At 37.5% G+C, this 57,671-nt stretch carries 53 protein-coding genes (1 of these 53 running past the window's edge); 21 read left to right on the top strand and 32 right to left on the bottom strand.

What is annotated here, in order from left to right; all coding sequences use genetic code 11:
- On the bottom strand, positions 1-346 hold the start of the coding sequence (locus CHB68_RS16895) for an ArnT family glycosyltransferase (RefSeq protein WP_089262836.1). Its footprint begins 1,037 nt before the window's first position; 346 of the gene's 1,383 nt are visible here — the first part of the coding sequence; the start codon lies at positions 344-346; its stop codon lies off the left edge, out of view.
- Positions 346-1,950 carry a bacillithiol biosynthesis cysteine-adding enzyme BshC gene (gene bshC, locus CHB68_RS16890; RefSeq protein ID WP_089262834.1) on the bottom strand — a complete coding sequence of 535 codons (1,605 nt, stop codon included), beginning with the start codon at positions 1,948-1,950 and terminating at the stop codon, positions 346-348. Before bshC ends, CHB68_RS16895 begins: the two co-directional genes overlap by 1 nt.
- 170 nt (positions 1,951-2,120) lie before the next feature.
- Here bshC and CHB68_RS16885 point away from each other — a divergent pair, with 170 nt between their 5' ends.
- The 4 genes from CHB68_RS16885 to CHB68_RS16870 all read left to right on the top strand — a co-directional run bounded on the left by CHB68_RS16885 (position 2,121) and on the right by CHB68_RS16870 (position 9,105).
- On the top strand, positions 2,121-4,571 hold the full coding sequence (locus tag CHB68_RS16885) for a M14 family metallopeptidase (RefSeq protein WP_089262832.1): 2,451 nt from the start codon (positions 2,121-2,123) through the stop codon (positions 4,569-4,571).
- A gap of 231 nt (positions 4,572-4,802) precedes the next feature.
- Entirely contained in the window at positions 4,803-7,172 is a 2,370-nt protein-coding gene (locus CHB68_RS16880; protein ID WP_089262830.1) for a DUF2339 domain-containing protein, read from the top strand.
- A gap of 49 nt (positions 7,173-7,221) precedes the next feature.
- Entirely contained in the window at positions 7,222-8,382 is a 1,161-nt protein-coding gene (locus tag CHB68_RS16875; protein ID WP_179213225.1) for a DUF3999 family protein, read from the top strand.
- Between the two features lie 183 nt (positions 8,383-8,565).
- Entirely contained in the window at positions 8,566-9,105 is a 540-nt protein-coding gene (locus CHB68_RS16870) for a hypothetical protein (protein ID WP_089262826.1), read from the top strand.
- Positions 9,106-9,182: 77 nt separating this feature from the next.
- Here the strand turns inward: CHB68_RS16870 and rimO are convergent, their stop codons facing one another.
- Positions 9,183-10,484, bottom strand: a complete 1,302-nt coding sequence (gene rimO / locus CHB68_RS16865) for a 30S ribosomal protein S12 methylthiotransferase RimO (RefSeq protein ID WP_089262824.1) — start codon at positions 10,482-10,484, stop codon at positions 9,183-9,185.
- A 117-nt stretch (positions 10,485-10,601) separates the two neighbouring features.
- Here rimO and CHB68_RS16860 point away from each other — a divergent pair, with 117 nt between their 5' ends.
- Positions 10,602-11,732 (top strand): serine hydrolase domain-containing protein, encoded by a 1,131-nt coding sequence (locus CHB68_RS16860; protein WP_089262936.1) that lies wholly within the window; start codon positions 10,602-10,604, stop codon positions 11,730-11,732.
- An 81-nt stretch (positions 11,733-11,813) separates the two neighbouring features.
- Complete coding sequence (locus tag CHB68_RS16855; RefSeq protein ID WP_089262822.1) at positions 11,814-12,416, top strand: nitroreductase family protein; 603 nt, start codon at positions 11,814-11,816, stop codon at positions 12,414-12,416.
- Between the two features lie 24 nt (positions 12,417-12,440).
- Here CHB68_RS16855 and CHB68_RS16850 read toward each other — a convergent pair whose 3' ends face one another.
- The 14 genes from CHB68_RS16850 to recR form a co-directional block, all read right to left on the bottom strand.
- On the bottom strand, positions 12,441-13,286 hold the full coding sequence (locus CHB68_RS16850) for a metallophosphoesterase (RefSeq protein WP_089262820.1): 846 nt from the start codon (positions 13,284-13,286) through the stop codon (positions 12,441-12,443).
- 16 nt (positions 13,287-13,302) lie between these two features.
- Positions 13,303-14,982, bottom strand: coding sequence for an amidase family protein (locus tag CHB68_RS16845; protein WP_089262817.1), 1,680 nt, complete (start codon positions 14,980-14,982; stop codon positions 13,303-13,305).
- A gap of 54 nt (positions 14,983-15,036) precedes the next feature.
- The gene (locus CHB68_RS16840; RefSeq protein WP_245838977.1) at positions 15,037-15,867 is read right to left on the bottom strand and encodes a DUF2911 domain-containing protein; all 831 of its coding nucleotides are present in this window, start codon (positions 15,865-15,867) and stop codon (positions 15,037-15,039) included.
- Positions 15,868-15,870: 3 nt separating this feature from the next.
- Positions 15,871-16,827 (bottom strand): signal recognition particle-docking protein FtsY, encoded by a 957-nt coding sequence (ftsY, locus tag CHB68_RS16835; RefSeq protein ID WP_089262815.1) that lies wholly within the window; start codon positions 16,825-16,827, stop codon positions 15,871-15,873.
- Positions 16,828-16,915: 88 nt separating this feature from the next.
- Positions 16,916-17,068, bottom strand: coding sequence for a DUF4295 domain-containing protein (locus tag CHB68_RS16830; protein WP_089262813.1), 153 nt, complete (start codon positions 17,066-17,068; stop codon positions 16,916-16,918).
- Between the two features lie 36 nt (positions 17,069-17,104).
- Positions 17,105-17,287 carry a 50S ribosomal protein L33 gene (rpmG, locus tag CHB68_RS16825; RefSeq protein ID WP_058105695.1) on the bottom strand — a complete coding sequence of 61 codons (183 nt, stop codon included), beginning with the start codon at positions 17,285-17,287 and terminating at the stop codon, positions 17,105-17,107.
- Positions 17,288-17,307: 20 nt separating this feature from the next.
- Positions 17,308-17,547 (bottom strand): 50S ribosomal protein L28, encoded by a 240-nt coding sequence (gene rpmB / locus CHB68_RS16820; RefSeq protein ID WP_079512565.1) that lies wholly within the window; start codon positions 17,545-17,547, stop codon positions 17,308-17,310.
- Positions 17,548-17,616: 69 nt separating this feature from the next.
- Positions 17,617-18,867: a competence/damage-inducible protein A gene (locus CHB68_RS16815; protein WP_089262811.1), complete on the bottom strand. Its 1,251-nt coding sequence runs from the start codon at positions 18,865-18,867 to the stop codon at positions 17,617-17,619.
- Entirely contained in the window at positions 18,867-19,205 is a 339-nt protein-coding gene (locus tag CHB68_RS16810) for an Hpt domain-containing protein (RefSeq protein ID WP_089262809.1), read from the bottom strand. Before CHB68_RS16810 ends, CHB68_RS16815 begins: the two co-directional genes overlap by 1 nt.
- On the bottom strand, positions 19,205-19,816 hold the full coding sequence (locus CHB68_RS16805; protein ID WP_089262807.1) for a fumarylacetoacetate hydrolase family protein: 612 nt from the start codon (positions 19,814-19,816) through the stop codon (positions 19,205-19,207). Before CHB68_RS16805 ends, CHB68_RS16810 begins: the two co-directional genes overlap by 1 nt.
- Before the next feature lie 2 nt (positions 19,817-19,818).
- Entirely contained in the window at positions 19,819-20,730 is a 912-nt protein-coding gene (locus CHB68_RS16800; RefSeq protein WP_089262805.1) for a carboxypeptidase-like regulatory domain-containing protein, read from the bottom strand.
- A gap of 2 nt (positions 20,731-20,732) precedes the next feature.
- Complete coding sequence (locus CHB68_RS16795) at positions 20,733-21,509, bottom strand: 3'-5' exonuclease (protein ID WP_089262803.1); 777 nt, start codon at positions 21,507-21,509, stop codon at positions 20,733-20,735.
- Positions 21,510-21,771: 262 nt separating this feature from the next.
- The gene (locus CHB68_RS16790; protein WP_089262801.1) at positions 21,772-23,139 is read right to left on the bottom strand and encodes a dihydrolipoamide acetyltransferase family protein; all 1,368 of its coding nucleotides are present in this window, start codon (positions 23,137-23,139) and stop codon (positions 21,772-21,774) included.
- 90 nt (positions 23,140-23,229) lie between these two features.
- Positions 23,230-23,850 (bottom strand): recombination mediator RecR, encoded by a 621-nt coding sequence (gene recR / locus CHB68_RS16785; RefSeq protein ID WP_089262799.1) that lies wholly within the window; start codon positions 23,848-23,850, stop codon positions 23,230-23,232.
- 196 nt (positions 23,851-24,046) lie between these two features.
- Here recR and CHB68_RS16780 point away from each other — a divergent pair, with 196 nt between their 5' ends.
- Positions 24,047-25,537, top strand: a complete 1,491-nt coding sequence (locus CHB68_RS16780; protein WP_089262797.1) for a sodium:solute symporter — start codon at positions 24,047-24,049, stop codon at positions 25,535-25,537.
- Between the two features lie 10 nt (positions 25,538-25,547).
- Here the strand turns inward: CHB68_RS16780 and CHB68_RS16775 are convergent, their stop codons facing one another.
- The 4 genes from CHB68_RS16775 to CHB68_RS16760 all read right to left on the bottom strand — a co-directional run bounded on the left by CHB68_RS16775 (position 25,548) and on the right by CHB68_RS16760 (position 29,408).
- On the bottom strand, positions 25,548-25,907 hold the full coding sequence (locus CHB68_RS16775) for a CoA-binding protein (protein ID WP_089262795.1): 360 nt from the start codon (positions 25,905-25,907) through the stop codon (positions 25,548-25,550).
- A 395-nt stretch (positions 25,908-26,302) separates the two neighbouring features.
- On the bottom strand, positions 26,303-27,313 hold the full coding sequence (locus tag CHB68_RS16770; protein WP_089262793.1) for a 3-oxoacyl-ACP synthase III family protein: 1,011 nt from the start codon (positions 27,311-27,313) through the stop codon (positions 26,303-26,305).
- Between the two features lie 115 nt (positions 27,314-27,428).
- Positions 27,429-28,739 (bottom strand): ABC1 kinase family protein, encoded by a 1,311-nt coding sequence (locus CHB68_RS16765; protein WP_089262791.1) that lies wholly within the window; start codon positions 28,737-28,739, stop codon positions 27,429-27,431.
- Positions 28,740-28,754: 15 nt separating this feature from the next.
- Positions 28,755-29,408: a TetR family transcriptional regulator C-terminal domain-containing protein gene (locus CHB68_RS16760; RefSeq protein WP_089262789.1), complete on the bottom strand. Its 654-nt coding sequence runs from the start codon at positions 29,406-29,408 to the stop codon at positions 28,755-28,757.
- Between the two features lie 366 nt (positions 29,409-29,774).
- Between CHB68_RS16760 and htpG the strand changes: the two genes are divergently transcribed.
- Positions 29,775-31,664: a molecular chaperone HtpG gene (gene htpG / locus CHB68_RS16755; protein ID WP_089262787.1), complete on the top strand. Its 1,890-nt coding sequence runs from the start codon at positions 29,775-29,777 to the stop codon at positions 31,662-31,664.
- A 77-nt stretch (positions 31,665-31,741) separates the two neighbouring features.
- On the opposite strand, the gene CHB68_RS16750 is transcribed toward htpG, so the two are convergent.
- Both CHB68_RS16750 and CHB68_RS16745 read right to left on the bottom strand, forming a co-directional pair.
- Complete coding sequence (locus CHB68_RS16750) at positions 31,742-32,554, bottom strand: inositol oxygenase family protein (protein ID WP_089262785.1); 813 nt, start codon at positions 32,552-32,554, stop codon at positions 31,742-31,744.
- 38 nt (positions 32,555-32,592) lie between these two features.
- Positions 32,593-34,191 (bottom strand): solute:sodium symporter family transporter, encoded by a 1,599-nt coding sequence (locus CHB68_RS16745; RefSeq protein ID WP_089262783.1) that lies wholly within the window; start codon positions 34,189-34,191, stop codon positions 32,593-32,595.
- A gap of 404 nt (positions 34,192-34,595) precedes the next feature.
- Here CHB68_RS16745 and CHB68_RS16740 point away from each other — a divergent pair, with 404 nt between their 5' ends.
- The 3 genes from CHB68_RS16740 to CHB68_RS16730 are packed head-to-tail and all read left to right on the top strand — an operon-like array spanning position 34,596 to position 37,427.
- Positions 34,596-35,231, top strand: a complete 636-nt coding sequence (locus CHB68_RS16740) for an MOSC domain-containing protein (RefSeq protein ID WP_089262781.1) — start codon at positions 34,596-34,598, stop codon at positions 35,229-35,231.
- Between the two features lie 17 nt (positions 35,232-35,248).
- Positions 35,249-37,042, top strand: a complete 1,794-nt coding sequence (locus CHB68_RS16735) for a DUF885 domain-containing protein (protein WP_089262779.1) — start codon at positions 35,249-35,251, stop codon at positions 37,040-37,042.
- A gap of 25 nt (positions 37,043-37,067) precedes the next feature.
- Complete coding sequence (locus CHB68_RS16730; protein ID WP_089262777.1) at positions 37,068-37,427, top strand: DoxX family protein; 360 nt, start codon at positions 37,068-37,070, stop codon at positions 37,425-37,427.
- A 52-nt stretch (positions 37,428-37,479) separates the two neighbouring features.
- Here CHB68_RS16730 and CHB68_RS16725 read toward each other — a convergent pair whose 3' ends face one another.
- Positions 37,480-38,064, bottom strand: a complete 585-nt coding sequence (locus tag CHB68_RS16725) for a T9SS type A sorting domain-containing protein (RefSeq protein WP_089262775.1) — start codon at positions 38,062-38,064, stop codon at positions 37,480-37,482.
- Positions 38,065-38,278: 214 nt separating this feature from the next.
- Here CHB68_RS16725 and CHB68_RS16720 point away from each other — a divergent pair, with 214 nt between their 5' ends.
- Genes CHB68_RS16720 through CHB68_RS16710 form a run of 3 tightly spaced genes read left to right on the top strand, consistent with a single transcriptional unit; the run spans position 38,279 to position 40,088 of the window.
- The gene (locus CHB68_RS16720) at positions 38,279-39,151 is read left to right on the top strand and encodes an AraC family transcriptional regulator (RefSeq protein WP_089262773.1); all 873 of its coding nucleotides are present in this window, start codon (positions 38,279-38,281) and stop codon (positions 39,149-39,151) included.
- Positions 39,151-39,750 (top strand): alpha-ketoglutarate-dependent dioxygenase AlkB family protein, encoded by a 600-nt coding sequence (locus CHB68_RS16715; protein WP_089262771.1) that lies wholly within the window; start codon positions 39,151-39,153, stop codon positions 39,748-39,750. Before CHB68_RS16720 ends, CHB68_RS16715 begins: the two co-directional genes overlap by 1 nt.
- Positions 39,751-39,809: 59 nt before the next feature.
- Positions 39,810-40,088 carry a TIGR03643 family protein gene (locus CHB68_RS16710; protein ID WP_089262769.1) on the top strand — a complete coding sequence of 93 codons (279 nt, stop codon included), beginning with the start codon at positions 39,810-39,812 and terminating at the stop codon, positions 40,086-40,088.
- On the opposite strand, the gene CHB68_RS16705 is transcribed toward CHB68_RS16710, so the two are convergent.
- Positions 40,089-40,868: a S1/P1 nuclease gene (locus CHB68_RS16705; protein ID WP_089262767.1), complete on the bottom strand. Its 780-nt coding sequence runs from the start codon at positions 40,866-40,868 to the stop codon at positions 40,089-40,091. It abuts the gene before it with no gap.
- 89 nt (positions 40,869-40,957) lie between these two features.
- Here CHB68_RS16705 and CHB68_RS16700 point away from each other — a divergent pair, with 89 nt between their 5' ends.
- The 7 genes from CHB68_RS16700 (at position 40,958) to CHB68_RS16670 (ending at position 49,526) form a co-directional block, all read left to right on the top strand.
- Complete coding sequence (locus CHB68_RS16700; protein ID WP_089262765.1) at positions 40,958-43,219, top strand: transglycosylase domain-containing protein; 2,262 nt, start codon at positions 40,958-40,960, stop codon at positions 43,217-43,219.
- Between the two features lie 84 nt (positions 43,220-43,303).
- Complete coding sequence (locus CHB68_RS16695; protein WP_089262763.1) at positions 43,304-44,155, top strand: SPFH domain-containing protein; 852 nt, start codon at positions 43,304-43,306, stop codon at positions 44,153-44,155.
- 56 nt (positions 44,156-44,211) lie between these two features.
- On the top strand, positions 44,212-44,379 hold the full coding sequence (locus CHB68_RS16690; protein WP_089262761.1) for an Arc family DNA binding domain-containing protein: 168 nt from the start codon (positions 44,212-44,214) through the stop codon (positions 44,377-44,379).
- 62 nt (positions 44,380-44,441) lie between these two features.
- Positions 44,442-46,640, top strand: coding sequence for a DUF5916 domain-containing protein (locus CHB68_RS16685; protein ID WP_089262759.1), 2,199 nt, complete (start codon positions 44,442-44,444; stop codon positions 46,638-46,640).
- 1 nt (position 46,641) lies between these two features.
- Complete coding sequence (locus tag CHB68_RS16680) at positions 46,642-47,445, top strand: Cof-type HAD-IIB family hydrolase (protein WP_089262757.1); 804 nt, start codon at positions 46,642-46,644, stop codon at positions 47,443-47,445.
- A gap of 33 nt (positions 47,446-47,478) precedes the next feature.
- The gene (locus CHB68_RS16675; protein WP_089262755.1) at positions 47,479-48,753 is read left to right on the top strand and encodes a DUF819 family protein; all 1,275 of its coding nucleotides are present in this window, start codon (positions 47,479-47,481) and stop codon (positions 48,751-48,753) included.
- A gap of 80 nt (positions 48,754-48,833) precedes the next feature.
- The gene (locus CHB68_RS16670; protein WP_089262753.1) at positions 48,834-49,526 is read left to right on the top strand and encodes a DUF4369 domain-containing protein; all 693 of its coding nucleotides are present in this window, start codon (positions 48,834-48,836) and stop codon (positions 49,524-49,526) included.
- 71 nt (positions 49,527-49,597) lie between these two features.
- Here CHB68_RS16670 and CHB68_RS16665 read toward each other — a convergent pair whose 3' ends face one another.
- The 7 genes from CHB68_RS16665 to CHB68_RS18635 form a co-directional block, all read right to left on the bottom strand.
- Complete coding sequence (locus CHB68_RS16665; protein ID WP_089262751.1) at positions 49,598-49,867, bottom strand: hypothetical protein; 270 nt, start codon at positions 49,865-49,867, stop codon at positions 49,598-49,600.
- A 56-nt stretch (positions 49,868-49,923) separates the two neighbouring features.
- A complete protein-coding gene (locus tag CHB68_RS16660) occupies positions 49,924-50,886 on the bottom strand; it encodes a type I phosphomannose isomerase catalytic subunit (protein WP_089262934.1) in 963 nt (320 codons plus the stop codon).
- Positions 50,887-50,965: 79 nt separating this feature from the next.
- Complete coding sequence (locus tag CHB68_RS16655) at positions 50,966-51,373, bottom strand: 6-pyruvoyl trahydropterin synthase family protein (RefSeq protein ID WP_089262749.1); 408 nt, start codon at positions 51,371-51,373, stop codon at positions 50,966-50,968.
- 5 nt (positions 51,374-51,378) lie between these two features.
- Complete coding sequence (gene idi / locus CHB68_RS16650; protein ID WP_089262747.1) at positions 51,379-51,903, bottom strand: isopentenyl-diphosphate Delta-isomerase; 525 nt, start codon at positions 51,901-51,903, stop codon at positions 51,379-51,381.
- Between the two features lie 74 nt (positions 51,904-51,977).
- Entirely contained in the window at positions 51,978-52,898 is a 921-nt protein-coding gene (locus CHB68_RS16645; RefSeq protein ID WP_089262932.1) for a PorP/SprF family type IX secretion system membrane protein, read from the bottom strand.
- Between the two features lie 32 nt (positions 52,899-52,930).
- Positions 52,931-54,952, bottom strand: coding sequence for a T9SS type B sorting domain-containing protein (locus tag CHB68_RS16640; RefSeq protein ID WP_317043836.1), 2,022 nt, complete (start codon positions 54,950-54,952; stop codon positions 52,931-52,933).
- Between the two features lie 32 nt (positions 54,953-54,984).
- Positions 54,985-57,671: beta strand repeat-containing protein (locus CHB68_RS18635; RefSeq protein WP_179213224.1), on the bottom strand; the 2,687-nt coding region annotated here is incomplete at its 5' end.

Raw genomic sequence — 57,671 nt, 5'->3', positions numbered from 1 at the left:
CCGGCACCAATACCAATAGTAAGGTTGCCAATTGCGCCTTGGTATTATATTTTAACCGTACCAATGCAAATCTATATAGGACTAATAAGGTCAATGCAAAAAGCACCCCACGAAATAAAGAAAACGCTATCTTATGTACACCAATGATTTTGTTGATACCATATTGGACCCACGTATATAAGGGAGGTTGATCATCATAACCTAATCTTAACCATTGGGTATAATAGGCCTGTTCGGCATCTTCCAATTCCAAGGCGCTTTTTAACAAGGTGATTCCGGTAATTGCCAGAAAAGAAATAAATGCAAGCAGGGCTACCTTATATCCAGAATCGCCTTTGCCTACCATTATGTACAGGTTATCACAGTAAAATCTAACGACAAGGGCTGCAATGCCTTGACTAACATTGGTATTAATTCCTTACCATATGCTAGATAAAATTCAGCAAAATTAAGGTTACGCTCTTGCAAGGATTGTCTGGGGAAAAGTTCATTCTGTATTTCCGTTAACCTAATTACATGATCTTTCAATTTTATTTTCTGTGCTTTTAACAGACGTTTTTCCAAAGCATCCAATCCTTTTTTTTGCTTGACCTCTTGGGCCTTTACCGCTCCTAAAAAAGATTTGTCCGTTTTTTCCGCCAAGTCATATAAAGCCTCAAATTGTGCTTCCAATGCCTTTTTTTGGGGTGTAAAATCAATATCTATATTAGAAATTTCCCTTATCTTTTTATTGATAAGACTACTTTGTTTTAAGAACAGATCGGACTTGGAAATTTTCATTCGGGCAAGCTTATCGGCCTGTTTATCCGTAATCAGCAATGCTGAATTTCTGACCAACAAAATAGGAAAAGGTACGTTCATTGCTTGGAAAGTGCTCTTAAGCTCCAACCAATATGCTATTTCACCCCCACCGCCTATGTAACAGAGATTAGGTAATATTACTTCTTGGTAGAGCGGCCGTGCAATAACATTGGGTGAAAACCTTTCTGGTGAATTTTCCATCTCATGTACCAGTTCTTCCTTGGTAAATGAAAGTTCCGTATCATTTACATAATACTTACCCTTACTTTCCACAATTCGCCCACGAACACCATCCGCCAAATAAAAATAATTGATTTCACGCGGATTCACTTGTACGGTATAGTCCATAGACAACTTTTCCAAGTCAACGATAGTGGCAGATACTTTATCAAAAGCTATTTGCTCAAAAATATCCTTCTTCATAAAAGGCACCAGCATCTTTTTCAATTCCTTGTCATCCCCATTAACTACAACCAATCCATATTGGGAAAATAATTCATTGGCCAAGTACCGGGTAGCATCGGTTAAATTATCATGTTCAAGATATGAAGCCTCAAACAGCTCTTTTAAATCTTGTGCATTTTTACTGTCACCAATAGTATTTGCGAACAAGTTAAAGACTTCATTTAAACCTTCTGTGGACAAGTGACCTACCGCACCACTGGCCTTTTTGTTCCATTGAAATTTTAAGCCTTTGTAATTGAAATAATTGATTTCCTCAAAATCATGGTCTTCCGTAGCCATCCAATATATAGGCACAAAATTGTTTTCAGGAAACGCAGTCTTTAATTCCTTTGCAAGATTTATAGTGGAAATTATCTTATACAAGAAGTATAATGGCCCCGTAAAAAGGTTCAACTGATGACCGGTTACTATGGTAAAAGTATTGTCTTCCTTTAACAACGCTATATTCTCGCGTGTTTGTTCCGATGCATTTACCTGTTGATATTGATTACTTAAGGACCGGTATAATATGGTGCGCTGTTCCTTAGTAAAACTCTTTCTCTTTTCATCAATTTGACCTTTAAAACCTTCTATGGAAGGAAATCTATGGTACAAGGGCTTTAATTTTACATCTTCTGCAATGTAATCACAAATGAGCTTTGAAAAGTATCCAGTTTTATCTAAGGGTAAACAATCAATATCCATACAATAATTAAAAACGAGGTAAATATAAAACCCTTTAGGCTTATTGTTCCTAAAAATACGTTAATTAGCTCAAGTACCAACTACCTATTTACTCGCTAAAATACACTTCATTAAATGGTGGTTTAGCATTTAATTTAATAGATTTGGCCGTATCGATTAGAACCGACCATATGAAAACAAAATTACATTTTCTTCTTTTAGTATTACCGTGTATTGCCATTGCCCAATTGAAATCTCCCTCAGAGTTTTTAGGCTACGAGTTGGGAACCCAATTTACCAGACATCATCAAGTAGTAGATTATTATGAGTATTTGGCCCAGGCAGAACCACAGCGCATGAACCTTATGGAATATGGCAAGACCAACGAACGCAGGTCTTTGTTGTTAGCAACAATCTCGAGTAAATCCAATATGGACAATCTGGAGCAAATTAGATTGGAACATTTAAAAGGTATGAAAGGCGAAGGAGCCCCAAACAAAGCTATCGTTTGGCTGAGCTATAATGTACATGGCAACGAAAGTGTTAGCACAGAGGCGTCAATGCAGACCATATTCGACCTATTGACCGTAAAGAGTGACTATCTGGAGGATATTGTCGTTTTAATAGACCCATGCATTAATCCCGATGGAAGGGACCGGTATGTAAATTGGTACAATCAATATAAAAATTCACCCTTTCAAGTAGACCCCAATAGCAAGGAACACCATGAAGGATGGTGGAGTGGCCGCAGCAACCATTACATGTTCGATTTAAATAGGGACTGGGCCTGGTTAACACAGGTAGAAAGCCAACAACGTTTGGTACAGTTTAATAAATGGTTACCTCACGTTCATGTTGACTTTCACGAGCAAGGAGTTGACAACCCCTACTACTTTGCCCCTGCTGCAGAACCATTTCACGAAGTGGTTACCAATTTTCAAAGAGAGTTTCAACGTACAATAGGTAAAAACCACGCCAAATACTTTGATGAAAATGGATGGTTTTATTTTACCAAAGAGGTATTTGACCTTCTTTACCCCAGCTACGGCGATACCTACCCTACCTACAATGGTGGCGTAGGAATGACCTATGAACAAGGTGGTAGCGGCCAAGCAGGTTTAGGCATTGTAACCGCTATTGGCGATACGCTTACTTTGAGGGATAGGATTTTGCACCATCATACTACCGGACTTTCAACCGTAGAAGTGGCATCCAAAAATATTACCAGGCTAAACGATGAGTTTAAAAATTTCTATGCCGATAAAGGCTATACCTACAAAAGTTATATCCTAAACGGAAATCCAGATAAAATAGAGGCTCTTTCCAATTTATTGGACAAGCATGAAATAAAATATAATGCAGGTGTAAATACCACGGTAAAAGGGTACAATTATAAAACTGCCAAAACAGGTTCCTTTAAAAGTTCCGGCAATAGTTTGGTCATACCATCTAACCAACCAAAAAGTACCTTGGTCAAAGTCTTGTTTGAGCCCATTGCAAAATTAAGCGATTCTGTCACCTATGACATTACCGCATGGTCCCTACCATACGCCTATGGTCTTGATGCCATTGCCAGCGAAACTACGGTCAACGGTGTAGGTGTTGTACAAGACAATACCGACTATAGCGCTATAGCACCCAATAGTTATGCATACTTAGCGGATTGGAACAGTATGAAAGATGCTAAATTCCTTGCAGAACTTCTACGCGAAAAAATACGGGTTCGTTTTGCACATAAACCATTTACCTTAGATGGCAACGCCTATGAACGCGGAACCCTCATCATTACCAAAAGTGACAATAAAAACGTAAAGGATTTCAACGTAATTCTTAAGAAAGCAGCGGTTACCCACAAGAAAAAAATAACCGCTACCAATACCGGCTTCGTAGAAAGCGGAAAAGATTTTGGCTCTAGCTATGTTGATGTAATTCAAAACCTGAACATTGCCGTCCTATCCGGTAACCCTACATCTACCCTTAGGTTTGGTGAAATTTGGAATTTCTTTGAGCAGCAATTAAACTATCCTGTTTCCATTTTGGATGAATCTTATTTTCATAAGGTAGACCTTTCTAAATATGATATTCTTATTCTACCAGATGGTCGTGGTTATAATTCTTTTTTGAACAAACACATCAAACAAAAGATCAAGGATTGGGTTAAAGCAGGCGGAAAATTAATTGCCATGGCCGGTGCAATTGATGGACTTTCATCGGATAAGGATTATGCCATTAAGGAAAAAGAAACAAAAAAAGATTCTACCATTAACCTAGAATCATTTGAAGTCTCTGAACGTGAGCAGATCAAATCGGCTATTACCGGTGCCATCTTTAAAGCTACAGTAGACAATACAAATCCGCTGGCATATGGATATAGCGATACTTATTTTACCCTTAAATTGGGAGACCGGTCCTATAATTACCTTGAAAACGGTAGTGCCGTATACCTAAGCGAAGGTGCCAACGAACCCGTATCTGGCTTTGCCGGTAGCGAAGCTAAAAAGAAAATAGCGGAAACTTTGGTTTATGGCACGCAACGAATGGGCAAGGGTCAGGTTATCTATATGATAGACAATCCTTTGTTCAGAGGTTTCTGGGAAAATGGCAAACTATTTTTTGCCAATGCGCTCTTTATGGTGCATTGATTCCAAGAACCGGGTCATTAAAGCTACAATTGTTTTATTTTATGGGCTTATACGACGGTTAAATTGTATAGTAAGCATGTTCTAAATAAGAAATCAACGAAAGAATATCCATGAATTATTCCTTTTAATTCATGGATATTTTTTGACCTACCCTTATCTCTTTCCAACAAATTGCGGGTTTAAACGTTATTTTTAACGAAACCAATCCTAGAGGCATTAAAACCAAACCGCATGGAGGCCAACCAAGACCAAATTAACGAGTTACTTCAAAAATTGGAACTATTATTAAAGAAACAGCAAGACTTTAATATTCAGGTCAACGAAATACGACGGGATATCCAAATTCTTAAAAAGGAACAATTTGAAAAAGACAATAGTCCTTCCGTAAGCAACATACCATTACCAAAGGAACAATTAAATGAAGAAACAATTTCCCCTAACCAGGTTCCGCCAATAAAAAAGACTAAAACAGTACCACAAGTAGCGGCAATTCAAACTTCGCAACAAATACAGCGTAAAAAAAATACTGAACCCCGCAAGACAAAATCTAATATTGAAAAGTTCATTGGGGAAAACCTAATCAATAAAATTGGAATTTTAATTACTATAATAGGGGTGGTCATAGGGGCTAAATATTCCATTGAAAATAACCTTATTAGCCCTTTGACCAGAATTATTTTGGGTTACTTGCTAGGCCTGGCGCTATTAGGTTTTGGTTTTAAATTAAAAGCTAAATACTTGAACTACAGTGCAGTTTTAGTAAGTGGCGCATTGGCCATAGTATACTTTATTACTTTTGCAGCCTATGATCTCTATGGATTATTCAATCAAATAACAGCATTTGCAATAATGTTGATATGTACGGTGTTTGGGGTGGCGGCATCCTTGAATTACAACAAACAGATAATAGCACATATTGGTTTAGTAGGTGCATATGCCGTTCCTTTTCTTCTTAGCAACAATTCTGGAAATGCAGCTGTTCTCTTTACTTATATGGCCATAATCAATACGGGTGTTTTGGTCATAGCCATTCAAAAATATTGGAAGGCATTGTATTATGTTTCTTTTGCCTTTACATGGCTTATATATAGCGGCTGGTCTATGTTTTCAAGAGAGTCTACAGAGTTCACCATGGCCATTGCTTTTTTAGCCATATTTTTCTTGATCTTCTATATTACTTTTTTAGCTTTTAAAATATTAAAATCGGAACAGTTTAAGATATCGGATATAGTTATGATCATCCTGAACTCATTTTTATTTTACGGTCTTGGTATCTCTCTAATAAACGAACATGAAAACGGGGAATCCTTTTTAGGCCTTTTTACATTGACCAATGCTGTTGTTCATTTTATTGTCACTATATACATTTACAAAAGAAAATTAGCCGACCAAAACTTGTTCTATTTAACATCCGGTTTTGTGTTGACATTCATTACCATTGCCATACCGGTACAGTTAGATGGTAATTGGGTTACCCTACTTTGGGCGTCTGAAGCAGCCCTTCTTTTCTATATTGGAAGAACAAAAAAAATAGCCTTTTATGAACACCTATCCTATATCCTAATATTATTATGTCTGTTTAGCCTATTAATGGACTGGACAGAAACCTACCTAAATTATAGTTTTACTAACAGAGATACCAATATAGCACCGTTCTTCAACAGTAAAATGTTGACCTCCATATTATGTATTCTAGCATTGGGCTTCATGAACTTTATCTTACATAGATATACGATCCAAAAAAAATCTATGGCCATGCAAGTAATGACATTTGCCTTACCGGCAATGCTTCTTGCTACTTTTTATTTTTCCTTTTACCTAGAAATTGCACACTACTGGGACAACGCCTTTGAAGCTTCCCGTCTTAAATTGAGTACTGAGGACGGTTCGGAATTTCCAAAATATAATTATAACCTAACTGATTTAGGTAGTATTTGGAAGCTTCTTTATACCGTTATGTTTGCTGGTATTCTAAATTTATTGGCATCCTATAAGTTTAAAAATAGAATTTTCGGTATTGCAAGTCTATGTTTTGCATTGTTCGTTATAATCGCATTCTTGACCAATGGCCTTTATACGTTAAGTGAATTAAGACAAAATTTTATTTCCAGGGATATAGAAACCACGTATTATATTGGAACCTATAACATTTACTTACGATATATTGCCATTGCATTCTTTGCTTTTTTAAGCTATACTATCTACACCTTGATCAAACAATCGCATGTAAAGATTAATTTTAAAATACCTTTTGAACTTATCATGCACTTGTCCATTATTTGGATTGCCAGTAGTGAATTATTGAATTGGCTGGATTTATCCAATATTGAACAATCCTACAAATTAGGTTTAAGTATTTTATGGGGACTATATGCTTTGTTACTCATTGCACTGGGAATCTGGAAAAAGAAAAAACACCTTCGTATTGGGGCCATTATCCTGTTTTCCTTTACGCTGATCAAGTTATTCTTTTATGATATTTCATCATTGAACACCATTTCCAAAACTATAGTTTTTGTTTCCTTAGGGGTGTTGCTTTTGATCATTTCATTTTTATATAATAAATACAAACATATCATAGCTGATGAAACCAAGAACTAATGTTTACGTTTTCCTTTTTTTTCTTATCTCTTCATTTTGCCTTGCGCAAATGAATACGTATTCCAAAAAAGTAGCACTGAACGGAGTATCTGATCAATGGCATAAAATTATCCTTCCAAATGAATGTTTTCAAATGGTAAAGCCTGACCTCTCAGATATACGCATTTATGGAATCACGCAGAACGACACTATTGAAGTTCCGTATTTTTTAAGTCTTTCCAAAGAAATTAGGTCTAATACAACCATACCCTTCAACCTTCTGAACAGTGTGCATGACCGGAAAGGATATTATTATACCTATGAACTGGACGAACTGGAAACCATTAATGAGATACAGCTGAATTTTGCCAATATAAATTTCAACTGGACGATCAGCTTAGAAGGCAGTCAAGACCAACAGGAATGGTTCAACATTTTAACAGATTACAGAATTCTATCCATAGTAAACGAACAAACCGATTATTCCTATACCAATCTAAAATTTAAAAATTCAAAATTTCCCTACTATAGAATAACTATAAACACCTCTGAAAAACCCATATTAAAATCTGCCACAATATTAAAACGAGCCATACAAGATCCGGAATACCACACCTACCCTGAAAACAAGTTAGAAATTCAAGAGGAAAATAAGAATACTATAATACATGTTGATTTAAAGAATAAATATGCCGTAAGCCTTTTAAAGCTGGCAATTGACAATTCTGTAGATTATTATAGACCACTTACCATTCAATACCTAGTGGATAGTACCAAGACGGATAAAGGTTTTCATTATAATTACAGGACATTGGCCAAGAGAACACTTTCTTCCATGGAGGCTAATATCATTAATATTCCCAGTACCCTTACCCAAAAATTTAGACTGATCATTGCAAACAATGACAACCAACCCCTTGAAATTAAAGAGGTCGTAACTAAAGGTTATATTCATACACTTACGGCCAGATTTACAAAACCAGCATCATATTACCTAGTTTACGGAAAATCACCAGACCGCTATCCCATTTATGATATAACGAACATAAAAAACAATATTTCCCAAAATATTTCAGTACTTACCTTAGGTAATGAACAGCAAATTGCAAAAAAGGGGCAAATTGTCTCAGGACCACTTTTTAAAAATAAAGTTTGGCTTTGGGCGATTATAACTATCATTATTATGGCCTTAGGATTCTTTACGGTGCAAATGATGCGCAAAAAAATATAGATTTACTATCCCATTAGATTAAATGTGCATCTTACAAGTGCATTATTTATCTATTATTGCTCAAAACTACTGATTGCCCCGTCCATGATGATGGTGCAGGTTATGGCATTTAGATTATGGTAAGCTTAAAATATCATATATTTATCGCACTATAAATAAATAACACATAACCATATTTTGAAAATGAAAAAATCTATCCTAAGAATTACGTTGGTTGCAGTCTTATGTATTACTTGTAACCAAGCTTTTTCACAAACTACGAATATTAGCGTCATTGATAGTGCCGCTACTATTGAACCTAAACTAAAATTTGGCTGTGGTTTTGGCCTTAATTTTTTAGGAGGAACCAATATTACCCTATCACCTAATTTACGCTACGCAATAAGCGATAAGTTTAATTTAGGTGCCGGTATTCAAGGTAGTTATACATCTATAAAGGATGTTCAAAAAACAACCACATTTGGCGCCAATATAATTACGGAATACATACCAACCCGAAAGTTCACCACTTTATTGGAATTTGCGCAATTAAAAGTGAACAACACTAGAGAAACCCCTACGGGTGAGGTAAAAGATGACTTTTGGGAATCTGCGCTATTTGTAGGTGCGGGGTTTAATATCAACAATAAAATTACCATAGGCGCTAAATACAACGTACTGTATGATGACGATGAGAGTGTTTACACCAGTCCTATCATACCTTTTGTCAATATTTCTTTTTAAAAAATTATCATTAAAAAACCCTAATGGCCGTTTTAGCTACCATTAGGGTTTTACATTATCCGTGAATTTTATGGTTATTATACCGGTTCTCCGTACAGGTCAAAATCTGCCGCTTCTGTAATTTTTACATTTACAAATTCCCCTTGTTTTACATAATGCTTGGCAGCATCTATCAGCACTTCATTGTCCACATCCGGTGAATCAAATTCTGTTCTACCGATAAAGTAATTACCTTCTTTACGATCAATGATGCAACGAAAGGTCTCCCCTACTTTTTTCTGGTTGAGCTCCCATGAAATTTGGGACTGTATTTCCATTATGCTATTGGCCCGGTCTTGCTTAACTTCTTCCGGCACATCATCTACTAACGTATATGCATGTGTATTTTCTTCATGACTATAGGTAAAGCAACCTAAGCGTTCAAAACGCATAGTCTTTACCCAATCCTTTAAAATCTCAAAATCTTCCTCGGTTTCTCCTGGGTAACCAACAATCAAGGTTGTTCTAATGGTCATTTCCGGTACTGCCGCCCTAAAGTCCTGTAACAGCCGTGTAGTCTTCTCTTGTGTTGTTCCACGGCGCATACTTTTAAGAATACGGTCAGAGATATGCTGCAAAGGTATATCCAAATAATTACACACTTTTGGTTCACGGTTCATGACCTCTAAAACGTCCATTGGAAAACCTGAAGGAAATGCGTAATGCAATCTTATCCATTCTATGCCCTCTACCTTGACCAAGGCTTCCAACAAGGTCGCCAAATTACGCTTCTTGTAAAGATCAAGGCCATAATATGTAAGGTCCTGAGCTATAAGAATCAATTCTTTTACCCCTTTGGCAGCTAATTTTTCCGCTTCTGTAACCAATTCCTCAATTGGTTTACTTTTATGCTTACCCCGCATTAACGGTATTGCACAAAATGAACAAGGCCTATCACAACCTTCGGCAATTTTTAAATAGGCATAGTTTTTAGGGGTGGTTGTCAACCGCTCGCCTATAAGTTCATGTTTATAATCGGCCCCTAATGCCTTCAATAGCCCTGGTAGCTCACTCGTACCAAAATACTCGTCCACATTGGGTATCTCTTTTTGCAGGTCCGGTTTATAACGTTCGCTCAAACAGCCGGTAACAAATACCTTGTCCACTACACCTTCTTCTTTCTTTTGAACATACTCTAAAATTGTATTAACACTCTCTTCTTTTGCATTGGCTATAAAACCACAAGTGTTGATTACAACTATATTTCCTTCCTCTTCATGAACCACTTGTTTATTATTGGCCTTCAATTGGCCCATAAGCACTTCAGAGTCGTAAACATTTTTTGAGCAACCTAAGGTTACCACATTGATTTTGTTCTTCTTAAGGGTTTTTGTCCTCATAATTTTAATTGGGGTGCAAAAATACGATATGGGTCTTTAAAAACGTTAGATATGGACAAATTTACCAGTAATCTTAACGGGTTACTTGATAATTAGTGTACTAACTTAAAAATGATCATGAAATTTCCCCACTTTTGCTACCTAGTTACTTTAGTATCAGTCCTTTTTTCCTGCTCAAAGGAATCCAATACAGAAACCGATAAAACCATTGACCCTCCTATTGTTATCGATTCAGTACCAACAAGTGCATATTTCCCTCCAATTAGTCGCACTAATGAATGGGAAACCGTATCGTTCAATGCATTAGGGTGGAACGAGGAGAATGTACCTTCATTACTAAACTTTTTGGAAGAAAATGATACCGATGCTTTCATAATCCTAAAGAATGGTCGTATTGTCTTGGAGGAATATTTTGGCGATTTTACTATGGACGATAACCATGCCTGGAACTCTGCTGGCAAAAATTTAACCGCAATGCTTACGGGCATAGCCCAAGAAGAAGAATACTTAAACATAACCGATGCTTCTTCCATTTATTTGGGAGAAGGATGGACTAGCCTTACCCCAGAGCAGGAACAAAATATCAGTATTAAAAACCAGCTGACCATGACCACTGGTCTGGACTATACCGTAGACAATAATTTTTGTACAGATCCAGAATGTCTACAATATCTCAATGAACCAAATTCCAATTGGTATTATCATAATGCTCCGTATACTTTACTGGACGATGTAATTGCAAATGCCGTTAATACTGATTTTAACACGTACTTTTCTGAAAAAATAAAAGAACCCATTGGTATGCAAGGCACCTTTATAAAGATCGGTTATAACAATGTATTTTTTAGTACCGCAAGAAGCATGGCCCGCTTTGGAATATTAAACTTGCAAGAAGGTAATTGGGACGGCACCACTATTTTGAACGATATGGACTATTTTAATGCAATGACCAATACCTCACAGGACCTTAATCTAGCGTATGGATATTTGTATTGGCTTAATGGCAAGGAAAGTTTTAAACTGCCCAATTCAGAAGATACGTTTACGGGGAATTTAATTCCTAACGCCCCAGCAGAACTTTACGCCGCATTGGGAAAAAATGACCAGAAATTATATATGGTACCCAGCATGGATTTGGTAGTCGTTAGAATGGGAGGTGCCAGTGATGAAGAACTTTTAGGACCTTCTAGTTTCGATAACGAAATATGGGGGTATATTATGGATATTATACAACAACCAACTCCTTAACCATCAGCTAGTATTTTACCGATATCATGAAATACCTTCTCTATTAGAAGACTACATTGCGTATTTTTGCAAAAAAAATTGATGGATTTTAAAACTTTGGCCGAAGAGCGCTACACTACCAAGATTTTTGATGCAAGTAAAAAAATACCTGAAACCCAGATAGAAGAATTAAAACATATTCTTAAGCTTAGCCCTTCATCGATAAATAGCCAACCTTGGTTATTTTCGTTTATATCCAATGAGGAAATCAAAAATTCATTAGCTGAAGCATCTTTCTTCAATGCCCCAAAAATTAAAAATGCAAGCCATCTAGTTGTTTTTAGCGTAATGGATAATCTTGAACGTTTTGAAAAACACGTTGAGGACAATCTTGCTGAAGGTTCAATAAATTATTACAAACAGTTTATCAAGGAACAACCAGCGGACACTACCATTACCTGGCTTACCCACCAAGTTTACCTTTCCCTTGGCTTCTTTTTGGCTGCCTGTGCCGCAATGAAAATAGATTCTACCCCAATGGAAGGTATAGAGCCTTTGAAATACAAAAAAGTTTTAAAATTAAAAGACCATAAAGTACTTTTTGCGGTTGCGATCGGTTATAGAGATAATTCAGATAAAAATCAGCCAAGTATTAATGGCAAATCAAGATTAGCGGTAGACAAAGTAGTGGAATCCATTAAATAATCGATAAGGACAATCGACATATACCTAATCTTCGCGCGCTAAAGTAAACAAGGTAATTTCTGGTCGTACATTAAAACGCACCTGCAACAAACAACCTAAGGCCCTATTGATATAGAGTGATCTACCATCTTCCAAATCTATGACTCCTGCCGTATAATTTCTATTCTCGACCGGTAGCATAGGTGGCGGCAGAAAAGGAGGCTTTACCTGTCCCCCATGTGTATGACCAGATAATATCCAACCTTTATAATTGTTCCATACAGGCAAATCGCAAACATCCGGATTATGACATAAAACAATAGTGGGCGCACCTTCTTGAAATTGTCTCATGGCCTTTTCGGGATAAAAATTTATACCCCACATATCATCTATACCTATTATATGCAATCCGCTCATTTGAACAGCTTCATTACGCAATACCGTAACACCGGCATTGATCAATTGTCCCGTAATCTCAGCGGCAACCCGCTCTTCCTCATAATTTATCCCATAATCATGATTTCCCAAAACTGCTACGGTACCCATACTGCCCGTGACCGCATGTGCCAACACTTCTTTTAACTTTATAAATTGGCTGTCGTCCTCATAGCTAACATAATCTCCGGTATACACAACAAAGTCTGGATTTAAGCTTTGGGCCTCCTTAAAGGAATCTATAATATATTGGTAATCAAAACTATTGCCAATATGAATATCACTGATTTGCATTAAGGTCTTACCGATCAAATGTTCGGGTAAATTTTTGACGGGCATCTTTACACGAACAAATTCCAACCAAAAGGGTTCTAACTGCCAACTGTACAATCCTGCCAATATCCCTAAGCCAGCACCCCAGTTAAAGGTTTTCTTTAAAAACTTTCGTCTCTCCATCCTATCCTTATAGGTTTTACTCCCCGTAACCCTTAGGCATTAAGCGTACTTTAAAATTATTTTCAAAAGCTTTTCCCATTCTAAGTAAATGTGCTTCAGAAAACTGTTTCCCAATAAACGTAAGGCTAATTGGCTCCCCTGTAGGTTTATATCCCATAGGTACCGTAAGTGCAGGATATTTTGCTACGGCAGCATAGCCGGCATGGTAATTATTAATGGACAATATTGCATCCAAATTATGGCTATCCATTGCGGTATCAAAAAACAAACGACCATTCTTTTCCAAATTGGCCTTTATTTCCCGTAATTTTTCCTTTGAGGTAGTATCGGCAATTATACCCTCAAAAAGTGATTGGCCGTATGGTACCCTTACGTTAGTATCCAAATTATTAAAATGGATAACATCTTCTACGGAACCTACCTTTACCTTTTTTGGTCTACTATGATTTTTTAAATATTTGGGCAAATCGTTCCTCATATCAATGTTAAGGATACTAAGGAAACCATCCATTTTGACATCCGGCGGGGTAAATTCCACAATTTGTGCGCCTGCTCGTTTTAAATTCTCTATAGTAGTTCTATACATACTATCAGTCTTTATAAGTTCTGCAAACGCACCAAGCCTCATTTCGCTTAAATTTTCAGGATGAAGTCCCGCTGATAATATACCCGGAAAATCTTTTTGTACCGATGCAGAATCTTGTGCATCATGGCCCAGCATTGCAGACAATAATATTGCATTGTCCACAACATTTTTTGTCATGGGTCCAGGTGTATCCAACGTACTTGAAATAGGTACAATACCAGTGCGACTAAGCAAACCAATGGTTGGCTTTAAACCTACAATAGAGTTTTGACTACTAGGAGAAAGTATTGACCCTGATGTCTCCGTACCTACTGCCGCAACTGCATAATTTGCCGCAATTGATGTTCCACTCCCAGAACTTGAACCTCCGGTTTCAAAAATTCTTCTGCCATAGGGGTTTAAGGTTTGACCACCATAGGCACTATAGCCAACCGGACAACCTGAGCACAAAAAATATGCCCATTCACTCAAATTGACCTTTCCCAAAATCAAAGCCCCGTTCTTTTTTAAATTGGAAACGATAAATGCATCGCCTACCTCGTTATCCATCAAGGCTATGGAACCTGCCGTTGTTTTCATACCGGCAGTATTAATATTATCCTTTAACAATATTGGCATACCATATATTGGATGCTTAATTTTGGGCGACCTGCCCATTTTCCTATCTTCATCCAATTCCCGTGCCTGATCTACTATTTGAGCATTTAAAGATATTACCGTGTTTAATGTGGTTGTATTGTTCAATTCATATTTATAAATACGGTGCAAAAAGAACAAGACCAATTCTTCATAAGTAAGTGCTTCTTTTTCTATATGGTCTCTTATCGTAAATATGTTCTGTTCCAAAATCATTGGAGCCAAAGCATGGTATCTTTCTTCACTTAGTTTGGTCACTTCACTATATAAAGGCACGAACACTTCATTCTTATCCAAAATTTTAGATTGTATCAGCTTATACTGCATACGCTCAATTTCGTGATCGGCATTTGCCGCAACCTCAACAGAATCATTATATGGCGACCATAACACAATTTCTTCTTTCATAGAATTTTGCTTCTCCTTACATGCGCTTAACAAAACGATCGTTATTATCCCTAAAATTTTTTTCATAATATTAAATCGTTGATTATTTTTTAGACTCCCAATCCTTAATATTGGCCTTGTTTAACCGTACAAACTCATCTTATTTAATTGTTGCGCCAATTCCATAGATGCCTCTGCATAGGATATTGCCTCTTGGTACTGTTCCATATCCGCCAAAATCAATGATTTCACACGGTAATAAAAATAGGTGCCACCACCTAACGTAATTGCATTGTCCACATATTCCAAGGCCAACTCAGTTTCCAAACCTTGCTCTTGGTAATACCTGGCAATTTCATAATAGGTTTGTGCATTGGGCAATTCCTTTAAGGCCAAATCTATCTGGTCCTGCATATGCCTTTTGGTATCAACAGCTATAGGTATAACTAGTTTTGTATTCCCCCAATGCCAGGTCATCTGTAAACCATTGTGATCAATAGCATCAAATGCTATTTGGAAACTCTCTTGAAAGTCCATAGTTTTTTCAGGTACTATGGGCAACCTTAACGCATCTTCTTTTTCATTATATGCATTTCTACCATCTCCCCAATGGTTTATATTCTTATGAAAGACAATTTGCCATTTATCTGTTTCGGGAAAAGCATATAGGGCATATGTACCTTTTTCAAGTTTGGTATTATTGATGTACACTGCTTTATTGAACTTTATTTTTGTAGAGGCATTTGCTCCAACCCGCCAAATACGACCAAATGGTACCAAGCCAGACTCGCCATTGGGTGCAATCCCAAATAAATGTCGACCGCGTGCCGCTGGTCTTGAATATTCAACTTTAATTTCGGTAAAGCCCACTTCTTGAACTAGTGTAGAAAAAGGGCTTATTTTAGGATGGTTTATTTGTGCCTTACAAAGGCTAACCGTAGTGAGCAACAATACAAACCAGGTGAATTTCAATGGCTATAGTTTAAAGAAAGAATCTACAAATTCATATTTATTAAATACCTGTAAATCCTCAATACCTTCTCCAACCCCAATAAATTTTACAGGAATCTTGAACTGATCGGATATACCTATGACCACGCCACCTTTGGCTGTACCATCCAATTTTGTAATGGCCAAAGCGGTAACTTCGGTAGCTTTTGTAAATTGTTTGGCTTGTTCAAAGGCATTTTGACCGGTTGAACCATCTAACACCAAAAGCACCTCATGTGGAGTATTTTCCACAACCTTTTGCATTACACGTTTTACCTTGGTCAACTCGTTCATTAAATTGACTTTGTTGTGCAAACGGCCAGCGGTGTCTATAATGACCACATCCGCATTTTGGGTTACGGCGGAACTTAAGGTATCAAAAGCAACGGAAGCGGGGTCACTGCCCATTTGCTGCTTGACTATGGGTACATCTACACGATCCGCCCATACCTGCAACTGGTCTATGGCAGCTGCCCTGAACGTATCAGCAGCACCTAAGACCACCTTTAATCCTTGTTTTTTATATTGATAAGCCAATTTACCAATTGTAGTGGTCTTACCTACACCATTGACACCAACAACCATAATTACATATGGTTTCTTTCCTTCAGGAACACTTAGACCTACATTTTCATTCTGATCGGTCTCCGATAATAGTCCGGCAATTTCCTCACGTAGAATACCATTAAGTTCTTCAGTACCCACATATTTATCACGGGCAACCCTTGCTTCTATTCTTGTAATTATTTTTAAGGTGGTATCTACCCCCACATCCGAGGTCACCAGCACTTCTTCAAGATTATCCAGAACATCATCATCTACTTTGGACTTTCCGGCAACCGCTTTCCCCAATTTAGAGAAAAAATTGGTCTTGGTTTTCTCCAAACCTTTATCCAAGGTCTCTTTCTTCTGTGTAGAAAATATCTTTTTAAATAAGCTCATCGTTTCAACTATAGTTATTCAAATATAAAAATTAAAAAGCCCCTTTCGTAGGAAAGAGGCTTACAATAACTACAAAAAGTTATTAATCTTATTTCTTGGCAATCCAAGCATCCACCAATTCTGGTGCCATTACTTGCTCAACAAAAACATAAGCACCGGATTTTGGTGACTTAACCATTTTTATTGCTTTTGTCAATCTTTTAGAACTTGTCTGTAAACTTGCTACGGTTTTCTTAGCCATGACTTATATTTTTATGGTCTTCGTAAAAACGAAAATCTATTTAATTTCTTTATGAACGGTCATTCTCTTAAGAATAGGATTGAATTTTTTAATTTCCAATCTCTCAGGAGTGTTCTTCTTATTTTTTGTGGTAATATATCTAGAAGTTCCAGGTTGTCCAGATTCCTTGTGCTCAGTGCACTCTAATATTACTTGTATTCTATTGCCTTTCTTTGCCATCGTACGCTATATTTTCCAGATTATTTTATAACTAATCCTTTTGCTTTTGCCTCTTTTAACACAGCAGAAATGCCTTTTTTATTGATACTTTTTAAAGCTCTTGTTGAAACTTTAAGCGTAATCCAACGGTCTTCCTCAGGAATGTAAAAACGCTTCTTTGAAAGATTTACATCAAATCTTCTTCTGGTCTTATTGATTGAAAACGATACGTTGTTCCCAAACATCGCCTTCTTCCCCGTAATTTCACATACTTTTGACATCGTGCTGACTTTTTCTTTTAAACAGGGTGCAAATTTATATCATTTTTATCGTACAGACAACATAATACTTCACATTTTTAAAATTTCTTTTTGAAGCAGCTCAAATGCCTTATTTACAGACTTTTCCACAATACGTTCGCGGTTGCTCCCCATCTTAAATTCTTGTACCAATTGTATTTTTTCTCCTTCTATGGCGATAAACACGGTTCCTACCTCCGCATCGGAGTCTCCTTTTGAAGGTCCGGCATTCCCGGTTGTAGCAATTGCAAAGTCGGTTTTCATCAACTTTCTTACCCCCTTTGCCATAGCACCGGCTACTTGCGCACTTACCACAGAATGGGCATCTACTAGCTCTTGCGGCACACCCAATACATTTACCTTGGTTTCCGTAGCATAACTTACCACACTACCCTTAAAGTACTTGGATGCCCCCGGTATGGACGTTAAGGTACTGGCAATTTTTCCCCCGGTAAAACTTTCCGCAGTTGAAAGGGTCAATCCCTTCTTGGTCAACAATCTTGCTATAAGTTCCTCCAGTGATTCATCATCCTCAAGACCCAACATGATATCATGGATCATAGGATACAACTTTTCGCATTCCGCATCTACGCTCTCCATGAGCGGGGAATACTCAGGGCCCTTTGCCGATATCCTTAAGCGCACCTTGCCCAAATTAGGCAAATAGGCCAATTTTATATGTGATGGAAGCGCGTCTTCCCAAGCTTCTATCCTATTGGCAATTGCACTTTCCCCCAGACCATATGTTGTTATAGTCCTATGGATGATATACGGTCTTTTATATAATGCCGAAAGTTTGGGTATTACCCGCTCCTTCATTAAATGCTTCATTTCAAAAGGCACACCGGGCATGGAAACAAAGGTAACCCCGTTTTGATGCATCCACATGCCTGGCGCAGTGCCATTGTCATTATGTAGCACTTCTGCCTTACTTGGCACCAAAGCCTGTTTACGGTTGATATCCGATATAGGTGTGGAATTGATATACTTGGCAAAAAGTTCTTCTACATGGGCCAATACGGCAGGATCCTCTACCAAGTGATCATTAAAATATTCACAGAAGGTATGCTTGGTTACATCATCCTTTGTAGGTCCCAGCCCTCCGGTAACCAAAACAACGTCTACCCGTTTGGCGGCATCAGCAAAGGCATTTAAAATATGGGTACGGTCATCTTGAACCGAGGTTATTTGAAATACCGATATCCCAATTTTGTTTAACTCTTGGGCGATAAAAGTTGAATTCGTATCAATAATTTGGCCAATGAGAATCTCATCGCCAATGGTAATTATTTCTGCAAGCATTATAAGTCAAAATCTTTTTTAAGCTCGGCAATTACCTGTGTTATATCGGTCTTAAGTAGGGGAAATCTTTTTTCTATCTCTTCCATATTGCCCACTTCCTTGCCCAAGGTCTCCATCTCCAAAGCAATTGCACGGGTCTGTTCCATTCCCAATAAATCTACATTGGGCTTTATTTTATGTGCCAATTGGTATACCTGACCATGATCCTTAGCCACTAACGCTTTCTCCAGCAAATCCATATCTTCTGGCACTTCCTCTAAAAAAACGGAGATTACAGAATTTATAAAATCCTGATCTCCCTCTGCCATCTCATTTATCTTATCCAGGCTATAAATCATTATTTAATTTTTACGGTAAAAAGTTCCTTGTTCTCCAAGCTCCCCGAAAGATAGTCATTTGTACTTATTTTGCCAACACCCGCAGGCGTACCCGTAAAAATAATATCTCCTTTTTTGAGCATAAAAAAAGTAGATACATAAGCTATCAGTTCATCTATCTTCCAAAGCATTAACTTTGTGTTTCCTTCCTGTACCACTTGATCATTTTTTAACAGCTTAAAATTTAAGTCGTTAAGGTCTTTAAATTGATTTTTATTCAACCACTCACCTATAACCGCTGCACCATCAAACCCTTTGGCCTTTTCCCACGGCAGTCCTTTTTCTTTCAATTTTGCCTGTAGATCCCTAGCGGTAAAATCTATTCCTAAACCAATTTCATCATAGTACATGGGTGCAAATTCCTTGTCTATATGCTTACCTACTTTCTTTATTTTTACCAGAACCTCAACTTCATAATGAATATCATTGGAAAATTCCGGTATGTAAAAATCCTGTTGCTTAGGCAATACAGAAGAGTCTGGCTTTATAAACACAACAGGCTCCGTTGGTCTTTCATTATTAAGCTCTTGAATATGGGCAGCATAATTTCTACCTATACAAATTATCTTCATCCTTATTTCTTTTTGGACATTTTTAAACTGATGGCCGGAATTAAGTTTTCATTGTTCCCCGGCGCCTTAATCATAAAATCCGACCATTCTCCCATACCATATACCATGGTTTTGAAATTTTGATTTTTTTGATAAACAGCGGCAAATGTTGGAGCAAAACGATCTTCTACTATTTTTTCCTTGGATAACGGATGTTCATAGGAGTTCATATACCAATTAAAAGGCAAGAACAACCATTCCAATCCTACATAAATTCCTTCATCAGGAATCCTAATGCCCAAACCGGAAAGATCAATGGATACAAAATCTTCCTCAACGGAGGTTTCCAAAATAATACTCTTACGAATTAGGTCATGATCCGGCTTTCTTGTTTCCTTGTTCACATCATAGACCCTAAGCCTAAATTTGGACGAACTTCTTTTAAAACGGCTGTTCTGTTGCATGAACACCGTAATTTTTTCAAGATATTTTTTAGAAGCGCCAATGTTAGGAAAATACAATGCCAGCACCCAAGGGGTTTCTGCCGAGGAAAACCCACTTTTTATACTATAGGAGCTAATAGGATTCAATACTTGGGAGTCCCCCAAATCCTTGGATACCACCACTTCCTCCAGTTCAAAGGTATCTTCCTTAAGCCTTATCTTCTTCTGTTCCTTTAAACGTTTAACCGAAAGGATGGTATCCTTATAGCCCAACGCGGAGATATGTACCTCACGTTCCAAAAATGATTGGGGCACATCTACATAAAAATACCCATCATCATTGCTTGACGTACCCTTTAAAGTCTTTAGGAAACTTATATTGGCGTAGGGTATTGCCTGCTCATTCTTATCATCAAGAATGTACCCATCAATTAATATCTCCTGTGCCTGACAGAGCTCAACAACTAACAAGAACAATACTAAAATCCTCATTGTTAGCCTAGTTTATTATTGAGTTTGCTCAACTTAATCTGTGTCAGTATTTTTTTAGTATACAAAGGAAAATCCGCATTGAGCATCCAACCAAAATAACCAGGTTCGTTTTCAAGTACATCATGTACTTTTTTGCCCTTATGCTTACCAAAAGCAAAAATTTCTTCCCCTTCCTCATCCATGGCAATAAAACCAGCAAAATCCACTGATTGTTTTCTTCGTGAAAATTCAGAAAGTTTCTTTACGTTGTTCTCCAAATCCGGATACCTATCCAGTTGTGACAACAATACCTCATAAGTTGCATTAGTATCTGCCTCCGCACTGTGGGCATTGGATAAATCCTTTCCACAATAGAATTTGTACGCTGCCTCCAATGTACGTTTTTCCATTTTATGAAAAATAGTCTGTACATCAATAGACACCGTATTTTTCATGTCAAAATCAATACCGGCACGCAACATTTCCTCTGCCAATAACGGAATATCAAACCGGTCAGAATTAAATCCACCCAGATCAGCATCCTTTATCATTCTATAGATTTCTTTGGATAATTGTTTAAAAGTAGGCTCATTGGCCACTTTTTCATTGGTAATGCCATGCACATCTACCACTTCTTGCGGAATGACCATTTCTGGGTTTACCAGCCAGGTCTTACTTTCCTTATTGCCGTTTGGATATACCTTTAGGATAGAAATTTCAACAATACGATCTTTTGCCACATTTACCCCTGTGGTTTCCAAATCAAAAAAACAGATAGGCCTGGTCAGCTTTAACTCCATATTAAATACACTTTTTACAAAGATACCTTTCGTTATGCAAATGCTCTAATACAGGCCAATTAAAATTTAACATAGCCATATACCGTTTTATAAAAGATAATGAACATACATATTGAGCAAACGATTAAAACCATCCTATAAAAGGCCAGAACTCCTAAAGTCCACTTTTTTTTAGCAACTATACGGATAACCTGTAGCCAATAAACACAAAAGTGGCATTTGTTAAAACAAATGCCACTTATATACTAGTTATTATGTTAGTTTAAATTTCACGATTTACATCCCAGGCCTCTAAATAATCCGCTACGGCCTTTGCAAACATACTACCCAATGCGCCATTGACCACTCTATGATCATAGCTATGGGAGAGATACATTTTACTACGTATTCCTATAAAATCTCCTTCTGCCGTTTCAATAACAGATGGAATTTTTCGTATTGCCCCCAAAGCAAGAATACCCACTTGTGGCTGATTTATAATTGGCGTACCAAAGACACTACCAAATGTACCAACATTGGTTACGGTATATGTTCCGCCCTGAACTTCATCAGGCTTTAAGGCATTGTTTCTTGAGCGCTCCGCCAAATCATTGACTACTTTAGCCATACCTACCAGATTCAACTGATCTGCATTCTTTATGACGGGCACAATTAGATTACCGTCTGGCAATGCGGCGGCCATACCTATATTAATATTCTTCTTTTTAATTACGGTATCCCCATCTACAGAAATATTCATCATGGGATATTTTTTTAACGCTTTGGCCACTGCTTCAAGAAAAATTGGGGTAAACGTTAATTTTTCTCCTTCCCTTTTCAGGAATGCATCTTTCATCTTTAAACGCCAATTCACGATATTGGTAACATCCACCTCTATAAAACTTTGCACATGGGCCGATGTAGATATGCTTTCCGCCATATGTTTGGCAATCAATTTTCCCATTCTGGACATAGGAATAACCTCATCGCTGCCCGCAACTGATGTTTTGGATGTATCGGAAACAGTAGTTTTAGATGTATCATTACCAGTTATTGAACCGTTCTGGGTAATATTTTCCTGCACAGGTTCTTTTTTAATGACCTGTACATGTTGCTCAGCTTTTGCCTTACCATTCTTGACATAAGCTAAAATATCATCTTTGGTAACCCTGCCATCTTTTCCTGTGCCGTCAATAGCTTCTAACTCCTCAAACGAAACACCCTCTTCCTTAGCAATATTTTTCACCAATGGTGAATAAAAACGTTCCGTATCCCGTATGACCAACTCTGGTGATACTGCCGCCTTGGCCTTTTCAACGGTTTCGGCTGCCGCGGTCACCATTTCTTCCTCTAATGGCTCTACATGTTGCGGTTCTACCTGTCCCACTTCTTCAGGTGCATCCTCTACACCCTCAACTTCTATAATAGCTACGGTCTGCCCCACTTTAATTACATCATCTACTTTAAAACACTTCTCCACCAACACACCATCAACCTCACTGGGCACCTCGCTATCAACCTTATCCGTAGCAATTTCAAAAATAGCCTCATCCATTTCTATAGTATCCCCTACCTCTTTCAACCATGCCGTCAACGTTGCCTCTGCAACACTTTCCCCCATTCGTGGTAGTTTCAATTCAAATTTTGACATATCGATAATTTATAGCTTGTATTAGATATATTTTTTGCAAAAATAACAAAAATAACGCCTTATTGATGACATTACTATTGTTTTAAAGTTCTAATCTTGTCTTAAGGAACCTTCAAAAGGAACGCGATTAAGTATACTTCTACCCAGGGTCACCTCATCTGCATACTCTAATTCATCACCCACTGCTATACCTCTAGCTATTGTGGATGTCTTAACGTTAATACCTTCCAATTGCCTAAATATGTAGAAATTAGTAGTATCGCCCTCCATCGTAGAACTCAACGCAAAAATCAACTCCTTTATTACCCCCTCCTTTACCTTCTCCACCAAAGATCCAATTTTTAGGTTCTGGGGGCCCACGCCTTCCATTGGAGATATCTTACCGCCCAAAACATGGTATTTTCCCCTGAACTGGCCCGTATTTTCTATTGCCATTACATCCCTTATATCCTCTACAACACAAACCAGTGAATCATCCCTTTTGGGATTTGCACAGATTTCACACAAAACCGTATCCGCAATATTGTGGCAATTTTCGCAAAATTGAATCTTGCCCCTAAGGTCCACCAAAGACGTAGCAAGATCATCCGTACGTCTTTCTGGTTGCTTTAACAAATGTAATACCAATCGTAAAGCTGTACGCTTGCCAATACCTGGCAATTGCGATACTTCATACACAGCATTCTCTAATAATTTCGATGAAAAATCCATAGGCTAATATGGGCATAAATTTACGACTAAAGTTGAAAAATATGCTGCCCCGTTAACACAAAATTCTAATACTATCCATAGCAACGGTTTTACCATAGAACACGCATAGTTCAAAGGCCTATAAAATTGCACCTTAAGTTTCAACTATTTCACCACGTCATATAACTTTTTGTAATTTGGCGTCAAATTAAAATTCATGAGTGCCTCCCACATATTATTATTGATTTCAGGTTATTTTGTTCTGCTACTGGTTATATCTTACTTTACCGGAAAGAACGACTCCAATGAGGATTTTTTCAAGGCGGGAAAACAATCGCCCTGGTACCTGGTAGCATTTGGTATGGTAGGCGCTTCTTTGTCCGGTGTTACCTTTATATCCGTACCAGGCTGGGTAGATGCTTCTCAATTTAGCTATATGCAGGTTGTTCTAGGTTATTTCCTTGGCTATCTGGTAACCGCTTTTATCCTATTGCCTATTTATTATAAACAGAACGTAACCTCCATTTACCAATATTTAGACGATCGCTTTGGCTTTGTAAGCTACAAGGTAGGTGCCGTTTCATTCTTTATATCACGGGTTTTGGGAGCGGCCTTTAGATTATTTTTAGTAGCGATAGTGTTACAGCAATTTGTATTCGATGCATGGAACGTTCCGTTTGAAATTACGGTAACCCTTTCCATCTTATTAATTTGGGTTTATACCTTTAGGGGCGGAATTAAAACCATCGTTTGGACAGATACCTTACAAACCCTGTTCATGCTGGTATCCGTAATACTTTCAATTTACTTTATTCTGGAAAAGCTAGATTGGACATTTGTTGAGTTCCTGGGCTCTACGGAATTGGAACATTATAGCAAAACATTTTTTACCGATGATTTCTTTTCCAAGAATCATTTATTAAAATCTTTTTTAGGCGGTATGTTCATTACCATTTGTATGACAGGACTAGATCAAGATATGATGCAAAAAAATCTTACCTGTAGAAATTTGGGCGAAGCTCAAAAAAACATGGTCAGTTTTAGCGTTGTTCTTGTCATAGTAACCTTTATTTTTATGTTACTTGGTGCATTATTGTTCATTTATGCCGACGTACACCAAATAGCACTTCCGTTAATGGATGGCTCACCAAAATCAGATTTATTGTTTCCAGAAATAGCCCTTAACAGCGGCTTGGGACTTACCGTAGCCGTAACCTTTATGTTGGGACTTATTGCTGCGGCCTATAGCAGTGCGGATAGTGCACTCACCTCATTGACCACCTCTTTTTGTGTAGATTTTCTTAATACCGAAAAAAAATCGCAACAGGTAGCTAAAAAAATTCGCCGTAAAACCCATATTGGCATGAGTCTACTTTTAATACTGGTCGTAATTTCCTTTAAATATATCTTAGACAGAAATGTTATAGACGGTCTGCTTACGGTTGCTTCTTACACCTATGGCCCGCTATTGGGCTTGTTTTCGTTTGGTATTTTTACTAAATATAAAGTATACGATAAATACGTTTGGGTAGTAGCTTTAGTCTGTGTTGTGAGCATCCTTACCTTGGCCAAGATCCCGAGCGAGTTTTTAGGAGGTTATGAATTTGGATATGAACTTCTTCCCTTAAATGGTCTCCTAACTTTTATTGGTTTATGGATCATTCGTAAAAAACCGGTTACAGAAGCAAATATTAAAGATATCGCCTAAGAAAAATATATTAATATTGCCCGGTACCCAATAACACTAAGGTGCACGCAATATCCACCTCTATACCATTCTTTTTCAATAGGTTATAAAATACAGGATTTTCCGTTCCAGGGTTAAAAATAACCCTTTTGGGATTCAAGGAAATTATACTTTGGTAATATTCTTCTTGTCTTTTAGGATTTAGATAGAGCGTAATTGTATGAATATCATTAATTTTGTCCAAATTAGTATAGATTTCGACTCCAGAAACATTTCCTGCTCTTAATCCAAAAGCACATGTTTCTACCCCAGCAGCTACTAGTCTATTGATTGCAATGTTACTGTAACGGTTTGGTTTTAAGGATGCTCCAAAAACTAGGGTCTTTTTCATATTAATTTAAAGATGTTAAAGTTTGCTTGAATTGTAACTATTTGTGCAATATTTCGTCTATTAGTAAAGTTAGATATTATCTAACTCCATTTAAAATATTGTTGGTAACGCTATATGTTTATAGTTAATGGTTAGTGTTTAGTATAGCCTATCAGCATTTGAAGCCCGGCTTCCAAATTATTTTGGTTGTCGGGTTTCTTTTTGCATCCTTACCTAATTCCGGTAAATTTTTAAATATTTTAAAATGTAATATTCGCCCATATAAGTAACAAACCACATTTTATAGCGTCTATTATAATGTATAGGGGTTATTCAATAAAGAAGATTGGTTGGTTTTTTTCGTATTGGATACCACTATATAATAGCACCCGTAGAAATTCTACGGGTGCTTTATTTTACCATTTTATGATAACACTGCCCCATGTGAAACCGCTTCCAAAAGCGGCCAAAACGACCAAATCGCCAGGTTTTACCTTACCGGCCTCCCACGCCTCTGTTAACGCAATAGGTATAGAAGCTGCAGTGGTATTGCCATAATTCATAATGTTATTGAACACTTGATCATCGCTTAATTGAAATTTCTTTTGAATGAATTGAGATATTCTCAAATTGGCCTGATGTGGCACTAAAAGATCAATATCCGTAGATTGTAAATTATTTTTTTGCAACCCTTCAATAATTACTTCGCTAAAACGGACCACGGCATTTTTAAATACGAATTGACCGTTCATATAAGGATAGTAAGATTCATCTTTTTCATCATTGTCCTCTATAATATCCGTCACCCATCTTTTACCCATTCCAGGGGCTATTAAAGATAGCTCCTCAGCATGTTGCCCTTCTGAATGCAGATGTGTAGATAAAATTCCTTTGGTATTGTCCTCTTCCCTACTTAATACAGCGGCACCGGCACCATCGCCAAAAATTACGGATACCGCCCTACCCCTTGTAGTCATATCCAACCCGTGGGAATGAAGCTCAGAACCAATTACCAAAATATTTTTATACATACCCGTCTTTATATACTGGTCCGCTACAGAAATTGCATATACGAATCCAGAACATTGATTGCGGACATCCAAGGCACCAACGGTTTTAATCCCTAAATCTCGTTGTACCAGAACACCGGGACCGGGAAAGTAATAATCCGGACTTAAGGTGGCAAATACTATAAAATCTATATCATCCTTATCTATACCCGCTCTTTCAATTGCAATCTTAGCAGCCTTAACACCCATGCTCGTAGTGGTATCCCCATCACCCTTGACCACATGTCTTCGTTCCTTGATTCCTGTGCGCTCCTGTATCCAAGCATCATTTGTATCCATGACTTTGGACAAGTCATCGTTAGTCACTACGTTTTCGGGCACATAATGACCAAGGCCAATTATTTTTGAGTTGTACATAGTAATATTTTTAGCCTGATAGTTCAGGTATCATTAGTGTTGCAATATAAACAACTATTAAGAATTCACCCTAAAATTGCAACAATCCCTACGAATAATAAAATTTGCCCGGTCCTTAATTAAGATATTTCTTATAATCATTGATCTTTACATGTGCTTTTAAATCATGTAGCAAGTTGTAAAGACCAAAGAACGTCCGGTTCATATATAAAAAATGTTTAGAACCTCTATTTCCGTTCATTTTCCTAAGTTGTTTATCAGAAGAGAATTGTTCTCCCAAATCTGCAATTTTAGACCAAAATGCTTCATCTGCAAAATCAAATTCATTCGCATGAAAAGGACTGGTAAATAGACTTAGCAGTTGATGAAAAATAGATGAAAAGAACATAATTTCCTTGTCTGTATCATTGGGCAATAAAATTTCCAATTCATACAATTTTCCAGTAAATACACGCTGATCGGAGATGTTCTCCGGCTTAGCCAATTCAAAATAAGGTTTATAAAAAGAATCCGGCACTTCCTTAATGCAACCAAAATCTATGGCAATTAGCTCATTCTTTTTATTGACCAAAAAATTTCCAGGATGGGGATCGGCATGGACCTTGCGGAGACCATGAATCTGATACATATAAAAATCCCACAAGGCCTGACCCAATTGATTTCCTATTTCTTGGGTGAAATCTGTTTTTGTAAACTCGCTTAAATGCTTACCCGTCATCCAATCCATAGTGATTATGCGGGAACTTGAAAGCTCTGGATAATAAGTAGGAAATTTAATGTTCGGGATTTGTTTACAGGCATAGGTAATTTCCTGACTTTGGGAAACCTCCAATACATAATCCGTTTCTTCTACCAATTTATTCTCCACCTCTTTAAAATACTTATCAGAATCCTTTCCTTGTAGGTTGAACATACGGATCGCAATTGGCTTTACAATGGCCAGATCGCTACTAATACTTTGAGCTACACCAGGGTATTGAATTTTTACGGCCAATTGCTTGCCATTTTTGGTTGCCTTGTGCACCTGACCTATACTAGCTGCATTAACAGAATCCTTATTAAACGAATCAAAAACCTCTTCTGGATATTTATCCAAATACTTTTTAAAGGTTTTTCTTACCAATGGTGCGGACAAGGGAGGTACCGAAAACTGCGACAGGGAAAATTTTTCCACATATGCATTGGGCAATAAGTTTTTCTCCATGCTTAGCATCTGAGCCACCTTTAAAGCACTACCTTTTAAAGACTTTAGTCCATCATAGATGTCCGTAGCATTATCCTCATCCAATTCATCTCTTGTAGTATTGGGGTCAATTATTTTTTTACCAAGGTACTTGGCATAATTACCACCGATTTTCGCACCGGTACGCACCAATTTACTGGCGCGCTCTATTTTCCCTGTAGGTATCTTATCTAATGTTTTCAATCGGTATAAATTAAATTAGGCAAATGTCTCCTTGTATAGAAATTTTCCAAAATCAAGAATATTTTCCAATGGGGTGTTATCAAAGACATCGAAAATAGTGTTTACAGATTTTTCAATGGCTACATCCGTTTTCTCAAAACCGGGTGAATCATCTGTTCTCCAAAAATTCATTAGAAATAAAACCTGCAGCCATGCTCCTTCAGAAAATAGTTGGGGATTGTGCTTTGTTAGCTTAGAACTTTTGCTCGCATTTCCTTTATTGATCAAGTCCTTAGCAAAATCCTTCACCTTTTTTCTTAACTCCTTTACCTGCATCATATTTTTGAGCGGACTGGGAGCATTATCCATAACGAACAATACATAACTACGATTTAGGGTCAAAACTTCAAAAAACGTGAATAAAAAAGTGAGCATTTTATCCCTATTTGCAAATTCCCCATATTCCTTGTTCTTATGAATTACCTTTATCGTGTTATCAAAAAAGGTGGTCCATATACTTTTTTGCAAAGCGCCGATTGACCCAAAATACAAATAGAAATCACTTTCAACAATTGCATTATCCTTACAAAACTTATATACCGATTTGGGAACCTTCTCATGCTCCAGCACATAATCCATATACAATGACATAATAGACTCCTTAGATGTTTTTTTTGTTTTTACTGCCATATAGATAGTTTTTACACAATTTCAAATAATATAGGTTTTGTTCATTGATTACTTGTTTTTGTTTAGCAAAAACGTGTTACCCAAGAAGATAACACGTTTTCAAAACAACCAAACCAATAAATAATCAACTTGTGATTATAGCATAAAATTCTTTTTCATAGCAATAGTTATAATCACATTACAAATATACATTATGTTTAAGTTATTATTACAATAATTAAACAAAATAATATGTTAAACTTTTAAACCACCCATAACTGTCAGTTTGTCACAATAAGTGAGTATGGTATTTTTTTTGACCTATGCACCCTGAACATTTATAAATCAATACTACTATTACTTAGTAGCGAAAAAAATATTAGAGATATGGCAACAGGTAAAATTAATGTGTCCGTAGACAACATTTTTCCATTGATCAAGAAATTCTTGTACAGTGATTACGAAATCTTTTTAAGGGAATTAATTTCCAATGCAACGGACGCCACCCTAAAATTAAAACATTTGACCACCATTGGCGAGGCCAAAGTGGAATATGGACATCCTATTATTGAGGTAAAGGCTGATAAGGAAGGTAAAAAACTTCATATCATTGACCAAGGTCTTGGAATGACGGAGGAAGAAGTTAAAAAGTACATCAATGAAGTGGCTTTTTCCGGTGCAGAGGAGTTTTTGAACAAATATGAGGACTCTGCCAAGGATTCTGGTATTATTGGTCATTTTGGCCTTGGATTTTATTCTGCCTTTATGGTGGCACATAAGGTTGAAATTATTACCAAGAGCTATAAGGATGAACCCGCTGTGCATTGGTCATGTGACGGTTCTCCAGAGTTTGTAATGGAACAGGCCACAAAAGAGGATCGCGGAACAGAAATTATTCTACACATTGCTGAAGATTCTACAGAATTTTTAGAAGATGCCAGAATAACAGGGCTCTTGAACAAATACAATAAGTTTATGCCGGTACCTATTAAATTTGGTACCAAGACAGAAACTTTGCCAAAACCAGAAGGCGCTAAAGAAGATGACCCGGCACCAACCAAAGAGGTAGACAATATTATCAACAACCCAAACCCAGCTTGGACAAATCAGCCCGCAGATTTAAAAGCAGAGGACTATAAGAGTTTCTACAGGGAACTCTACCCAATGCAGTTTGAGGAACCTCTTTTCAACATACACTTAAATGTTGATTACCCGTTCAATCTTACCGGTATTCTTTATTTTCCAAAGCTTACGAATGATCTTGCCCAACAGAAAGACAGGATTCAGCTTTACCAGAACCAGGTTTTCGTAACGGATAACGTGGAAGGAATTGTACCCGAATTTTTAACCATGCTACGTGGGGTCATAGATTCTCCTGATATTCCCTTAAATGTTTCACGTTCCTATTTACAGGCAGACGGGGCTGTTAAAAAAATATCTTCTTATATCACTAGAAAAGTAGCCGATAAATTGAATTCTCTGTTCAAAAACAATCGTGAGGAGTTTGAGGCAAAATGGAACGATATAAAAATCGTTATTGAATACGGTATGCTTTCCGAAGAAAAATTCTTTGAAAAAGCAGATAAATTCGCCTTATACCCTACTGTTGACGGCACCTATCTAACATTTGAAGAACTACAAGAAAAAATTAAGGATAACCAGACCGATAAAGACAATAAGCTTGTTATCCTTTACACGTCAGACAAAGAAGCACAACATAGTTATATAGAAACAGCGAAGTCCAAAGGCTATGAAGTCCTATTATTGGATTCACCGATCATTGGTCATCTCATGCAAAAATTGGAAGGGTCAAAAGAAAATATTTCATTTGCCCGTGTGGATGCAGACCACATTGATAAATTGATTCAAAAGGAGGATACACAAATTTCCAAATTATCGGACGAAGAAAAAGAAACCTTAAAATCGGAATTGGAAAAAGTCATTGGCGAAAAGAGCAGCTATACCGTGCAACTTGAAGCAATGGATAGTGATGCATCTCCTTTTACGATAACAGAGCCGGAATTTATGCGCCGTATGAAAGAAATGCAGCAAACCGGTGGAGGCGGTATGTTCGGTATGGGACAAATGCCAGAAATGTATAACTTGATCGTAAATACGAACAGTGCATTAGTAGGTGAAATTCTTGCTACCAAAACAGCAAAGAAAAAGGAACGTTTAATTAACCAGTCCTTGGATTTGGCCAAATTATCCAAAGGGTTGCTCAAGGGCAAGGATCTAACCGAGTTTATTAAACGAAGTTATGAGATGGTGAAATAATACCGTTAAAACATAAAATATAAAACCGCTTCATAAATGAAGCGGTTTTTTTATTTAAACAATACCAAAGCACTAGCCTACCAATATATTGGCCCTGTTCCCAAGTACTTTTCAGCAATGGGCTGATAGTAATCCAAGACCTCATCCAAATCATAAACTTTTTGACTTTTGGTATACAGATCATATTTATTAAAATCCTTTATGATCTCAAGATATTTTGCGTCTTTCTCATTGACAATTTCCTTATACGCCCCTCCGGAATGCCATGGATAAAAAGAATGATAACGAATCATAACCATTGCCTCCTCAGGTAACGAATTGGTTTTATGATTATTTAGAACTTGGTATAAATATTCATCATGTCCCCAGGCTAAATCTACATTGTCAATACCACAACCTGCTTCATAGATACCTGTTGGCGTGTTGTATTTTTCATTTTGCATATCCTCGTTCAACGCATTGAATTCCGGATATACACATGAGTCCGGTAATTTACAGCCTACAATAAAAACGTCACCGACCATGCCCCATTGCTCTGCCTGGCTAGTACCATCCTCATCGCTTCCTTTTAAAAACATTACTTTGCCCAAATCATGAATAAGTCCTGTTAATTGCATCCAATCCGGCCTATTATCTGCACGTATTGCTTCAGCACTTTGTATCAAATGTTGAATATTAGGTAAATTAATATCCGGATCACTTACGTCTATTAAACTGTTTAAATGACGCATTGCTTCCCAAAGATCCATTGGTGTATCATATGTCAAATACTTTTTATGCATACGTTTTACATAGTCCAAGGTTTGGTTTTTTCTCATTTTACGATAATGTTCCTTTACCGCAGCGGACACATCTGGAGCCTCGTAGTCCCTGAAAATTTTTTCCTCCATGATTAATTTGTTTTATTGTTAATTATAATACTAAAATTTTAAACATTTCCCAAAAGAACATACAGAATTACTGTAAACAACACTAGAAACACGCTAAAAGCCTTGGCATATTTCCACGGTTTTAAATCCAGGATTCCAGAATCTTTCATTTCAAATTTTTCCTCTTTAGTGAAAAAATAGGAAACCAAATGCATGATTATGATATTGAGGACAAATTCTAGTCCCCATATATGAACAAAGTGAAGTTCCACTTCAAAACCAAAATTTAAGATGACATAAAAAAACAAGCCGAATACCAAACCTGCTTTTGCGCCTGTTGCCGAAACTTTGGGAAAAAGAAAGCCGGCTATGATCACACTGGCAATGGGTATAAAAAATATACCGTTAAGTTCTTGTAACAATTGATAGAGTCCTTCTGGTGCATTGGCCACAAAAGGTGCGATCGCAATGGCCCCTATGGCCAAAATAGCGGACGTAAGTTTACCTATGCGCACCAATTTGAGTTCACTTATATTGGTATTGATATACCGCTTAAATATACCCAGACTAAATACGGTGGCGGCACTGTTCAAAGCACTATTGAACGTACTTAATATTGCCCCCATCATTACGGCAACAAAAAAACCGGTCAACCATAATGGCATTACCTTTTTCACCAATAAAGGATAGATATTGTCCTGATCTTCATAATACGCGTCACCAAAATAATAAAAGGCAATAAGCCCTGGCAATACAATGATCAATGGCACCAAAATTTTTAATAATCCGGTATATAATAATCCCTTTTGGGCTTCCTTTAAATTAACCGCCCCCAATACACGTTGTATAATAGATTGATGCATGGTCCAAAAGTAAAGTTGGTTTACCATTAGCCCCGTAAACAACACTTCAAACGGCAGAATGGCCGTACGTGCACCCTCACCTACGCCTGGCTCGTTACTGATGACGTTAAATTTATCCGGACTATTTTGAAAAACGGTTTCCAACCCACCAAGCATATTACCATCACCAATACTCAATAATGCCAAAATAGGAACCAAAAGTCCTGCAACCAATAGTCCAAATCCGTTTATGGTATCAGTATAAGCTACCATTTTTAAACCTCCAAAAATGGCGTAAATTGCTCCTAATGTCCCTACCGTTACTATGGTGATGACGATTCCCTGTTCCCTACTTACGTTCAACAAAGTTGATATCTCAAATATGGCTTCAATATTCAGCGCCCCGGTATACAATACTATAGGTAGCAAAGTGGCCACAAAGGAAATGATCAGTAATAAGGCTACCAATGTTCTGGTTATACCGTCAAACCTTTTTTCCAAATATTCAGGTATAGTAGTAAGGCCCATCCGTAGATATTTAGGTGCAAAATAAAGTGCTCCTACCACTAATGCCAGTGCAGATGTTACTTCCCATGCAATGATTATGGCACCATTTTTATAGGCAGAACCATTCATACCAACCAAATGCTCCGTAGATATATTGGTCAATAGCAATGACCCGGCTATTACAATACCGGTTAAAGACCTACCTCCTAAAAAGTAACCATCTTGAGTATCTAACCTATCTCTACGTAATTTATAGGTAGCGTAAAACGCTACAAAACCGGTAAATAAAATAAATGTTAAAAAAGCCATCGTTGGTAAATATAGAAAAATACTCGTATTGTAGTGTAAAAATTACACCTACCCATTGTTTGTTTTATAAAAAATATATATACTTTACCTGTTATTAATCATTAACACTTTTAAAACAAATTATGTTAAGCACTATTTATCAGTTAGTTAGTAAATATATTCTGAAAATTTATTGTTTACACTGGTATTTTCGTTTTTTAACAAATTGTAAATTAATTGTAAAATTGTCGTAAACTACAGATTGTAAACAGATAGTTTATGTAACTGAGCTATATCAATTTCTGTTTAAAACACAGTTTTAATTCCTTATTATCACCTTCTTTTTTAAGCAAAGGACTAACTGCTCCATTAATATTGGCAAATGCTTTTTCAATAAATACTGGTCCTTTTTTTATCTTCACTGCATGAAAGTAGTTTCTACAAATATTGGAACACCCGTAACCTTTGAATGGAACGGTAAAAAAGAACAGACAGGTATTTTTAAATATCCAACAGAAAACGGACTGTTCCTAGGAAAAAACGATGTCCAAAATGATACGGTCATTGACCGGGTACATCATGCCGGTACGAATAAAGCGTGTTATTTATTCTCTGCAGAACAATATGGATTTTGGAAACCAAAATATCCCAATCTTTCATGGAACTGGGGAATGTTCGGTGAAAATCTTACTATATCAGGACTTGATGAGTCAGAAATTCTAGTTGGTAATATCTACAGAATTGGCAAAGCCTTGGTACAAGTTACCCAACCACGGGAGCCTTGCTATAAACTTGGGGTACGTTTTAATGATGTAAAAATCATAAAGGATTTTATTGCACACAACCACCCAGGGACATATGTAAAGGTTATAGAAGAAGGACGTGTAACTACTGGTGACAGCGTTATATTAGAACAAGCCTCTACCAATACCTTATCCGTTCAAAATTTTTATCAGCTACTTTATGATAAAGAGAAAAATAAAGATATGTTAGCTTTGTTCATGAGCAATGATGCGGTACCTCTATATAAAAAAGAGAAATTTAAAAAGTTCCTATCTTAAACTTAATAACCATTTAAATGAAAAAAATTCTAATCGTACTTGTATTCTTATTGGGGTTAATATCTCAGGCGCAAGAAATCCCAAATGCAGATATAAGAACCAACCCTACTACCCATAATGTTGGCTTCATAACCCTATTGGTCCATTATTATGACGATGGGTTAAAGTTAAATCCATTAAATGCCACATTTCAAGGAGATAGTAGGTATAATGATACTTTGCCCAATTTTTTATCCGATGCCTATAAAAAAGAATTGAAGGATTATTATACCTCCTATTTAAAAATGTCAAAGAAATTTGATGACAAAAAATTATCGGAGACAGAACGGATGTCCAATGCCATCTTACAATGGGAATGTGAAATTAATCTAGATGAACTGGCTTTTGAAGATTATACCCCTATAGACCAGATGTGGTCCATGAACCTTATGATGGGCCAATTGGCCGGTGGTACCAGTGCCCAACCTTTTAATACTGTAGAAGACTATACCAATTGGCTAAAACGATTGGATGACTATGTAGTTTGGCTGGATACTGCCAAAAACCGTATGCAAAAAGGAATCAAAGCCAAAAATGTGCTTCCTAAATCATTGATAAAAAAAGTATTGCCACAATTACAAAGTATACTCACGAAAAACATTGAAACTAACCTGTTTTTTAGCCCAATCCTTAATTTTCCCGATGATTTTTCCACTGAAGACCGTGAGCGCTTAAAGCATGCATATACCACAATGATCTCCGATAAAATTATACCGGCCTACAAGACATTACATGATTTTATGGCTACGGATTATTTGAGCGCAGGGCGCACGACCAGTGGCATACAGGATATACCCAATGGAAAAGCGTACTACGCACATCAAATAAAAAAATATACGACCACTTCCATGAGCGCTGAGGAAATCCATAAAATTGGACTTAGCGAAGTAGCCAGAATAAGTACCGAAATGGAAAAGGTGAAACAACAGGTTGGATTTAAAGGTAACCTTAAGGAATTTTTTGACCATGTTAGGACCAAGAAGGAATTAATGCCCTTTACCGACCCACAACAGGTAATTGACAATTTTAATACAATCCATAAAAAAATAACCCCTAGGGTAAATGAATTGTTCAGTAAACAACCTAATACCCCTTTTGAAGTAAGAAGAACAGAATCATTTAGGGAAGCATCTGCTAGCGCAGAGTACAATCCTGGTTCGTTAGATGGTACCAGACCCGGTATTTTCTACGTACCTATACCAGATGTTACCTCCTACAATATGTATTCTGATGAGGATTTATTTTTGCACGAAGCAATACCCGGCCATCACTTTCAAATTTCCTTGACTCAGGAAAACAACGACCTGCCACAATTTAGAAAAACCTTGTGGTATAGTGCGTATGGTGAAGGTTGGGCCCTATATACGGAATCCTTGGGCAAAGAACTGGGACTATACACTGACCCCTATCAATATTTTGGTATGCTTGGCGCAGAAATGCACAGGGCTGTCAGGCTAGTGGTCGATACCGGTCTACATGCTAAAGGATGGACAAGGGAGCAGGCCATTGCTTATTCTTTGGATAACGAAGCTGAATCAGAAGCCAGCATTACCGCGGAGATCGAACGCTACATGGCCAACCCCGGACAAGCACTATCCTATAAAATTGGACAATTGAAAATTTTGGAACTCCGCGCAAAAGCCGAGAAAATGCTAGGCAAGGATTTTGACATTAAAGTATTTCATGAAAAAATATTGGAGACCGGTTGTGTTCCTCTGGCTATTTTGGAAAGTAAGATTACAGAATGGATCAATGCGAATATGAAATTTTAATTGGTCAATTCTAAATAACCCGTATATGAACAATCCTTGGCATTTATATGTAATGGCACTTATTTACATACTTGCCGGAATCATGCATTTTGTAAAACCTAAAGTATATTTAAGAATCATGCCTAGATACCTACCCTTTCATAAGGAATTGGTACTGTTAAGTGGTGTGGCTGAAATATTGTTAGGTATTGGTTTGTTTTTTAAGGAAACAAGAACGCTGGCATCATTTGGTATAATAACCATGCTCTTGGTATTTCTATTGGTACACTTTTACATGCTTTCCAGTGAAAAAGCCTCGGCAGGATTTCCAAAATGGATTTTATGGGCAAGGCTACCCTTGCAAATTTTACTTATCTATTGGGCCTATAGCTACGTAATATTTTAAAATAAAAAAGGGGACGCTCCCGTCCCCTTTAATGAAATCAACTTAAATCAACTTAATTAACAACAAACTCTTCAGTGTATGTTTTACCAGCAGACTTTACGGTTACTACGTAAACCCCTGGGAAAGCATCTGCAAAATTGAACGCTTTTTCTACGATCAATTCATCTATAACTTCTTGTGAAAATACCGTTCTACCTTCGGCATCATATATTTTAATGGCCATCTTAGACTTATCCAAGTTTAGATAGTTCATAAGTATCATATTGTTGGTCTTTCTGAAGAATGGTTTAATATCTTCATCCGCGTCAACAATTTTTACATTATTCTTTTCAAGAACTATGGTATAGGAATAGTTTTTAAGATTGTCATCTGCAGAAAGGAAATAAACACCGTCTGCCAAATCTTTAAAATTCAATTTTTTACTGAAAAGTCCTTCAGATACTTTTTCTGAATAGATAACATTCAAATCAGAATCCATCAACTTGATCTGCACACCTACTGATGAAGCTTCCATCGTCAATACGACGCTCTTAGCTTTTCCAGCAGTTAAAAGGTTCAATTTTGGCTCTCTTGCCATGCCTGCTACTGTAGCGAACATGAAGGCAACTACTGTGGTAATCTTTAGAATGTTTTTCATAATAAATTATTTTTAAGGGTTACATATAATTTACACTACAAACATACGCTCGTTTTCTAGTGCCCACTACATCATATTTTCCCAATTTATGTGCTATTTTAACCTCTTCACTATAACTTAACACTGCGTAAGATAAGATTACATAGAATTAGGTTAATTTTGCAAAGTAGACCCTTATTTAGGTTGATTAATTTTATAGTATTAAACATTTATTATGGTAAAGCAGAAACCTACTTTCGAAGCTATTGAACCAGATTTTGGACATTCCTTTACATACCAAAGGTTTGATGAACATAAACTGAACAAGAACAATGTTTGGCATTATCACCCAGAATTAGAATTGGTATATGTAAACGGTGGATCCGGCAAACGTCAAATTGGTAGCCATGTATCCTATTATACCAATGGCGACCTTATACTAATAGGTAGCAATTTGCCCCATTGCGGCTTTACGGATGCCCTTACGGGAAATACAAGTGAAACGGTGGTACAGATGAAGGTGGATTTTTTAGGTCCCGATTTTTTTAATCTTCCGGAAATGAAAAAGATACAAAGCTTATTTAGTAAGGCGAGCGGTGGTATTGCTTTTTCCGGTAAGACCAAACGAAAGATCGGGGACAAAATGGAGGTCCTGGAATACCAAACCGATTTTCAGCGCCTTTTATCTATCCTTAATATATTGAACGAACTGGGAAATTCTGATGATATGCGTCTTTTGAATGCAGAAGGTTTTTCATTTACTACAGATGTAAAGGACAATGACCGTATAAACATTGTATTCAACCATGTAAAAAATAATTTTAGGGAAGAAATTACACTTGAAGAGATATCTTCTATGGTAAGTATGACCATACCTTCTTTCTGTAGGTATTTCAAGAAAATCACTAATAAGACCTTTATACAGTTCGTAAACGAATATAGACTGGTACATGCATCTAAACTATTGGCAGAAAAACCAATGAGTATTACCGAGGTATGTTTTGAATGTGGATTCAATAATTTCTCCCATTTTAATAAATCGTTCAAAGCCTTTACAGGACAAAACCCTTCAGAGTATAGAAATGAACTAAAAACGGTCTTGGTTTAATGCAAAGTCTTTTTGACGATAGTATTGAGTTGGATTTACCTGATAGCGATATCTGTTATATACCCCGTTTCCTTGACCGGTTAAGAGCCAATCATTTTTTTGATGTTCTTAAAAATAACACCCCATGGCAGCAAGATAATATTACCGTATTTGGAAAGACCTACCCACAGCCAAGGTTGACGGCCTTATATGCTAATAACGATAAACCGTATTCCTATTCCAACATTACCATGCACCCCATGCCCTTTACTAAGGAATTATTGGAAATTAAAGATGGGTTGGAAACATTTGCCAAAGTTGAGTTCACCACATGTTTGTTGAACAGATATAGGACCGGTAGTGATAGTAATGGTTGGCATGCGGATAATGAAAAGGAGCTAGGTGAAAATCCTATAATTGCATCCATTAGTTTAGGTGCGGCACGTTTTTTTCATCTTAAACATAATACACGACCGGACATTAAGCATAAAATAAACCTGCAACATGGTAGCTTGCTCTTGATGAAAGGAAAAACCCAGCATTATTATAAACATCAGATTGCAAAGACCGCCAAAGCGGTTGAGGAACGTATTAACCTGACCTTTAGGATTATTAAATAATCCTTAAAGTTTAAGAACCATGGTAAAAAGTTAAGGCTAGGCCGTATCTTTATGATGCTATGAACAAAGAATTTACAGAAAGAGCCCTGGACCGTATTATAGAAATGGCCTGGGAAGATCGCACACCATTTGAGGCCATTACATTTCAATTTGGAATTACGGAACAGGAAACCATCGCAATTATGCGAAAGGAAATGAAACCCAGTAGTTTTAAAATGTGGCGCAAACGGGTTCAAGGAAGAGCCACTAAACACGCTAAATTAAGAGCCGTTGATATGGGCCGGTTTAAATGTTCCAGACAACGGAATATTAGCGGTAACAAAATAACCAAACGATAATTACTTAAAAACATCGTTTAATACCGTTGCCAAACGTACTCCACCTTTTTGTAATTGGGATGTTACGGTAGTCCACCAATCATAACTATATCTATACCCCAACTTTTCACCAGTTTCCACAGAGGCATAAACTTTCGCAGCCAGTTGATGGGACTCCTCTACCCAATCCAAGAGGGTACCGTTCTGCAAATTGTTTAGCTCCTCCTTACTTAGTTTAGGATATTCCATGGCCAATTCGGTAAAGCTCATACCGTTGTCCTCTATCATATTGGAATCCCAAACACGATGTAAATTGGTACCGTCACCGAACCATTGCAGTTGTATATCATTACCTCCCTTGTCCTCAAATCTACCTACGTGCATAGGTTGGTGCAAATCACCTATAAGGTGTATCAAAAATTTAAGATAAAAGGCCTTATCTTCTTTACTATTGTTTTCATCCTGTATTATTTGTATACAGGTATTGACACCCTGAACAAGGTCTCCATACTGGCTGGGCTCAATTTGATCATAGGTTTTACCAAAAGGAATGTTTACATAATGCCATGCGCTAAATTTGCTGAAGGTCCTATCTGCCTTAATCTCATCGGCAAAATTTGAAACCGCCGCCAAACTCTTTCCGTCCAATAATTTTTCAATGGCCCGCTTTGCCTTTCTACTTAGATGCTCCTCCGCAATTTCCCCAACGACCCTATGCCCCGTTTTGGACCATATCATATCATTTGCCCTTGTGTTAGGGTACATCAACATACATAGTACTATAACAACAATATTTTTCATCACTACAAATTTTGCCAAAAATAGGATTTCAAATTTTAAGGTATTGTTAAAACTTCGGTAAGGTTAAATTTATATTAGAACTTGCATCAATGAAAAAAAAATCGCTCAAAAAACCTCAACGCAAACACAGCTTTTTTAAAATAGTTGGATATACCCTATTAAGCCTCATAGCATTTATTCTCCTTTTTATTGGTAGTGTACAGATTGGGCTATGGGGAAAGTTGCCCTCTAAGGAAGAATTGTCAACCATTCAATATCAAATTGCCTCTGAAGTATTTACGGCAGACAGTGTATTAATAGGCAAGTATTATCTATATGACCGGCAACCCGTTACGTTCAATGAATTCCCCGAACATTTAAGACACGCATTGATTGCCATAGAGGACGAGCGTTTTTATGAACATTCTGGTGTTGACTATAAAAGCCTAATACGGGTAGCATTCAAAACGGTACTAATGGGGGACAATGCATCCGGGGGCGGTAGTACCATATCTCAACAATTGGCAAAAAACCTTTATCCTAGAAAAGAACGCAACCACACCAACTTAGTCGTAGATAAGGTCAAGGAAATGATCATTGCCAAAAGACTTGAAGGTATTTTCAACAAAGATGAAATTCTGACCCATTACCTAAATACCGTATCTTTTGGTGATAATACCTTTGGTATTGAAAGCGCCGCACTAAAATTTTATAATACCAGAACCAAAGACTTAACTGTTCCACAAGCTGCCACCTTGGTGGGGATGTTAAAAGCCACCTACGGCTACAACCCAAGGTTATTTCCCGAAAAAAGCATTAATAGAAGAAATTTAGTTTTAACGGCAATGTATACCAACAACTATCTATCAGAGGAGGCTAAAACAAAGTTTCTAAAAGAAGATTTGCAGTTAGATTATCGCGAATTTGATTACAATGCTGGTACGGCCCCTTATTTTAGGGAAGAGGTTAGAAAAGAAATGTTGCAATGGATTTCCGATCAAAAAACCAATGGTTTAGACTACAACATTTATACTTCAGGTTTAAAGATTTATACCACCCTTAACTATAAGATGCAACAAATTGCCGAAGATGTTTTGGTTGGTCACATGGGCAAATTACAGGCCGATTTTGAAAAAAGTTACGGCAACCGTGCTCCATGGTTAAAGGATAAGGGACTGATGGAAAAAATTGCAAAACGAACCAATACCTATAAAAGATTACAAAAGAATGGTTTATCACATGGACAAATAATAGATAGCCTATCCAATGACCACAGAATACGCACCTTGGGCAGTTGGCAAGGTGACAAGGATGTAAAAGCGTCTACCATGGACAGTATTAGTCATTACACAAAATTTCTAAATACAGGTTCTTTGGCCGTAGACCCAACTAATGGTGAGGTTTTGGTATGGATTGGCGGTATAAATTTTAAACAGTATAAATTTGACCATATTTCTCAAAGTAAGCGACAGGTTGGCTCCACGTTTAAACCTATTGTCTACACGACAGCTTTGGAACAAGGTATAATACCTTGCACTTATTTTTCTGCGGAAGAAGTCCAATATGACAACTTAAAAGGTTGGTCACCAAGCAATTCTGGCAATAAAGATGAAGCTTACCTTAATTATTCCATGGAAGAAGGACTTAGTAATTCCGTAAACACTGTTGCCGTTAAAGTCTTGGAAAAAGCAGGTATTGGCAACGTCATAAAAATGGCAAAATCCATGGGTATTTCAGAAAAATTGCCCAATGAAGCATCTATTGCCTTAGGAACCGGGGAAATCAATATACTAGAACTAGCACAGGCCTATACGAGTTTTGTCAATAATGGCAAATCAACCAAACCATTGCTGATCAAAAGAATTACCAATCAAAAAGATTCCATTTTGGCTGATTTTAATTCTACTATTGAGGAAAAGGCCGCCTTTTCAAAAGAAACGGGACAAACCATGATAGAAATGATGAAATCTACCATTAATTCAGGAACTGCAAGCAGATTGAGAACTACCTACGGACTCAAAAACGATATTGCGGGCAAGACGGGTACAACACAAAACAATAAGGATGCTTGGTTCGTAGCCTTAATGCCAAAATTGGTACATATAACTTGGGTTGGCCTTGACCAGCATGAAATAGGCTTTAGCAATACAGGTATAGGTCAAGGAGCAAATGCCGCACTGCCTTTGTTTGGACTTTGGATGCAACAATTGAATAAGAAAAAAGATTTTGACCCTTATACAAAAAGCAAGTTCCCCAACCCTTCACAAGAGGTATTGAACGCATTGGATTGCGACCCGATTAAAAAAGACGGTTTTTTTAAACGATTGTTTAAGAATCCCAATAAAAAGAAGACCAAAAAATTCAACGGTTAATCCTAAAGACATAAATAATGCTACAGCAACCATTTATTGAAATTAATTTGATATATTTATGATATCATTTTAATATCATATCCCATGAAAGTAGAAAAAACCCATAAGGCCCAAAATGGTTATGTTATGTTAGCCGTAGTATTTGTATTGTTATTTGGCGGAATTGCGCTTCTTAAAATTTACGTTGGCGTTCTAATGATTGTTGCGGCTTTGATCATGTGTACAGGTTTCGTTTTAGTCAATCCAAATAGTTCAAGGGTGCTGTTGTTGTTTGGTAAATATATTGGTACCATCAAGGAGAATGGCCTTTTTTGGGCTAATCCCTTGTTTACCAAAAAAAGAATATCCTTACGTGCCAGTAATTTTGATAGTGAGCGGTTAAAGGTCAATGATAAATTGGGAAACCCTATTATGATAAGTACTATACTGGTATGGCGGGTTACCAATACGTATAAGGCGGCTTTTGATGTTGATGATTATCAAAATTTTGTACGCGTACAGACAGATGCCGCGGTACGCAAATTGGCAAGCATGTATCCTTATGATAACTTTGCAGATGAAGGTCTTGATGAGGATATCACCTTAAGATCTAGTGTAAATGAGGTGAGCGAAGCCTTGGAACAAGAAGTCCAAGAACGACTTTCAATGGCAGGTATAGAAGTTTTAGAAGCAAGGATAGGCTATTTGGCCTATGCACAGGAAATTGCCAATGCCATGCTTAAACGTCAGCAGGCAACTGCAATTGTTGCGGCAAGGCATAAAATTGTAGAAGGTGCGGTAAGCATGGTGGAAATGGCATTGGAAGAGTTGAGTAAAAAAGATTTGGTAGCTTTGGACGATGAACGTAAATCTGCTATGGTAAGCAACCTAATGGTCGTGCTTTGTTCTGACAAGGATGTTGCGCCAATAGTGAACACGGGTACGTTGAACCATTAATATGCACATTGAAATCAAAGAAAACACATTGAAAATAGTATCAGCTTTCTTGTTGTATGAGTAAAAAAAAGCCATTTGCATTACGTATTAATGAAAATATGTTGAAATCCATTGAAAAATGGGCGGCAGATGAATTCCGTAGCACTAATGGCCAGATTGAATGGATGTTGATGAAATGCCTAAAAGAGGCCAAACGGGAGCCCAAGGACAAGAAACCCGATTAAGTTTAGCATTTATTTAACGAAACAAAAACTTAAATTTGGTCTACCATCTAACCACCATTTAAATGACCAGGTATATAAGCACTATTGTGCTATTACTTTTTTTCTTTCAAATTCAGGCTCAAGACATCATTAAATCATTTGTTGTCAAACAAGTCAATACACAAATAGAACCGGATGGTATCCTTGACGAGCCCCAGTGGAACACTGCAGTACCTGCAACTAATTTTTGGCAATATTTCCCATTAGATTCCATACAGGCCACTAAGCAGACCGAAATTAAAATGCTTTATGACAATGACAACCTTTATGTAGGCATTACCGTTTATACAGCTGGGAACGATTACGCCATACAATCCTTAAAGAGAGATTTTAGGGCCGGCAATAGCGACAATATCACCCTTTTGTTCGATACCTTCAATGACGGCAACAATGCTTTTCTTTTTGGTATTAACCCGTATGGGGTACGTAGAGAGGGGTTGGTTTCCGGTGGCGGACTCAATTTAAACGGATTCACAATTTCATGGGACGTAAAGTGGAAAGGAGATTCAAAAATCTATGATGGTTATTATACTTCAGAAATGGTCATACCCCTAACCGCTTTTAAATTTAAGGAAGGTGAGACCAAGTGGAGGTTCAACAGTTATCGTTTTGATACCCAATCCAACGAAAACAGTACTTGGATGAATATTCCCCAAAACCAAAATATCTATGGCCTTACTTTCATGGGTGATATGATTTTTGAAAACCCTTTGGGAAACTATAGAACGCCCCTTGCCTTTATCCCTTATATCAATACCATTGCCCAAGAAGATTTTGAACTTAATGAGACCAATACCACTATTAAGGTAGGAGGTGATGTCAAAATCCCTATTGGCAACAGTATGAATCTTGATGTAACCGTAAATCCAGATTTTTCCCAAGTAGAAGTTGATGACCAAGTAACCAACTTGACCCGCTTTGAGGTATCGCTTCCTGAAAAAAGACAATTCTTTATTGATAACAGTGACCTTTTTGGGAGCTTTGGCGGCGGTAGGGATGCCAATCCATTTTTCTCAAGAAGAATAGGGATTGCCAAGGATACGGCGGACAATTCCATAGAAAATAAAATTATAGGCGGAGTACGCTTAAGCGGCAAAGTAAATAAATCCCTAAGGTTGGGCTTTTTAAACCTACAGACAGAAGAAGACCTGGAGATGAACATTGCCTCTAACAACAACACCATGTTTGCCCTGCAGCAAACGGTGTTTGGCCGCTCCAACATTGGTATGTTCTTTATAAATAGGGAAACGTTTAAAGATTATGATTTTCAGGCCCCGGAAGACCGGTACAACCGTGTAGCGGGTGTAGATTACAATCTTATATCTGACAATAATGTGTGGAACGGCAAATTCTACGTGCATAAATCCTTTGCCCATAATGCCGGTTCCAAGGATTTGTCAACTGGAGCGTTTTTACAGTACAATTCCAGAAATTGGAACTTTTTTGAAGACCTAGTCTATTTGGGCAACGATTTTAGATCCGATCTTGGATTTATCCGTAGAACGGATATTTTTAAAAGTGCCACTATGATCGAACGTATATTCTGGCCAGAGAACAGTGCACTGCAAACCCATAGCTTTCAATTTTTTCCCGTAATTACCTGGAGTCCTGACACCAACTTCACCAAAACAGATTATGATCTAATGGGAGCTTGGGAATCCAAGTTTAAAGACCAATCTGAAATAAATATTGGCTATAGCCATTCTTATACCTATCTACTGGATGAATTTGACCCAACCAATACAGACGGCGCCGTAGCACTACCCAGTGAAGTAGGCTATCATTACAATAACGTATCCATAGAATACCAATCTGATGGAAGAAAAAGATTTGGATTCAAGGTTGAACCTTCCTATGGTAGTTTTTTTAACGGCGATAGATTTTCCGTTCAGGGAGAAATGTATCTAAGATTTCAGCCAAAGGTATTTTTAATCATGAAGGCCAATTATGATAAGATTACCCTGCCTGCACCCTATTCTAGTGCAGATATATGGCTTATAAGTCCTAAAATAGATGTAACATTAAGTAAATCTATATTTTGGTCAACCTTGGTCCAATATAGCAATCAACGTGATAACCTAGGTTTTAACTCTAGGTTACAATGGCGCTTTGCTCCTTTATCAGATTTATTTATCGTATACAATGATAATTATTTTGTCAACGTTTTTGAACCAAAATTCAGGTCGATCAATCTTAAACTTACCTATTGGTTAAATATTTAAAATGAATTATAAAATATTATGTTCTGACCTGGACGGCACCCTATTGTCTACCAAGAGCAATGTTTCCAGCTTTACAATATCCCAAATAAAGCGAATCAAGGACACCACAAGGATTATATTGGTTTCGGCGAGAATGCCAAACGGTATGTATTATATACAAGAGAACCTAGGTATTACGGACCAACCTATTATTTGCTATAATGGCGCTTTAATACGTTATGGAAATCAAGAAATCTTATCTGTTTTTATCCCGGTACACGTACTTCAAAAAATACATGAACTTACTTTTGAGCTCAATGCCGATATGGGATTATATTATAACAATGAATGGTATGTGCCCAACATTTCGGAAAGGGTAGAAAAAGAAATAAAATATACCAAGACTACACCTGTCTTTCAAGAAACAACAACCACATTATCCAATTGGGAGCAAAGACAATTAGGTGCACATAAAATAATGCTGATGTGTACACCAGAAAGTGCAGATCGGTTAATGCCACAATTGGCCCATACTTTTGGCAATGAACTAAATCTCTACCGGTCTAATGACACCTTAATAGAAATAGCGCCTAAGGCAGTTTCCAAATTGACCGCAATTCGTTCACTTTTAAACAAGGGAGAAGAATTGGATGATGTAATCGCCTTTGGCGACAATTATAACGACATAGAAATGCTGGAACATGTAGGATGCGGTGTGGCCGTAGCTAACGGCAGAGAGGAAGTTAAGGCCATTGCCAACCACATAACCTTAAAAAATACTGAGGACGGTGTAGCCCATTTTATAAAGAATCACCTGGTATTTTAAGTATATTTGAATACAAAACTTACCAACTTAACTATGTACCTACTTTTTACCCACCCAATTATTACCAATGATACCGTAGTTTTTGGTCTACTTGCACTTTGTCTAGGTTTTATCTTTTATACATCAAGTTTAAAAAATGGATTTTGGGGGAAATTTTATAGCGTAGTACCCGCGGTACTAATGTGCTATTTACTACCGGCCATACTAACAAGTACGGGAATTATCTCAGACGAATTATCCAATTTGTATTTTATGGCCAGTAGATACCTATTGCCTGCGGCCTTGGTATTAATGACCCTGAGCATTGACCTAAAGGCCATATCAAATCTGGGCTCAAAAGCGATCATTATGTTCTTGACCGGTAGTGTAGGAATTATTATTGGTGGGCCACTAGCAATTTTGATCGTTTCCATATTTTCACCGGAAACCGTAGGCGGTAATGATTTTGATGCCATATGGAGAGGCCTATCCACTATAGCCGGTAGCTGGATCGGTGGAGGGGCCAACCAAGCCGCCATGCTAGAAATTTTTCAGTATAATCCTGAAAAATATGGAGGTATGGTCCTAATAGATATTGTGGTAGCCAATGTTTGGATGGCTATCGTACTTTTGGGCGTTGGCAAGACCAAACAAATAGATACTTGGTTGAAAGCGGATACTTCTGCCATTGAGACGTTAAAGATAAAAGTCTCTACGTTTACCGAAAAAATTACCAGAGTACCTACATTGCAAGATTACATGATATTATTATCATTGGCCTTTGCCGCTGTTGGGGCCGCGCATTTTTTTGGCGACCATATCAGTACTTTTTTAAATGAGAACGTAGAAGCTGTAAAAGACCAGAAGAGCTTTTTATCGTTCTTGGGTTCAAGTTTCTTTTGGATGGTGGTTATTGCCACTACCATTGGAATAGCCCTGTCCTTTACCAAAGCCAAAAATTATGAAGGAGCCGGTGCAAGCAAGATCGGGGGCATGTTTATTTATATCCTAGTGGCCACAATAGGAATGAAAATGGACCTTGGAAAGGTGCTTGAAAACCCCGGACTAATCGCTATAGGATTTATTTGGATTACCATTCATGCCGGACTAATGATTCTTATGGCAAAACTGATCAGAGCCCCTTATTTCTTTTTGGCAGTCGGTAGTCAGGCAAATGTTGGTGGGGCGGCCTCTGCACCCGTAGTGGCAGCCGAGTTTCACCCATCGCTTACTTCAGTTGGGGTACTGTTGGCCGTATTGGGTTATGTAGTAGGTACCGGTGGGGCCTTGCTATGCGCCTATTTAATGGAAATTGCATCTGCATTATAATCCCTATTTTACGAACAAAATACTTTCATGGCTCCCATATCTACTAAAATTTACAGATATTTGCGCCCTAAATTTATCCAATGAAAAATTACATTTATGCTTTAATCGCCCTATTTGCACTCAATTCTTGTGGCGATAACCAAAAGGATACATTAACCGTAACCGGTAATATCAAGGGACTTAAAAAAGGTACCGTTTATTTACAGCATATTCCTGACTCTATCTTGGTTTCCGTAGATTCTGTTACTATAAAAGGTGATGGTAAATTTACAATGCAAACGGAACTTAACAGTCCTGAAATATTCTATTTATATTTGGATAAAAAAGATAACAATGATATTAACGACAGGATAACCCTTTTTGCCGAACCGGGGACCGTTACCGTACAGACAGATTGGAATACTTTTGATACCACAGCCAAAATAACCGGGTCAGAAAGTCATGAAAAATTGGAGGAATACAGAAAAACAATGTCCAATATTAACAAGAAGAATGTTGAAATCATGATGGCCGCCGCAAGGCCGGAGAATGAATTGGCACAAATAAGTATAGATTCCTTACAGAATATTAGCAATAGAAATACCCAAAGGGGATATGCATATTCTATCAATTTTGCATTGAACAATAAAACATCTTTTATTGCACCCTATATTGCAGTGAAGGAAATTCCAGATGCCAATAAAAAATATTTAGATTCTATTTATGGATCATTGTCTGAAGAAGTTGCCAATTCCAAATATGGTAAAGAGCTTGCGCAACTCTTGAACAAATAAAATAATCTAAAATAAAAAAAGCATCCTCATATAAAGGGATGCTTTTTTTGGTTCAACTATTTTAATCTTGATTAGGACAATTTGTTTAAGTCCTCTACCAATTTAGAAGCTTTTACTTCCAAATCCTTTCGTACGGATTGAAAATGGGCTTTTTTATTTTCCACATTTGGCTTGTTCACTTCTGCAATAAGCTCATCAAAAGCATCAATTGCATTGTCAATGATAGCCGCTCCTTCTTTAGAAGTACTATTGCCATTAGCCGCATCGACTATATAAACACCTTCTATAATGTCACCAAGAACATTATTAATATCTTTTTTTAAATTTTTAATACTTGCCATTACTATTTATTTTTTGCAAAAATACAATTTTAGAATTGCTGTAAGCTTTTTTACCGTTAAATAGTGACTTCCAATAATTTTGCTCCTGAAGACAACAATTCTATTTTATCTGTCATTGCCGGTAAAAGTACTGTCTCCCCTTTTACTATCTGGACTTCCCCTTCAGCCGTTTTAACGACTGCCTTACCTCCAACGCACATAAAAATGGTAAAAGAATCCCTTTCTTTGGTATTCAAGACTACATCTTGGGCAAGTTCTATAAAATTGGTTTTAAAATAAGGGCAATCAACCATAGATTGCATTTTATTCAATTCCTTAGAATATGGTACCTTAAAATCATCTTTCTTTTCATAATCTACCGCATCCAAAGCCAATTCCGTATGCAACTCCCTAAGATTGCCTTCCTTATCCTTTCTATTAAAATCGAACACCCTATAGGTAACATCTGAGGTCTGTTGTATCTCTGCCAACATTACCCCTGCCCCTATAGCATGAATTTTTCCCGTATTAATAAAAAATGTATCCCCTTCCTTAACCTGTTCATAGTTCAACAAGTCTAACAACGTATCATTTTCAATACTTTCCGCATATTCCTTTTTTGATACATTTCTATTGAAACCTACGATCAATTCTGCATTTGGGTCCGCATCCATGATATACCACATTTCTGTTTTACCAAAAGAATTATGTCTTTCCTTGGCCAATTCATCGTTAGGATGTAATTGTATGGACAAATCTTGCTTGGCATCAATAAACTTTATTAAAATTGGAAATTCCGTCCCAAAACGATCTACTACATTTTTACCAAGCAATGCCTCTGCATGGGTTTCTATCAATTCCTGTAAGGATGTGCCTTGTAATTCCCCATTGGCAATTACCGAAACATCACCCTTTACCGTAGATAATTCCCAGCTTTCACCGGTAATATCACTTTCTATTGGTTTACCTAAAACCTCTTTTAATTTAGTACCTCCCCATAGCCTTTCTTTCAAAATGGGCTTAAATTTTAAAGGATAGATATTCATAGATTTAAATTTTAATTGATACGATCTTTGTTACAACGTAGAAAGTTTCCCTATCATATAACGGCTAGAAGAATTACCCTGAAAATGTAACAAAATTTCTAGGAGTCTCATAAAGTACAACCTCCAGTTCATGGGTGTCTATAATATGTGGCCTCAACCTATTCCATATTACTACGACAATATTCTCTGCTGTTGGATTTAAACTTTTAAATTCCGGAACTTCTATGTTTAAATTTTTGTGATCAAGATAATCTTCTACTTCTTCCTTGATCAAATCCTTTAAAATCTTCATATCCATCACAAAGCCAGTTGCCTTATCAATTTCTCCGGTTACACTTACAATTAATTCATAGTTGTGACCGTGAAAATTTGGATTATTACATTTACCAAAAATCTCTGAATTTTTTTCTTCGTCCCAATCCTTTCTATACAGTCTATGTGCCGCGTTAAAATGGGCCTTTCTACTAACTTTTACCTTCATTTCTTTCAGTTTAACTTAAATAAGTGTTGGTAAAATTTTTCGAATATAATTTTAAACCATACTGTATATTCTTCAGGGTTTTTGGCAATATCCTGCCTTACAAGTTCTGGTGACATCCATTTCCATGACTCTACCTCTAACGGATTTATGTCTGGCTCTTCATTATAATTTCCCAACATAACGTGATCAAATTCATGTTCTGTAAGTCCATTATCAAAAGGGGCTTTATAAATAAATGAAAAAAGTTCCTCCAGCTCTGCCTGAAAACCCATTTCTTCCTGCAACCTTCTTTTACCGGCATCTATATTGCTTTCCCCTACTCGTTGATGACTACAACATGTATTGGTCCATAATAAAGGAGAGTGGTATTTGGATGCCGCACGTTGTTGCAGCATAATTTCCCCCTTATCATTGATAATGAAAACTGAAAACGCCCTATGCAACAACGCCTTTTCATGAGCCTCCATTTTGGGCATAGTACCAATTTGTTCGTTCTCCTTATTTACAAGAATTACTTCTTCTTCCTTCATTTAGTAAAAATAAGGGGTTTAACTTATTTTACGAAAGAGAAGGCCTATAATAATTCGTTAATAGCAACCAACGTTTAAAAGAATCTTGGTGATTTCAAGTTATTTTTAGTAGAAATAAAATCATATCTGAATATCACCTCAAAAGAACCATCATTGAATGATGCATTGCCCAATTCAGTAGTTTCCTTGTCATAGGCAATACCGATCAAAAACTTATTTGAAACATTAAATCCGGCCATGCCGCTGAATGCCGCATCCCACCTATAGGCAGCTCCTAAAATAAATTTTTCGTTCAGCATAAAGTTGGCGGACAAATCTACCTGTAAAGGTGCGCCACGAACCAATTTGGTCAATATTGTAGGTTTGAATTTTAAAAACTCGTTAAGATCCCATACATATCCTGTAATCAAATAAAGATTCATTTGTTCCTTGGCGGTAGATAGGTTTTCTTCCTGAAAATGAGTGGTTTCCAGTAATCGTGGAACCGATAGGCCTAAATAGTAATTATTGGTGTGGTAATAAACACCCGCACCAACATTAGGCGACAACCTATTGTCTATATCCTGTTGTAATGTGGGATCGGAACTATATTGGTTTAACTCTGAAAACCTGATATCCAATAAATGGGCACTGGCCTTTAATCCAAAACTGACCCTACCAACTTCGGATGTCCATATAGTATAGGAAAAATCTATATCAAAATTATTTTCCGTTGTGGGGCCTATTTTATCCTTAACTATGGAAAAACCTAAACCAACTCCCCTGTAACCAATGGGCGAATGGATATTAAATGTTTGGGTCGTTGGCGCTCCGTCCAGGCCAACCCATTGTGATCTATGTAATGCCGCAATACTGATATGCCCCCTAGAACCTGCATAACCAGGATTTACACTTACCGTATTGTACATATATTGGGTATACTGCGCATCTTGTTGCCCAAAGGAAAACATACCATATAACAAAGCCAATAACTGGACTGTTTTTTTGATATGCATGTATTCCAAAAATTTATACCTCATCAACATTATTATCTATTTATATATATGTATCCAGAAAGTGTTTTAATTTCACCGTTTGGCAATTCATAATCTAAAATGTAGAAGTATGTACCTACCGGTAATTTACGGTCTACATCTACTGTAACCCTACCTTCCGAAGTACCATCAAATACATTGCCTTCTGTATTATAGGCTTTTGTCATGTACACGGCAACACCCCATCTGTTATATATTTTTAAAGTATTGTTAGGGTAATTTTGCAATCCAGATATACGCAATACATCATGGATACCATCACCATTAGGTGTAATAACGTTGAAAACTTCAATTTCTTCTTCAAATTCACCTAAATCTGAATCCAAATAGTTAGGAATGCCGTCTTCATCGGAATCATCATCCAAATAATTTCCATTAAGGTTTACATCTTCGTCAATAGTTGCAATACCATCATCATCATCATCGGTATCCCTGTAGTCAGATTCTTCATCGCCATCAGTATTTGGCAAATCATTGTAAGGGTCATTAATTTCATCGTTGACATCCACATCAACTATAATAGATGCTTCAAAACCATCATCCAATCCATCATCGTCCTTATCAGAACCAATTCTAACCACATCGGCAATTCCATCCTGGTTATGATCATGCCCTTCAATAATATCGGGCACATTATCATTATCACTATCCTCATCTAAATAATCGGGCAAGTTATCACCATCAGTATCAATAGGGAATATACCTGTTAATCCATTTACCTCATAAGCATCGTCAATACCATTACCATTTACATCCATGCCAGTTGGCGGAATATAATCTGCAGTAGTTTGCGCTTCAACGTTATCAGGTATACCGTCACCATCACTATCTATATCCAAATAATCTGGAAAACCATCTCCATCACTATCAGTAGGATTAGTAGATGGATCATTATCCCCATCAAGATTTAAATCTTCAAAACTATCCACAATACCATCATCATCACTATCCAAATCAACACCATAAGGACTGATTAAAATTGTAATGGTAGCGGTATCACAATTCCCGTTTAAATCACATACCGTATATTCAAAATCATCTGTACCCAAATAATTATTATTAGGAAAATATGTAGGTATATCATCTGACGGATTATCTGGTGTTCCGTTATCATCTACGGTAACCGATCCATTACTTGGCTGGGTAACACTGAACGTACCGTTATTAGGTAAATCATTATCATTTGCTGGCCACGTATCTATAACATCTATTTCATTAATGTTTATCGCTATAGAATCATCATTGGTATCTAAAATAGGCAATACGTCTATGGTAACCGTAGCCGTGCTACAATCACCATAGGCATTACATATGGTATATTCAAAACTGTCGGTTCCATTAAAATCCACATCCGGGGTATAGGTGACCACATCATCCAAAGGATTATTAGGTGTTCCTCCATCTTCTATTGTGACCGTACCGTTAGCAGGATCTGTAGTGGTTAACGACCCTACATCTGGCAAATCCGCATCATTATCATAAATAGCTATATTAACAGGAATTTCCTCATCTGTCGTTACGATATCATCTTCCAAATCCGCAGCTTCAGGTAAACATACCACCGTGAAATTTGGTAGACTAAATGTATTACCTGCTTTTGTTACCGTAGCCGTATATTTTACTACAGCATCCGTGGCAATCACCATTGGCCTTAATTGATCTCCTGTTAATGGCGGATTCCAACTTACCGTAGCGGCCGCCGAAACATTTGACGTAATATCCATAGTCACCTCATTATCTGGATTATTACAATCCGTAACTATAAAATAACCTGTGGCGTTGGAACCACACAAAGTACCATCATATGTGGCAAAATAAATACCGGGCCGAGTTACTTCATAAAAAGAATCCGTTGCCAGTATCGTGGAGGTGTCGGAAGCTTCATACCAACGAAAATTATGCTGATCGCTATCCGTAGGTGCCTGCAACAGAAACTGAGCGTGAGATGCTAATGTTCCCAGCACTGTGGTAACAATGCTGAGAACAATAAACTTATATATAGCTATTTTTTTCAAATTCGTTTGGGATCTATACTTTAACCAACATTCTATTGGGCTACAAATACAACGTTTATCAATGTATTGTAATCTGTTGGCGTGGATATTACATCATAGGACATTATCCCAAGTGCATTTACACTTACATTGGCAAATACCGTAGTATCATAGTACGTAACATAATAATACAATTCATTATTGGCATATGTAGGAATTGCTGCCGGCGCACCCGCACTTGCCACTGATGGTGTACCATATTGTGCAAGGTATTCTGCATGTAAATCTATTGTTCTACCAGTACCGGTCGTTGCCACATCTACGGCAATAGATGGTGGGTAAAAAATATTTGGCCTGGTATTACTGATTACATATGGTGTAGCCGCACTACCATCACCTGTAACACTTATATCTGTTCCTGCAGTTACAACTGTTTCTTCCACAGCAGGGACGGATAAATTGTAATTAATACCGCTTGGTGTTATGGTTACTGACCCATCCGTTGAAGTCAAGGTTTGAATTTCATTGCTAGAATTATTATCGTTATCCGCAATAGATACCGAACCTCCACCATTAGATAATAACAACGTGGTACCGGATCTACTTAAGACCTGAATTTCGTTTGAAGGATCCGAATCCGCATCCCTAATATCTATCGTAGTATTGTTACCATTGGTAATCTGGATTTCGACACTCTCATTTGCAGTGACAACCGAACTGGACAGGTCCTGCTCATCAGTTCCCAATGCGGATAACGGCACATCAAGGTTGCCACCGCCATCGGTCAATCTCAGGTTGCTCCCTGATATCCCGAAGGCCGTATTATACTCATTGGTTGCATCTGAATCCGCATCACGTATATCAATGGTCGTATTGGTACCGCCGGAAATATTCACCCTTACACTCTCATTAGGGGTAATAACCGTATTGGATAAATTTTGATTATCAGTATTTGCAAATCCACTAAGATTTACAGAATTACCTTCAGAAATAGCCAAAGTATTACCAGTAAGTGTTAGGGTTTGGTCATCCGTATCTATACTGCTTAATGGTACTGATAATGTACCGTTACTATCCGTAATATTTAAATTACCACTGGCAACGTTAAATGCCGTATTAATTTCATTTGTAGTACTTGAATCCGCATCACGGATATCTATTGTCGTATTGTTACCGTTGGTAATCTGGATCTCGACACTCTCATTGGCAGTAACCACGGCACTCGACAGGTCCTGCTCGTCTGTACCAAGCGAGGATAACGGTACATCAAGGTTGCCACCGCCATCGGTCAATCTCAGGTTGCTCCCTGATATCCCAAAGGCCGTGTTGTATTCATTCGTAGCGTCATTATCCGCATCGTCCACATTGTCCACATTGTCCGCAAAACCTGCAGGCACTCCCGTTAGGCTGCTCCACTGTCCGTCAAAATCATCCGATGCGTTCGTATCGTAGTTGCTCAGGTCTATTGTGGTTGCACCGGGGTCATCAGTCAAACTAATTACCCCACCGGTGAACTGAAGATCCTGTATCTCATTGGTAGCGTCACTATCCGCATCCCTAATATCTATCGTTGTATTGTTACCGTCCGTGATCTGTATCTCGACACTCTCATTAGCAGTGACCACAGCACTCGACAGGTCCTGGTCATCAGTATCTACCGTGGCGTCAGGTACATCTATAGTGAAATTTGGATACGTACCGCCAACCGTTACGTTACCGTTGCCACCATCGGCAATCGATACTGTTTGGTCAGGTGCCGTATTGGTCACCTCGAAATTCTGACCAACTTGATTGACAGATATTCCCGTACCAGCACTTACCGTCTGGTTCTCGTTGGTTGGGTCGCTATCCGCATCACGGATATCTATCGTCGTATTGTTACCGTTGGTGATCTGGATCTCGACACTCTCATTGGCAGTAACCACGGCACTCGACAGGTCCTGCTCGTCTGTACCAAGCGAAGATAACGGTACATCAAGGTTGCCACCGCCATCGGTCAACCTCAGGTTACTCCCTGATATCCCGAAGGCCGTGTTATATTCATTAGTAGCATCGCTATCAGCATCCCTAATATCTATCGTTGTATTGTTACCGTCCGTGATCTGTATCTCGACACTCTCATTAGCAGTGACCACAGCACTCGACAGGTCCTGGTCGTCAGTATCTACCGTGGCGTCAGGTACATCGATAGTGAAATTTGGATACGTACCACCAACCGTTACGTTACCGTTGCCGCCATCTGCAATCGATACTGTTTGGTCAGGTGCCGTATTGGTCACCTCGAAATTCTGACCAACTTGATTGACAGATATTCCCGTACCAGCACTTACTGTTTGATTTTCATTAGTAGGGTCGTTATCCGCATCATCTACGTTATCCACTCCGTCATTGTCCACCGTAATGGTTCCTCCATCGGCTAAACCAATGGTAGATGTTCCATTGCCATTATCCGTGATCGTGGATGCCTGGAATGATACCGGTGCTCCATTTTCATTGGTATAGGTAAAACTTCCATCCCCGTTATCCGCCAAAGTGGTAATGGTTTCTGATATTGTAACCGAAGCAACATTTAAATATAATGCCCCGTCCGTTCCAAAAGCAAGATCATTGTCTGCGTTTGTACTTATTAAGTTTACCGACTCCGTTCCACCACCATCCGTGATTTCCAGAGTTCCATTCGTAATTCCACTTCCTGTATTGTATTCGTTTCCGATTACATTATCCGCATCGTCAACGTTAT

Source organism: Maribacter sedimenticola (genome assembly GCF_900188415.1).
Lineage (GTDB): Bacteria > Bacteroidota > Bacteroidia > Flavobacteriales > Flavobacteriaceae > Maribacter > Maribacter sedimenticola.
The sequence above is the reverse complement of the archived record's forward strand: the minus strand, read 5'-3'. Positions and strand labels throughout refer to the sequence as shown.

Excerpts from the sequence above, each read along its gene's own strand:
- CHB68_RS16810 (WP_089262809.1), bottom strand. The coding sequence starts at position 19,205 with ATGATTTATAGCCTGGATAAGATAAATGAGATGGCAGAGGGAGATCAG.
- CHB68_RS16880 (WP_089262830.1), top strand. The coding sequence starts at position 4,803 with ATGGAGGCCAACCAAGACCAAATTAACGAGTTACTTCAAAAATTGGAA.
- CHB68_RS16845 (WP_089262817.1), bottom strand. The coding sequence starts at position 14,982 with ATGAAAAAAATTTTAGGGATAATAACGATCGTTTTGTTAAGCGCATGT.
- CHB68_RS16790 (WP_089262801.1), bottom strand. The coding sequence starts at position 23,139 with ATGTCAAAATTTGAATTGAAACTACCACGAATGGGGGAAAGTGTTGCA.
- CHB68_RS16695 (WP_089262763.1), top strand. The coding sequence starts at position 43,304 with ATGAAAGTAGAAAAAACCCATAAGGCCCAAAATGGTTATGTTATGTTA.
- htpG (WP_089262787.1), top strand. The coding sequence starts at position 29,775 with ATGGCAACAGGTAAAATTAATGTGTCCGTAGACAACATTTTTCCATTG.
- CHB68_RS16700 (WP_089262765.1), top strand. The coding sequence starts at position 40,958 with ATGAAAAAAAAATCGCTCAAAAAACCTCAACGCAAACACAGCTTTTTT.
- CHB68_RS16750 (WP_089262785.1), bottom strand. The coding sequence starts at position 32,554 with ATGGAGGAAAAAATTTTCAGGGACTACGAGGCTCCAGATGTGTCCGCT.
- CHB68_RS16775 (WP_089262795.1), bottom strand. The coding sequence starts at position 25,907 with ATGAAAAAGACCCTAGTTTTTGGAGCATCCTTAAAACCAAACCGTTAC.
- CHB68_RS16870 (WP_089262826.1), top strand. The coding sequence starts at position 8,566 with ATGAAAAAATCTATCCTAAGAATTACGTTGGTTGCAGTCTTATGTATT.
- CHB68_RS16665 (WP_089262751.1), bottom strand. The coding sequence starts at position 49,867 with ATGGCAAGTATTAAAAATTTAAAAAAAGATATTAATAATGTTCTTGGT.
- CHB68_RS16735 (WP_089262779.1), top strand. The coding sequence starts at position 35,249 with ATGAAAAAAATTCTAATCGTACTTGTATTCTTATTGGGGTTAATATCT.
- rpmB (WP_079512565.1), bottom strand. The coding sequence starts at position 17,547 with ATGTCAAAAGTATGTGAAATTACGGGGAAGAAGGCGATGTTTGGGAAC.
- CHB68_RS16830 (WP_089262813.1), bottom strand. The coding sequence starts at position 17,068 with ATGGCTAAGAAAACCGTAGCAAGTTTACAGACAAGTTCTAAAAGATTG.
- CHB68_RS16715 (WP_089262771.1), top strand. The coding sequence starts at position 39,151 with ATGCAAAGTCTTTTTGACGATAGTATTGAGTTGGATTTACCTGATAGC.
- CHB68_RS16770 (WP_089262793.1), bottom strand. The coding sequence starts at position 27,313 with ATGTACAACTCAAAAATAATTGGCCTTGGTCATTATGTGCCCGAAAAC.
- CHB68_RS16795 (WP_089262803.1), bottom strand. The coding sequence starts at position 21,509 with ATGGAGTTAAAGCTGACCAGGCCTATCTGTTTTTTTGATTTGGAAACC.
- rimO (WP_089262824.1), bottom strand. The coding sequence starts at position 10,484 with ATGAGGACAAAAACCCTTAAGAAGAACAAAATCAATGTGGTAACCTTA.
- CHB68_RS16745 (WP_089262783.1), bottom strand. The coding sequence starts at position 34,191 with ATGGCTTTTTTAACATTTATTTTATTTACCGGTTTTGTAGCGTTTTAC.
- CHB68_RS16710 (WP_089262769.1), top strand. The coding sequence starts at position 39,810 with ATGAACAAAGAATTTACAGAAAGAGCCCTGGACCGTATTATAGAAATG.
- CHB68_RS16855 (WP_089262822.1), top strand. The coding sequence starts at position 11,814 with ATGGATTTTAAAACTTTGGCCGAAGAGCGCTACACTACCAAGATTTTT.
- CHB68_RS16760 (WP_089262789.1), bottom strand. The coding sequence starts at position 29,408 with ATGGCAGTAAAAACAAAAAAAACATCTAAGGAGTCTATTATGTCATTG.
- CHB68_RS16725 (WP_089262775.1), bottom strand. The coding sequence starts at position 38,064 with ATGAAAAACATTCTAAAGATTACCACAGTAGTTGCCTTCATGTTCGCT.
- rpmG (WP_058105695.1), bottom strand. The coding sequence starts at position 17,287 with ATGGCAAAGAAAGGCAATAGAATACAAGTAATATTAGAGTGCACTGAG.
- CHB68_RS16705 (WP_089262767.1), bottom strand. The coding sequence starts at position 40,868 with ATGAAAAATATTGTTGTTATAGTACTATGTATGTTGATGTACCCTAAC.
- CHB68_RS16720 (WP_089262773.1), top strand. The coding sequence starts at position 38,279 with ATGGTAAAGCAGAAACCTACTTTCGAAGCTATTGAACCAGATTTTGGA.
- CHB68_RS16730 (WP_089262777.1), top strand. The coding sequence starts at position 37,068 with ATGAACAATCCTTGGCATTTATATGTAATGGCACTTATTTACATACTT.
- recR (WP_089262799.1), bottom strand. The coding sequence starts at position 23,850 with ATGGATTTTTCATCGAAATTATTAGAGAATGCTGTGTATGAAGTATCG.
- CHB68_RS16670 (WP_089262753.1), top strand. The coding sequence starts at position 48,834 with ATGAAAAATTACATTTATGCTTTAATCGCCCTATTTGCACTCAATTCT.
- CHB68_RS16680 (WP_089262757.1), top strand. The coding sequence starts at position 46,642 with ATGAATTATAAAATATTATGTTCTGACCTGGACGGCACCCTATTGTCT.
- CHB68_RS16645 (WP_089262932.1), bottom strand. The coding sequence starts at position 52,898 with ATGCATATCAAAAAAACAGTCCAGTTATTGGCTTTGTTATATGGTATG.
- CHB68_RS16780 (WP_089262797.1), top strand. The coding sequence starts at position 24,047 with ATGAGTGCCTCCCACATATTATTATTGATTTCAGGTTATTTTGTTCTG.
- CHB68_RS16740 (WP_089262781.1), top strand. The coding sequence starts at position 34,596 with ATGAAAGTAGTTTCTACAAATATTGGAACACCCGTAACCTTTGAATGG.
- CHB68_RS16815 (WP_089262811.1), bottom strand. The coding sequence starts at position 18,867 with ATGCTTGCAGAAATAATTACCATTGGCGATGAGATTCTCATTGGCCAA.
- CHB68_RS16690 (WP_089262761.1), top strand. The coding sequence starts at position 44,212 with ATGAGTAAAAAAAAGCCATTTGCATTACGTATTAATGAAAATATGTTG.
- CHB68_RS16860 (WP_089262936.1), top strand. The coding sequence starts at position 10,602 with ATGAAATTTCCCCACTTTTGCTACCTAGTTACTTTAGTATCAGTCCTT.
- CHB68_RS16805 (WP_089262807.1), bottom strand. The coding sequence starts at position 19,816 with ATGAAGATAATTTGTATAGGTAGAAATTATGCTGCCCATATTCAAGAG.
- CHB68_RS16675 (WP_089262755.1), top strand. The coding sequence starts at position 47,479 with ATGTACCTACTTTTTACCCACCCAATTATTACCAATGATACCGTAGTT.
- ftsY (WP_089262815.1), bottom strand. The coding sequence starts at position 16,827 with ATGAGCTTATTTAAAAAGATATTTTCTACACAGAAGAAAGAGACCTTG.
- idi (WP_089262747.1), bottom strand. The coding sequence starts at position 51,903 with ATGAAGGAAGAAGAAGTAATTCTTGTAAATAAGGAGAACGAACAAATT.
- CHB68_RS16885 (WP_089262832.1), top strand. The coding sequence starts at position 2,121 with ATGAAAACAAAATTACATTTTCTTCTTTTAGTATTACCGTGTATTGCC.
- CHB68_RS16875 (WP_179213225.1), top strand. The coding sequence starts at position 7,222 with ATGAATACGTATTCCAAAAAAGTAGCACTGAACGGAGTATCTGATCAA.
- CHB68_RS16685 (WP_089262759.1), top strand. The coding sequence starts at position 44,442 with ATGACCAGGTATATAAGCACTATTGTGCTATTACTTTTTTTCTTTCAA.
- bshC (WP_089262834.1), bottom strand. The coding sequence starts at position 1,950 with ATGGATATTGATTGTTTACCCTTAGATAAAACTGGATACTTTTCAAAG.
- CHB68_RS16850 (WP_089262820.1), bottom strand. The coding sequence starts at position 13,286 with ATGGAGAGACGAAAGTTTTTAAAGAAAACCTTTAACTGGGGTGCTGGC.
- CHB68_RS16800 (WP_089262805.1), bottom strand. The coding sequence starts at position 20,730 with ATGAGGATTTTAGTATTGTTCTTGTTAGTTGTTGAGCTCTGTCAGGCA.
- CHB68_RS16655 (WP_089262749.1), bottom strand. The coding sequence starts at position 51,373 with ATGAAGGTAAAAGTTAGTAGAAAGGCCCATTTTAACGCGGCACATAGA.